Source organism: Faecalibacterium tardum (genome assembly GCF_040096515.1).
GTDB lineage: Bacteria > Bacillota > Clostridia > Oscillospirales > Ruminococcaceae > Faecalibacterium > Faecalibacterium tardum.
This window is the reverse complement of record NZ_JBBMEO010000017.1, coordinates 1-45,496: the sequence shown is the minus strand read 5'-3', so window position 1 is coordinate 45,496 and position 45,496 is coordinate 1. Positions and strand designations below refer to the sequence as shown.

38 protein-coding genes and 1 riboswitch are annotated in these 45,496 nt (G+C 59.4%); of the genes, 9 read left to right on the top strand and 29 right to left on the bottom strand.

The window, feature by feature from the left end; genetic code table 11:
* Window positions 1-75 precede the first annotated feature (75 nt).
* The 10 genes from WMO44_RS10275 to WMO44_RS10230 form a co-directional block, all read right to left on the bottom strand.
* Window positions 76-1,416 (bottom strand): cell envelope biogenesis protein TolA, encoded by a 1,341-nt coding sequence (locus WMO44_RS10275; protein WP_349152525.1) that lies wholly within the window; start codon window positions 1,414-1,416, stop codon window positions 76-78.
* Between the two features lie 18 nt (window positions 1,417-1,434).
* Window positions 1,435-1,620, bottom strand: a complete 186-nt coding sequence (locus WMO44_RS10270; protein ID WP_112090412.1) for a hypothetical protein — start codon at window positions 1,618-1,620, stop codon at window positions 1,435-1,437.
* Window positions 1,608-3,488, bottom strand: coding sequence for a hypothetical protein (locus tag WMO44_RS10265; protein WP_349152524.1), 1,881 nt, complete (start codon window positions 3,486-3,488; stop codon window positions 1,608-1,610). Before WMO44_RS10265 ends, WMO44_RS10270 begins: the two co-directional genes overlap by 13 nt.
* Before the next feature lie 12 nt (window positions 3,489-3,500).
* Window positions 3,501-3,884, bottom strand: coding sequence for a hypothetical protein (locus tag WMO44_RS10260; RefSeq protein WP_005927206.1), 384 nt, complete (start codon window positions 3,882-3,884; stop codon window positions 3,501-3,503).
* A 74-nt stretch (window positions 3,885-3,958) separates the two neighbouring features.
* Complete coding sequence (locus WMO44_RS10255) at window positions 3,959-4,171, bottom strand: hypothetical protein (RefSeq protein WP_005927203.1); 213 nt, start codon at window positions 4,169-4,171, stop codon at window positions 3,959-3,961.
* Between the two features lie 10 nt (window positions 4,172-4,181).
* A complete protein-coding gene (locus tag WMO44_RS10250) occupies window positions 4,182-5,180 on the bottom strand; it encodes a N4-gp56 family major capsid protein (protein ID WP_349152523.1) in 999 nt (332 codons plus the stop codon).
* Between the two features lie 24 nt (window positions 5,181-5,204).
* On the bottom strand, window positions 5,205-6,131 hold the full coding sequence (locus WMO44_RS10245; RefSeq protein ID WP_349152522.1) for a ribosomal-processing cysteine protease Prp: 927 nt from the start codon (window positions 6,129-6,131) through the stop codon (window positions 5,205-5,207).
* 1 nt (window position 6,132) lies between these two features.
* Window positions 6,133-7,917, bottom strand: a complete 1,785-nt coding sequence (locus WMO44_RS10240; RefSeq protein ID WP_349152521.1) for a portal protein — start codon at window positions 7,915-7,917, stop codon at window positions 6,133-6,135.
* 25 nt (window positions 7,918-7,942) lie between these two features.
* Window positions 7,943-9,388, bottom strand: a complete 1,446-nt coding sequence (locus WMO44_RS10235) for a terminase large subunit domain-containing protein (protein WP_113992195.1) — start codon at window positions 9,386-9,388, stop codon at window positions 7,943-7,945.
* Entirely contained in the window at window positions 9,385-9,672 is a 288-nt protein-coding gene (locus tag WMO44_RS10230; protein WP_005927190.1) for a hypothetical protein, read from the bottom strand. The genes WMO44_RS10235 and WMO44_RS10230 overlap by 4 nt, the downstream gene beginning before the upstream one ends.
* 711 nt (window positions 9,673-10,383) lie before the next feature.
* Here WMO44_RS10230 and WMO44_RS10225 point away from each other — a divergent pair.
* The 6 genes from WMO44_RS10225 (at window position 10,384) to WMO44_RS10200 (ending at window position 19,167) form a co-directional block, all read left to right on the top strand.
* A complete protein-coding gene (locus WMO44_RS10225; RefSeq protein ID WP_097778564.1) occupies window positions 10,384-11,430 on the top strand; it encodes a substrate-binding domain-containing protein in 1,047 nt (348 codons plus the stop codon).
* A 161-nt stretch (window positions 11,431-11,591) separates the two neighbouring features.
* On the top strand, window positions 11,592-13,133 hold the full coding sequence (locus WMO44_RS10220) for a sugar ABC transporter ATP-binding protein (RefSeq protein WP_349152520.1): 1,542 nt from the start codon (window positions 11,592-11,594) through the stop codon (window positions 13,131-13,133).
* Between the two features lie 18 nt (window positions 13,134-13,151).
* On the top strand, window positions 13,152-14,150 hold the full coding sequence (locus tag WMO44_RS10215; RefSeq protein WP_097778562.1) for an ABC transporter permease subunit: 999 nt from the start codon (window positions 13,152-13,154) through the stop codon (window positions 14,148-14,150).
* Between the two features lie 114 nt (window positions 14,151-14,264).
* Window positions 14,265-14,576 carry a hypothetical protein gene (locus tag WMO44_RS10210; RefSeq protein ID WP_055185601.1) on the top strand — a complete coding sequence of 104 codons (312 nt, stop codon included), beginning with the start codon at window positions 14,265-14,267 and terminating at the stop codon, window positions 14,574-14,576.
* A gap of 48 nt (window positions 14,577-14,624) precedes the next feature.
* Entirely contained in the window at window positions 14,625-17,378 is a 2,754-nt protein-coding gene (locus WMO44_RS10205; protein WP_349152519.1) for an insulinase family protein, read from the top strand.
* Between the two features lie 418 nt (window positions 17,379-17,796).
* Window positions 17,797-19,167 (top strand): NCS2 family permease, encoded by a 1,371-nt coding sequence (locus WMO44_RS10200; protein ID WP_349152518.1) that lies wholly within the window; start codon window positions 17,797-17,799, stop codon window positions 19,165-19,167.
* Window positions 19,168-19,450: 283 nt separating this feature from the next.
* Here WMO44_RS10200 and WMO44_RS10195 read toward each other — a convergent pair whose 3' ends face one another.
* From WMO44_RS10195 to WMO44_RS10140, 12 genes are all read right to left on the bottom strand, one after another.
* Window positions 19,451-22,717: an FtsX-like permease family protein gene (locus WMO44_RS10195; RefSeq protein WP_349152517.1), complete on the bottom strand. Its 3,267-nt coding sequence runs from the start codon at window positions 22,715-22,717 to the stop codon at window positions 19,451-19,453.
* Between the two features lie 5 nt (window positions 22,718-22,722).
* The gene (locus tag WMO44_RS10190) at window positions 22,723-23,427 is read right to left on the bottom strand and encodes an ABC transporter ATP-binding protein (protein ID WP_349152516.1); all 705 of its coding nucleotides are present in this window, start codon (window positions 23,425-23,427) and stop codon (window positions 22,723-22,725) included.
* Window positions 23,428-24,133: 706 nt separating this feature from the next.
* Complete coding sequence (locus tag WMO44_RS10185) at window positions 24,134-25,276, bottom strand: ribose-phosphate pyrophosphokinase (RefSeq protein ID WP_118657789.1); 1,143 nt, start codon at window positions 25,274-25,276, stop codon at window positions 24,134-24,136.
* A gap of 344 nt (window positions 25,277-25,620) precedes the next feature.
* Complete coding sequence (metK, locus tag WMO44_RS10180) at window positions 25,621-26,775, bottom strand: methionine adenosyltransferase (protein WP_015536632.1); 1,155 nt, start codon at window positions 26,773-26,775, stop codon at window positions 25,621-25,623.
* A 99-nt stretch (window positions 26,776-26,874) separates the two neighbouring features.
* A riboswitch (SAM riboswitch) is annotated at window positions 26,875-26,973 on the bottom strand.
* An 82-nt stretch (window positions 26,974-27,055) separates the two neighbouring features.
* Window positions 27,056-28,225: a GGDEF domain-containing protein gene (locus tag WMO44_RS10175; RefSeq protein ID WP_349152515.1), complete on the bottom strand. Its 1,170-nt coding sequence runs from the start codon at window positions 28,223-28,225 to the stop codon at window positions 27,056-27,058.
* A 215-nt stretch (window positions 28,226-28,440) separates the two neighbouring features.
* Window positions 28,441-29,106, bottom strand: coding sequence for a deoxyribose-phosphate aldolase (deoC, locus tag WMO44_RS10170; RefSeq protein ID WP_015536630.1), 666 nt, complete (start codon window positions 29,104-29,106; stop codon window positions 28,441-28,443).
* Window positions 29,107-29,124: 18 nt separating this feature from the next.
* A complete protein-coding gene (locus WMO44_RS10165; protein ID WP_005927141.1) occupies window positions 29,125-29,259 on the bottom strand; it encodes a hypothetical protein in 135 nt (44 codons plus the stop codon).
* Window positions 29,260-29,318: 59 nt separating this feature from the next.
* Window positions 29,319-29,939: a GtrA family protein gene (locus WMO44_RS10160; RefSeq protein ID WP_349152514.1), complete on the bottom strand. Its 621-nt coding sequence runs from the start codon at window positions 29,937-29,939 to the stop codon at window positions 29,319-29,321.
* A 96-nt stretch (window positions 29,940-30,035) separates the two neighbouring features.
* Window positions 30,036-31,946 carry a bifunctional 4-hydroxy-3-methylbut-2-enyl diphosphate reductase/30S ribosomal protein S1 gene (locus tag WMO44_RS10155; protein WP_349152513.1) on the bottom strand — a complete coding sequence of 637 codons (1,911 nt, stop codon included), beginning with the start codon at window positions 31,944-31,946 and terminating at the stop codon, window positions 30,036-30,038.
* A 2-nt stretch (window positions 31,947-31,948) separates the two neighbouring features.
* Window positions 31,949-32,560, bottom strand: coding sequence for a lysophospholipid acyltransferase family protein (locus WMO44_RS10150; protein WP_349152512.1), 612 nt, complete (start codon window positions 32,558-32,560; stop codon window positions 31,949-31,951).
* Window positions 32,561-32,586: 26 nt separating this feature from the next.
* Window positions 32,587-33,252 carry a (d)CMP kinase gene (gene cmk, locus WMO44_RS10145; protein ID WP_349152511.1) on the bottom strand — a complete coding sequence of 222 codons (666 nt, stop codon included), beginning with the start codon at window positions 33,250-33,252 and terminating at the stop codon, window positions 32,587-32,589.
* Between the two features lie 52 nt (window positions 33,253-33,304).
* The gene (locus WMO44_RS10140) at window positions 33,305-34,597 is read right to left on the bottom strand and encodes a BaiN/RdsA family NAD(P)/FAD-dependent oxidoreductase (RefSeq protein ID WP_117554498.1); all 1,293 of its coding nucleotides are present in this window, start codon (window positions 34,595-34,597) and stop codon (window positions 33,305-33,307) included.
* Between the two features lie 178 nt (window positions 34,598-34,775).
* Between WMO44_RS10140 and WMO44_RS10135 the strand changes: the two genes are divergently transcribed.
* A complete protein-coding gene (locus WMO44_RS10135; RefSeq protein WP_349152510.1) occupies window positions 34,776-35,420 on the top strand; it encodes a TetR/AcrR family transcriptional regulator in 645 nt (214 codons plus the stop codon).
* Window positions 35,421-35,499: 79 nt separating this feature from the next.
* On the top strand, window positions 35,500-36,693 hold the full coding sequence (locus WMO44_RS10130) for an MFS transporter (protein ID WP_349152509.1): 1,194 nt from the start codon (window positions 35,500-35,502) through the stop codon (window positions 36,691-36,693).
* Between the two features lie 45 nt (window positions 36,694-36,738).
* On the opposite strand, the gene WMO44_RS10125 is transcribed toward WMO44_RS10130, so the two are convergent.
* From WMO44_RS10125 to WMO44_RS10115, 3 genes are all read right to left on the bottom strand, one after another.
* Window positions 36,739-37,503, bottom strand: a complete 765-nt coding sequence (locus WMO44_RS10125; RefSeq protein WP_349152508.1) for a peptidoglycan DD-metalloendopeptidase family protein — start codon at window positions 37,501-37,503, stop codon at window positions 36,739-36,741.
* Between the two features lie 160 nt (window positions 37,504-37,663).
* Complete coding sequence (locus WMO44_RS10120) at window positions 37,664-38,809, bottom strand: glycoside hydrolase family 88/105 protein (protein WP_215675224.1); 1,146 nt, start codon at window positions 38,807-38,809, stop codon at window positions 37,664-37,666.
* A gap of 3 nt (window positions 38,810-38,812) precedes the next feature.
* Window positions 38,813-40,369, bottom strand: a complete 1,557-nt coding sequence (locus tag WMO44_RS10115) for a glycoside hydrolase family 28 protein (RefSeq protein WP_349152507.1) — start codon at window positions 40,367-40,369, stop codon at window positions 38,813-38,815.
* A gap of 111 nt (window positions 40,370-40,480) precedes the next feature.
* Here WMO44_RS10115 and WMO44_RS10110 point away from each other — a divergent pair, with 111 nt between their 5' ends.
* Entirely contained in the window at window positions 40,481-41,299 is an 819-nt protein-coding gene (locus WMO44_RS10110; RefSeq protein ID WP_349152506.1) for a helix-turn-helix domain-containing protein, read from the top strand.
* Between the two features lie 83 nt (window positions 41,300-41,382).
* Here the strand turns inward: WMO44_RS10110 and WMO44_RS15150 are convergent, their stop codons facing one another.
* The 4 genes from WMO44_RS15150 to WMO44_RS10095 all read right to left on the bottom strand — a co-directional run bounded on the left by WMO44_RS15150 (window position 41,383) and on the right by WMO44_RS10095 (window position 44,791).
* Complete coding sequence (locus WMO44_RS15150) at window positions 41,383-41,895, bottom strand: carbohydrate ABC transporter permease (RefSeq protein WP_435387732.1); 513 nt, start codon at window positions 41,893-41,895, stop codon at window positions 41,383-41,385.
* The gene (locus WMO44_RS15145; RefSeq protein WP_435387731.1) at window positions 41,859-42,233 is read right to left on the bottom strand and encodes an ABC transporter permease family protein; all 375 of its coding nucleotides are present in this window, start codon (window positions 42,231-42,233) and stop codon (window positions 41,859-41,861) included. Before WMO44_RS15145 ends, WMO44_RS15150 begins: the two co-directional genes overlap by 37 nt.
* A gap of 16 nt (window positions 42,234-42,249) precedes the next feature.
* Complete coding sequence (locus tag WMO44_RS10100) at window positions 42,250-43,179, bottom strand: carbohydrate ABC transporter permease (RefSeq protein WP_005927102.1); 930 nt, start codon at window positions 43,177-43,179, stop codon at window positions 42,250-42,252.
* 187 nt (window positions 43,180-43,366) lie between these two features.
* The gene (locus tag WMO44_RS10095; RefSeq protein WP_349152505.1) at window positions 43,367-44,791 is read right to left on the bottom strand and encodes an ABC transporter substrate-binding protein; all 1,425 of its coding nucleotides are present in this window, start codon (window positions 44,789-44,791) and stop codon (window positions 43,367-43,369) included.
* Between the last annotated feature and the right edge of the window lie 705 nt (window positions 44,792-45,496).

The window sequence follows — 45,496 nt, the reverse complement described above, 5'->3', positions numbered from 1 at the left end:
GGAAAGGCCACCGGCAGCAGCGGCTCTGCTTCCGGCGGCAGCCGCAGCACTGTCAGCGCCGGGGTGCCTTTTCTCTTATTTATTCATCTCCTGTAAAATCTTTGCGATCTGGGCGGGGGTATAGCTCTCCTGCCGCAGGGCGGAGGTGATGGCCACATCGCTCTTGCCCTGACTGCGCAGCAGCGCTGCCGTGTAGGGCACCCCGGCGCTGACAGTGCTGCGGCTGCCGCCGGAAGCAGAGCCGCTGCTGCCGGTGGCCTTTCCGCTGCTGGAGCTGCCGGACCTTGTGCCCGCAGTCGCTGCTCTGCTGGCGGCCCGTGCGGCCTTCTGCTGGGCGTTAGCCTGCTTCAGTGCCCACTCACCCTTGGCGATGTTCAGCTTCTGGGTGGTCACGTTATTGTTGAAGGCCTGTTGCTTCAGCGCATCCTGATAGGCGCGCTCGCTGGCGGTGTTGTCGTACTGCTGCTGGGTCAGTGCGTCCTGCCGCTGCTTCTCCTGCATCTGCTGGCTCCACTGGGTGTCGGCACGCTCGGCCTCATAGGCGCGGTTGCCAGCGTAGATGTTGTACCCGGTGTTCATCAGACTGCCCGCCAGACTGCCCAGACCGGTAGTACCGCTGATGGCCAGCTGCACCACATCCCCGATGATGCCCAGCACGGTCATGATATTATTAAAGGCCTGCTGGCGCTGATTGATCTGCGCCTGCTCCTGCGCGGTGTAGTAGCCGTGCAGGGTGTCCAGCCGGTTCAGGTGCTCCTGATACTGGCCGTAGTCCTTGGCGTAGGCATCGTTGTAGGCCTCGCCCTTCTGCTGCAGCTGGGTGTAGTAGTCCTGCAGCTGACGGTCATACAGGGTCTGGGCGTTCTGCTCCTGTCCGTTCAGCTGGTCCAGCCGGTTCACCAGTTCCTCGCCGCCGCTCTGGTAGGTATCCAGCGCCAGACTGTACAACGTAGGAATGGCAGCGGACAGCCCGCCGATCTGCTGCTGATAGGCCTGCTGCGCTGCACTGGTGGCATAGCTGGAGCCGTAGCCGCCGGTCAGGGCTGCCGCCTGCGCCGCCGCGTCCGCGCTGGCGTTGTGGGCGTTCTGGGTATACAGCTGCTCATACTGGCGGTAGAGCGGGTCACGGGTGTAGCTGTACTGAAAATTCTCCCGCTCCAGCAGCTGCCCCAGCAGCTCGTTGATCCTGTCCTGATAGCTGCTCTGGTAGTCTGCGGGGCGGTTCTGCTGCCACTGCTTCAGGGCATCGGCAGCATCGGTCACCTGCTGGCTGGGGCGGTAGCTGGCGTTTGCCATGGCCTTTTCCACATCGGCGCGGCTGTTCAGCCCCTCGGTGCTGTAAGCGGACTGTGCGGCAGGCTGCGCTTGCGTTTGCACGTCCGGCTGCAGCAGCTCCTCCTTCTTTTTGGATGCCATAAAATTCTCCTTTCGTTCTTATAATCCCTGCAGCTTGCTGCGCAGGGTGTCGGACATATTTTCCGTATCCAGATTGGTCAGTACATACTGCAGCTGCTCCTGCATCTGGTACAGATAGCTGCGCAGTGCCCGGGCATCCTCCGGGTCCATGTTATCGCTGAGCTTGGGCAGGCCCAGCTTGCTCAGGCCGTTCATGCTTGCCATGAGGCATCCTCCTCCCATAATTTTCCCTTTGCCGGGGCGATGGTGCGCACAAGGCTGCGCAGGGTGATCTGTCCTTTGCCGCGCAGCCGCAGCCGCAGCGACCCGCACCGCCGGGGCACAAAGGGCAGGTCAAAGCTGCGGCGGCTGCCTTGGGTGGCAAGAGAGGCTACCGTCTCCCACGCGCCGCCGTCATAGCTCACCGCCACTTCTACCGTGCTGGTGCGTTCGGCGTCCAGCCGCAAAGTCAGCCGGGAAAGATACCGCTGTTCGGTGCCGTCCAGCCCCACATCGCCGGTGACCAGCTCAAAGGGGATGTCCGTCTCCACGCCGTCGGTGGTCTGCCAGTCCGGCTCACGGGTGGGGTCTGCCGCCCACAGCGCCTGCCCGTCCCACAGATAAAGCTGCCCGCCGGTGCTGGTCATATCGCAGGAGCAGACGTCCTCCTCGCTCCATAGTCCCTTCTCGGTATCGTAGACCAGCAAGCGCGCACTCTCCCGGGAGATGTGCAGGTAGTACCGGCCATCCAGCGCACCGCCCACGGCGCTTTGCACGTTGGCAAGCTTTGCGGCGTCCAGCGCACCGGACACCTTGGTGGGCAGACTGCCGTCCCACGCCATAACGCCGTCCGGCGAGAGATAATACAGCGTCTCGTTCAGCACGCACAAGCTACGAGCGGCATTTTTTGCCACGCCCCGGCAGCGCAGGCTGGAAAGCTGAAAGTCCGAAGGCTTGGAGCCGTACAGCTTGTGCAGGGTGTTCTCTTTAAAGAACAGCGCATAGCCCATGCAGGAAGCCGCCCCGGTAAAGGCGCCGTCGCTGCCCACGGTGACGGCGTAGCTGTCCGCGGCGATGCCCCGGTAGCTGAACCAGTTGGTGGGGTCGCCCAGCTTGCAGCCGTAGATAACATTCTCCCTGCTATTGCAGCCCCACACCCGGTTGTCGCACTCGGTCACAAAATCCAGCTCCGGCACCCGGCGCTCCATGGATACCGTCTGCACAGCTTCCACACTGCGGTGCTGTTTGCCGTCCATGCTCTGCCACTGGGCGGCGGCGGCGTTCTGCACCAGTGTGCCGTAGAAATACTCGCCCTGTGGGGTGCAGCGCACCCGCAGCCAGTCCTCGCCCACGTCATACACGATTTGGTCTCCGTTCAGCTCCGGGCTCTGTCCTGCCGCCTCGGCGGCTGCACCCTGCACGGTCACGGTGTCCCACTGACGGAACAACTTGCCCAGCCCTGCCGCCGTGATGCGGCAGTATTCCAACGGGACGGTTGCCCAGCTGCCGGAGTTTTTGCTGTACATCTCCAGCGTGCTGTCGTACCGCCACGGATGGTCGGCATCCTCTACCTTTAAAAACAGCTGTCCGTCTGCGGGTTCGGCGGGCTCGTCCCGGCCAAAGTCCTCCACCTGATAGGTCTTGCCTGCGGCATCGCAGGGGGCAAAGGTCACGCTTTTGCCCGCCGCCGTCCACAGTGCTCCCAGTGCGGTCACGCTGCCGTCTGCCGTATCAAAGGCCAGCTTGTCCGGGAAGATCAGGATCTTTGTGCCGATGCCCACCAACGCCTTGCGGCCATCGGTCACGGCGTCCTGCTTCGTCACCGCCGGGACGGCGGCATCGTCCGGGGTATAAACGATGTCCCGCCCGCAGACCGTCAGCAGGCCGTTCAGGTGGTACATCCCGTTCAGTCCGGTCAGCGCCCGCAGTTTGCGGCGGGGCGTGCGGGTGCTCAGTGCGGGAAAATCCCGGGTGGAAAAGTTCACTCCGGCGCTGTACTCTGCCTCCGAGCAGCCGTAAGTCTCGTTCAGGCCGCCAAAGGCCCGCAGCAGCTGCCGGGTGTTGGCAAGCCGCATTCTGTCTGCCAGTACCATGGCCTCACCCCCTTACCAGCGCCACTGCGCCCGGCTGCGGGGCGGGTAGTTCTGCCGCAGCCAGACCGCCAGCTCTGCATACAGGGCGTTGTACTGCGCCTGCTCCCCGGCGTAGCGGTCGGTCTCGCCCAAGGCGGCATCCATCTGCGCACACAGCAGGTGCGGGTACAGCGCATCAAAGGGCGGCGGTGCCAGCAGCGTCTGGTCGTCCTGCACCGGCTGCTCCCACGGACGGTCTGCGCCCACTGCGTCAAACGCCCCGGCGGCGGCGCGGTCAAACAGCTTTGTGCGCAGCAGGGCGTCCGCCTCCCGCAGCCATTGCAGCCGGGTCTCGGTCTCAATGCGGCAGTTTGGGCGCAGCTGCTCGGCACGCTCCAAAGCCTCTCCTATGGTCATCTCATCACATCCTTTTTATAAAAAGCCCGGCCGGGGGCATTTCTCCCAGCCGGGCAGCGTTGATATTGCAGATTTTACTGCGCCGCGTTCTCCGCAGCGGCAATGCGGGCAGCGGTCAGCTCGTCCTGACGCTGGCTGTGCTCCAGCACCTCGGCCACAGCGGGCGGCACCTCCACTTCCACGCCACGGCGGATCTTGTAGTTCACGCCGTTGACACTGACGAACAGATCGCCCTTGTAGCGGCTGTTGTCCTTGAACAGCCGGATGCGCACATTCTTTTCAGCCATGGGCACCTCCTTAGTTGGCGGCAGCGGTGGCGGAGTAGCTGGACACGCTCTCAATGCGCACCATGTACTGCTCCACCAGACGCTCGGCGGCGCGCATCCCCTTCCAGCCCACAGAGGCGCGCTGGTTCAGCGGGTCATCGCCGTAGCCCAGCTGCTTGACGATGTGCTCCAGGCCGCCGCCCTCCAGCTCGGTCACGCCATAGGCGTGGGCACCCAGCACAAGGGTACCGAATACCGCAAAACCCGCCGGGCAGGTATCATCCTTCCAGATCTTGGCCTCGCTGGTCTCGATAAAGCGGATATTGCCCAGCTTACCGATCTCGCCGCGGAACATGGTGTCGGGGTCGGCGTACTTGTGCACCTCCATGAACTCCTTGCAGGTCTTGAGGTCATAGGCCGCATAGGGGTGGATGATGGCAACGTAGCTGTCGCCGATGGGGTCAGCGTTCATTGCGCCCAGCTGCGCCGCCGCCTGAAAGAACAGCTTCGGGGTCAGGGTGCAGCTCTTGTCCAGCGCCTTGCGGCTGGTAACGGCGGTCTCGGTGCCGTCTGCGCCCAGCTTGGGGGCGTAAATGACATTGGTGCCGCCCGCCAGCACATCGCGGGTGATGCTGTCCATGGTGCGGCCGGCCTGACTTGCCAGCACGCGGGTAGCCTGCACCACGTTGTTGTCGATGGCGGTCATCTGCAGCACATCGGTCAGCGGGGTCCAGCCGCCGTACTGGTGCAGGTCGCTGGTGATGCTGGTCACGTTCAGCGCCTGACCGTTGGGGGTAACGCCCTCGGTCAGCGGGGTGCTGGCCTTGGGCAGGCTGTCATACTTGCGGAACTCGATGGTCTTACCGCCGTTCTGGGGCACAGGGTAGTAATCCGCAAACTGGTCGTGCACAAGGCGCGGCTCTGCCTGATCGATCAGGCGCTTCTCGTAAAAGGTTTTCATCTCCACCGACATGGTGCCGGTGGTGTTGGTCTGCGCGTCCGCAAACAGCTGAATGTTGAAATTCATCATGCTTTTTTCCTTTCTCCTGTCGGGTTAAAGTTCAATTTGTGCACCGTGCAGTACACGGCGCTCCAAAGCCTCCCGCTGGGCGCGGGTCATGGCGGCTACGTCCGGCCGTACCGAGGCGGCAGCGCCGGGACGCAGGCCGTTTTCCAGCGGACGCGCAGCGCGCTGCTGCACCCGCTCCACTACCCCCTGCTCCACGGTCTGTGCCGTGGTGCGCAGGGCATCCTCGTAGTGGGCAAGGCGGTAGGCGTCCTGCACCCGCATGCCGGGCAGCTGCATCAGACGGCGCATCTCCGGGTTCTTCAGCTCTGCTTTCAGGTCAAAGCCCGGCTGGCTGCGGCGCATGGCGGCTTCCTCTGCCGCCCAGCGGGCGTGCAGGCTGCGCACCGTGTTCTGCACCGGCAGCGGCAGAGGCGGCAATACCGGGCGCTCCGGCTGTGCGGGTGTTTCCGGCTGCGGCTCCGGCTCTGCCGGGGTCTGCCGGGGCGCTTCCGGCTGCGCAGCGGGGGCTTCCGGCTTCAGGGTGCCCGCAGCCACTGCCTGCCGGCTCTGCTCCGGGCTCAGCGCGGGTGCATTTTCTCCTTCCGCAAACAGCTGCAAGTCCATCATGCTCTGCTGTCCGCTGCGGCTCACATCCGCAAAGCGCAGATTGTCCGGGTAACGCTCTGCCAGCAGGGTAAAGCCCGCCTTGGCCAGTTCAAATGCACCCTGCACCCACGGTGCTACCGGGGCCTGCACCGCCACGGCAAGGCGCGGTCCATCCGGCTCGTCCCATGCATCGCTGCGGGCGTTCTCCTCCCCTGCCAGCAGGTACACCAGCGCCTGCATCAGGGTGCTTGCGCCAGCGCATACGATGTCCTGCCCGGCGGGCGCGTAGCCCGCGTGACCGGCGGCTTCCAACCGCAGGCTCAGCCCCTTGGGGCCGTCCAGCTCGCTGTAACATACCTTGATCATCTCACTTCACCTCCTTTCCGTTCCAGTTCATGGCGCGGGCAGCCGCCGCCACCGGCAGCTGTGCCGTCAGACCGGCAGTGTCCTGCGCCGTTTGGGTGCCGCCGGGCTGCTGGGCAAGGGCAGCAGACAGTCTTGCCATCTGCCCCTGCAGCTGCAACAGCTGCTGCGCCAGCGTGCCGTTCTGCCGCACCCGGGCACGCACCTTTTCCACCCCTTCAAAGTCCATCATTTCCAGCGCTGCAAGGGCAGCGTCCGCGTTTGCGGGGTCAAAGAAGCCCAGCTTGTAGCACTCTTTGGCGGTCTCGTTCTGGGACAGGCGGCTGAAGGTGCTCTTTTTGGCGGCGCTGACCACGATATCAAAGACAGGCTCCCGGCTGCCCAGCTCCACCCCGCCCACGGCGGGCACAGGCTTTGCGCGCAGCCCCTGCGCCGAGAAGGGCACGAATTCGCTCTCGCCGCGCTGCCCGGTAATACGGAACACCCGCTGCTCGTCGTAGAACTGCCGCATCAGCTCAATGATAAGGTAGCACTGCTTTGCAAAGGCGCGATAGGCGCTCTTGAGCATATCCCGGCTCAGCTTGCTGCCCGCCTCCTGCAAGGCAGCGATGGCGCTGGCGGCGGTCACGCCGCCGCTGGTGCCGCCCTGCGTCAGGTCGCGGTTGCCGCTGATCTCCTTCAGCTCCTCGATGCGGCTGTTGCGGTAGCTCAGGCTGTTGCCCTGCAAGCCCGCCGTCTGCAGCGGACGAAAGCTGTCCTCGTTCAGGCGGCCCACAACGTGCACGATGTCCCGGCTCAGGTCGGCCAGCTCCTCTTCGTTCACCCCGGCGGTGTCGCTGAGCACATACCGCTGGCGGGAGGCCAGCAGCACGTTCTCGTCCATGGCGTGGTTCATCCGGTCAATGGCGTTCTGGCAGTCCTTCATCACATCAATGTAGCCGAACCCGGCGGGAGAATCCTCCTCCACAAACAACGGGTCGAACACAAAGGGGTACTTGCCGTGGTCGTACAATCCGCGCGCCGCCAGCGCCGGGTCGTTCTGGCTGGCATACAGCACCACGCCGTTGCACAGCTTGCAGTAGTGCAGCCGCAATTTGCCGTTCTCGTCCGGGCGCTTATAGTACCAGTCCACCACCACGCTCTTGTTGGCGGTGGTCTGGCCGTCCTCGTGGATGTACCGGGGCACGTCCACCACCCCGGCGGCGTGCCCCGCCAGCTGCGGATACTGCGCGGTCAGCCGGGCGGTGTCCTCAAGGCTGAGGTGGAACAAGTCCGGCGAGTCCTGAATATCCTGCACGCCCGGCTCCCAGTAGAGCATCAGCAGGTTGACGCTGCGCACCGCAATGTCGCCCAGCCCGCCCCGCGCCGCCGGGTCCCAGAAGATGCCGGTAACGCCGGTGCCCTGCTTGAGCTTGCGCCACCAGACATCGCTGTACACCTGCTCGTAATCCGCCTGCTCCAGCACCACCGGCAGCACGCTGGAAAGTGCCTGCGCCGTGGCCTGATCGTCTGCCGCCCGGGGCAGCACCATGGGCTCGGGGTAGTTGTCCATGGCATCGGCATGCTTGTTGGCAATGCTGTTGAACAGCCACCCGCTGGAGGGCTGCGCCTTGCCGGGCATCAGCGGGTCGCGGTAGTTTTTCCAGTGTCCCATGCGGAACCACAATTCGTTATCGATCAGGCGCTTGTCCAGCGCCGCCTTGCCCGCCTTGTAGCGCTGCAGCGTCTGCAATGCAGCCGCCGCCTCTGCCGCGCCGATGGGCAAAGCTTCTGCTCTTGTATCTTCCATAATCTTTCCTTTCTGTCCTGTTTTTTCAGATGCGGTAGAACCGCGCCTGCCGGTGCAGCTCCAGCGGGTCGTCCGGCCTTGGCGGCGCGGCAGAAGCCTCGGGCGGGCTGATGGGATGCTCCATCAGCACATAGCGGCACTCGTCGTAGATGTGGTCCTCCTGCCGGGTGTCGATATCCTCCACATTGCTCTCGTCGTACACAAGGTTTGGCAGGGTACGGATAAAATGCTTGCAGCTGCTGAACACCTGCAGCATCGGCCGCCCGTCCGGCGCAAACCGCAGCCGGTAGTGGAACTGCATCTTGCCCGCCAACCGGGTGTGGTCCCCGGGCTGCCAGCGCAGAAAATGCGGGCTGCGCTCCATCATGGCCGCAATGCTCTCGCCCCGGCTTTCGTCAAAGATGGCGGGGTCAGCCACCCCATGGATCACCCTGCCCCGCAGCAACGGGTCATTCTGCTCAGCCTCCCGGATGCGCTTGGCCTGCTCCACCGGGTCGATGCGCAGCCCTTCGTTGGGACGTCCGGTGCAGCCGTACAGCTCCTTGATGCGGTACAGCCGCCCCTCCTCGTCCACCGCATACCACCCCACCGAAAAGGGCTTGGAAAAGCCAAAGTCGTACCCGCGCCAGATGGGCCAGTGCTTGGGGATGGCAAAGGGCGCGATGACATGGGTCCAGCGCTGATCCTGATAATGCGCCGGGTCGTTGCGCCATTCGGTGAACACCTGCCCGGAAAAGCTGTCCCAGCTGCCGTAGAGCAGCGCCTGCTTTTCGGCTTCCGGCAGGCTGGCAAGGCTTGCCAGATACCCGGGGTCGTTGGCCAGCAGGGCAGGGTTATCGAACACGCTGGACGGGATGAACACCCGCGCCCGCTCCATCTGCTGGTCGGTGCCGTCCGGCAGGCGCACCGTGACCGTTTCCACAATGGGTGTACCGGGCGGGGCAGGCGTGATGAACCGTGCCTTCACCCAGCCGTGGCCGATGCCGCCGGGGTTCGTAGTTGCACGCATATACACCCGGGTGCCCGGCCCGGTGGGGCGGTTGCGGCTCATCATGTAGCTGTACTCGTCCCACTCAAAGTGGGTCAGCTCGTCAAAGCCGATAAAATCGTAGGCTTTGCCCTGATAGTTGGTGCGGTCCTTGGTGTACTGCATGGAGCCAAACCAGATCTTTGCCCCGCTGGGAAAGACCCATACATGGGAGGTAGCGTTGTACTGCGCCTCCGGGAACGCCCGGCGGTAGTACATCTGGCTCTTATCCACAAGGTCGGAAAGCTGTGGGTAGGTCTTGCGCAGGATCAGCGCCCGGTAATGCGGGATGTGCACCTGCCGCAACGCCTCGATCAGCAGTGCATCGCTCTTGCCGCCGCCTGCCGCGCCGCCGTACAGCGCCTCCGGCTCCGGTCTGCGCATAAATTCCAGCTGCCGGGGCTGCGGCTTCCACACAATGACTGCCCGCTCGGTTCTGTTCATTCCTTCTCCTCCTGTTCCACCGGCGGCAGCAGCACCACGCCGCACTCTGTTCCTTCCAGCTCTGTGCCCTGATCGTTCAGAGTCTTTACCACGCCCGCCAGATCCTTGAGCACGGCGGTGGCCTCCTTCAGCCCCTTCATCATCCCGGGGTCGGGGGTGTTTTCCCGCCGGGCGGCCTTCTGCCGCTCGTTCAGCTCCTTTACCTCCTGCGCCAGCAGGGTGCTCAGGGTGTCGGCAGCGCGGTTCAGGCTCTTCAGCCCGGCGGCGGGCTTTGTCTGCCCCATGATGTTCTTCCTCCTTTCGTCCGGTGTCCCGGGCTCTGTACACAGGATATCACCCGCCCGCCGTGCCCGACAGTGTGCACTTTTGTAGGGTCATTGGGTATTTTTGTACGCACATTATCCGATGCGTATATTTTGTATTTTCAAGGTACAACGCAGCTGCGTCAGTTTTATCTTTCCAGTCGGCGTAGCACGCAGAAAACGACCGCTTGTATTTCGGGCGCTTCCCACAAAAACGTTCGCTGCGCCCTGACCGCCCTGTTACTATAAAGGTACAGTGCCACCCTACCCGGGGAGTAAACATTTTTCTCGACCCGTGTTGTTTTTCCCTTCCGGTAAGAGTGTATAAAAGGCGTTTTCTTTCTGCTGTGTAGTATCCCTGAAAATATCTTTCAAGAAATGTATCGCCCCTTTTCGCGGTTTTTTAGCAGCCATGCAACATTCAGTCATGTTCAAGCATGTTTTTTTACATACCTGCATCATATTTGTATGTTGGTTGCATCGGCATGAAAAATTGTGATAATTCGCGAAAAGATTTTGTAACCTTTGGTCCGCTTTTGTAGAAACGTAACAAAACATTTGCACCAATCTTGTGAACTTATTCTCTTGCGGAACACCCCCATACAAGGGTATAATACTGTCAGGGATTACGGACACATGCGACAAATGCGTCTGTGAATATGCTGTGACACACAAATGAAGGAGATTACTATTATGAAAATGATTTCTCGTCGCGACTTCCTGAAGGCTTCCGCTGTTGTGGGCGCCACCGCTGCTATGACCGCTTGCGGCGGCTCTTCCTCCACCAGCACTGCTGCTTCCAGCGTTGCTTCTTCCACCGCTGCTTCTGCCGCTGCTACCAACGGCTCTGCCAACATCGGCGTCTGCATCTATCAGTTTGCTGATAACTTCATGACCCTGTACCGCTCCGATCTGGAAGGCTACCTGAAGGATATGGGCTACTCCGTCACCATCATGGACGGCAAGAACGACCAGAACACCCAGACCGAGCAGATCAACACCTTCCTGCAGCAGGGTGTGGACGTGCTGATCATCAACCCTGTCCAGACCACTTCCGCTCAGACCATCGTTGACACCGTTTCTCCCTCCGGCACTCCCATCGTGTTCATCAACCGTCAGCCCGAGGACAGCGTGCTGGATTCCTACAAGGGCAAGTGCTGCTACGTTGGTGCTGACGCACGTCAGTCCGGTACTTATCAGGGCGAGCTGATCCTGGATACCGAGACTCAGGGCGATATCAACGGTGACGGCAAGATCACCTACATTATGTGCAAGGGCGACCCCGAGAACATCGATGCTCAGTACCGCACCGAGTACTCCATCAAGGCTCTGACCGATGCCGGCAAGGAAGTTGAGTGCCTGTACGAGTATCTGGACAACTGGGATCAGACCACCGCTCAGCAGGACGTTGCAAACGCTCTGTCTCAGTACGGCGATAAGATCGAAGTCGTCTTCTGCAACAACGACGCAATGGCACTGGGCGCTCTGCAGTCCATCCAGCAGGCAAACCGCACCGTCGGCAAGGACATCTATCTGGTCGGCGTCGATGCTCTGACTGAGGCTGTTCAGGACGTTCTGGACGGCAACATGACCGGTACCGTTCTGAACGACGATGTGGGTCAGGCTACCAAGGCTGCCGAGGCTACCCAGCTGTTCGTTGAGGGCAAGGACGTGGAGCAGTTCTACTGGGTCGACTACGTCAAGGTCACCAAGGACAACGCTTCTCAGTATATTAAGTAAGACCAAAGTTTCCCGGAACCAATGCAAGGTGCGCAGCAGGCCTTAACGGCTTGAATGTAAGCTAAAAAGCGCGTGCGTGCGAGAAAACGTCTCCACGCACGCGCCTTATTTTAGGAAAAAACTGCCTGCCTGTAAACAATCAAAAAGGAGGCTTTTGCGGAATGTCAGAATACCGTCTGGTAATGAAAGGCGTGGTCAAGACCTTCCCCGGTGTCAAAGCCCTGGATCATGCACAGCTGGAACTCCGTCCCGGCAAAGTCATGGCTCTGATGGGCGAAAACGGCGCCGGTAAGTCCACTCTGATGAAATGTATGTTCGGCATTTACAAGATGGACGAGGGCGAGATCGAATACGAGGGGCAGAAGGTAACCATCCCCACCCCGCTGGATGCACTGGACCGCGGCATCGCCATGGTGCATCAGGAACTGCAGCCCATTCCGGCCCGTACCGTGGCCGAGAATATCTGGCTGGGACGCTACCCCACCAGGAAATACGGCATCGTCACTGTTGTGGACCATGCCAAAATGTACAAAGATACCGATGAACTGCTGAAGAAACTGAAGCTGGACATCGACCCCCATGCAAAGCTGGGCTCTTTGAGCATCGCCCAGATGCAGATGGTGGAAATCGCCAAGGCCGTTTCCGCCAACTGTAAGGTGCTGATTTTGGACGAGCCCACCTCCTCTCTGACCGCGAACGAGGTCGAGAGCCTGTTCCGCATCATGCGGGATCTGAAGGAGCAGGGCGTTGCTCTGGTCTACATCAGCCACAAGATGGACGAGATCAAGGTGATCGCGGACGAAGTCACCATCATGCGCGATGGCCAGTACATCGGCAAGTGGGACGTTGCCAACATGACCAAGGAAGAGATCATTGCAAAGATGGTCGGCCGTGAGCTGTCCAACCTGTTCCCCCCGCTGGAAAACGTGCCCTCGGACGAGGTCATGATGAAGGTGGAGGACTTCACCTCCATCCATCCCCGTTCCTTCCGTCATTGCAGCTTTGAGCTGAAAAAGGGCGAAATTCTGGGCGTTGCCGGTCTGGTGGGCGCACAGCGCACCGAGCTGATGGAAGGCATCTTCGGCCTGCGTGCCCATACCTCCGGTAAGGTGTGGATCAAGGGCGAAGAGGTCAACATCAAGCAGCCCCGCGATGCCATCCGCAAGAGCGTTGCTCTGCTGACTGAGGATCGCCGTGCTACCGGCATTCTGGGCGTGCTGAGCGTTGCCGATAATATCTCCATCGCTTCTCTGGACGCCCTGCGCAAGGGTCCCATCATGCTGGACAACAAAAAGATCCTCGATCTGGTGGCTACCAACAAGGAAAAGATGGCCATCAAGGTGCCCAGCCCTAAGACCCAGATCAAGAGCCTTTCCGGCGGCAACCAGCAGAAGGTGCTGATCGCCCGCTGGCTTGCCAACAACCCCGATGTGCTCATTCTGGACGAGCCTACCCGCGGCATCGACGTCGGTGCAAAGTACGAGATTTACTGCATCATCGCCGATCTGGCCAAGCAGGGCAAGAGCATTATCATGATCTCCTCTGAAATGAGCGAGATCATCGGTATGTCCAACCGTGTCATGGTCATGTGCGATGGCCGTATCACCGGCTTTATCAACGGTAAGGATGCCACGCAGGAGAACATCATGGCGCTGGCTACCCAGTTCGAGACCGCACCTGACACAGCTGCGGCAAATCAGTAATTAAGGAGGCTGTCTATCGTGGAAGCTACCAAAAAATTGAATGGCAAGGCTGTGGGCAAGTGGCTCAGCAACAACGCCATTATCATGATGATGCTGGCCATCACTCTGATCGTTGGCATCATTCACCCCAACTTCTTCTCCGGCACCAACATGATCAACCTGTTCAAGAACGTGTCCATCCGCTACATCATCGCGCTGGGCATTTCCGGCTGCCTGATCACCACCGGTAACGACCTGTCCGCTGGCCGTCTGGCTGGTTTTGCCGCCTGCCTTGCCTGCATTTTTGCGCAGACCGAAGGCGCTTCCGGCAAGTTCTACCCCAATATGCCCACCCTGTCCACCCCCGTGGTGTTCATTCTGGTCATTGCCATCTGCGCCATCGTGGGTCTGTGCAACGGACTGGTGGTCAGCTACCTGAAGGTGCAGCCCTTTATTGCTACCTTGGGTATGCAGCAGGTGGTCTACGGTATCTGCCTTGTGTACACCGGCGGTACCCCCATCGGCTCTTTGAACAAAAACTTCACCTCTCTGGCCTCCAACACCATCCTGAAGGTTCCCGTGCTGATCTGGATTGCCCTGATCGTGGCTGTCTGCTTCTGGTTCCTGTACAACAAGACCCGCCACGGTAAGTACATGTACGCCATCGGCGGCAACGAAGCTGCTGCCGAGGTGGCCGGTGTCAACGTGCACGCTACCAAGATCCGCATCTACATTCTGGCCTCCTGCATGTTCGGTCTGGCAGGCTGCCTGCTGGCTGCAAAGTCCGGCGGCGCATCCGTCAACACTGCAATGGGCTATGAGCTGGACGCCATCGCAGCCTGCACCATCGGCGGTGTTTCCACCACCGGCGGCGTTGGTACTGTTCCCGGCGTTCTGGTCGGCGTTCTGGTCTTTGAGCTGATGAAGGTCGCTCTGCAGTTCATGAACGTCAACTCCTCCTACACCTACATCGTTCAGGGTCTTGTCATTATCGTGGCTGTCGCCATTGATATCCGCAAGTATCTGGCTAAGAAGTAATCTCCTCATCATCCCCCTTTGCACCCGCAGTCTTTGCACTGCGGGTGCTTTTTTTGTCCACATTTTTGTGGTATCATAAGGAAAAACATCTTATTCTTACAGGAGGGACTTTCCATGGCACAGCCCACCCCGGACACCCAGACCGAGCTTGAACGCCGCGAGGCCGCACTGGCCGCCCGCGAGGCAGAACTTGCCCGCCAGCAGGCTGAATTGCAGGCACAGAAGGCCGATTTTGAGCAGGGCAAAAAGCGCCTGCTGGACAACGGCAACAAGGATTTTGTAAACCCCAAGGAAAAGCTTTACGATAAATTCCCGCTCACGGTACACCAGATGGATATCATCATCGGCGTGCTGTTCGCTCTGATTGCTCTTTTCCTTGTGCTGGGCGTGACCCACACCAGCTTTTTCGGCCTGTTCGGCGGCTGAGCCGCAGGCGCATCCTCTGTGAAAAACATCCCGTAAAGGAGAATAAAAATGGCACACTATCCCGGTTATACCGTCCTGCGCACCGAGGACTGCCCCGAGCAGCACGGTACTTTGACCCTGCTCACCCATGACGTCAGCGGCGCAGCCGTGCTGCTGGTGGAAAACGAGGACGTCAACAAGGCCTTCGGTATCGGCTTCGGCACTTTTCCCTCCGATGACACCGGCGTGTTCCACATTCTGGAGCACTCCGTGCTGGCGGGCAGCGAAAAATACCCGGTCAGCTCCCCCTTTGTGCAGCTGCTCAAAAGCAGCATGGCATCCTTCCTCAATGCGATGACCTTCCCGGACAAAACGGTCTACCCCTTTGCCACCCCCAACGAGACCGATTTCTGCAACCTGATGGATGTCTACCTGAACGCGGTGTTCTGCCCGCTGGCCATGGTGGATTCTGCCGTGTTCGAGCAGGAGGGCTGGCACCGGGATGCGGACGGCACGGTCAGCGGTGTGGTCTACAATGAAATGCAGGGTGCGCTGGCCTCCCCGGATGCTCAGCTGCAAAACGCCCTGCAGCGGGCGATGTTCCCGGATACCGCTTACGGCTTTGTGTCCGGCGGCGACCCGGCGTCCATCCCCGCCCTGACCTATGAGAAATACCAGCGGGTGTACCGCCGCCATTACAGCGCCGACAACTGCTGCATCACCCTGTACGGCAAAATGGATATGGCCGATAAGCTGGCGCGGCTGGATAAGGACTACCTGTCCAAGATGCCCAAGGCCGCTGCCCGTCCCCGCCTGACCATGCAGGACGAGCAGCCCGGCGCATTCGTGGAGCTGCCCTACTACACCGACCAACCCAAGCCGGACGAGGTGCAGTGCGCACTGGCATGGTACACTGGCGCATTTGCCGACCGTGAGCGGCAGCTGGGTGTGGAGATTTTGCTGGGTGCGCTGCTGAGCACTAACAGCTCTCCCCTCAAGGCCGCGCTGCTGGCCGAGCAGCTGGGCGCAGATATCGACATCGGCTTTGACGACAGCACCCTGCAGCCCACCTTGGAGCTGCTGCTGCGCGGTGCTACGGTGGATTCTGCCCGCAAATTTGCCCCTGCTGTACGCAAGGCTGTGGACGAGCTGCTAAAGACCGGCATTCCTCACGACCTGCTGCTGGCCGCTTTGAACGAGGCCGAGTTTGCCTCGCTGGAGCGCCCGGGCAGTCTGCCGGACGGCGTACTGGACGCTATCAACGCCGCCACCGGCTGGCTGCACACCGGCGATGCCGCCCTGCTGCTGCACACGGACAAGCTCTTCGCCGCCCTGCGCAGCAAGCTGGAAGAGGGCTGGTTCGACATCCTGCTGCGGGAGCTGTTCGCCCCCGCCCCGGTGCAGGTGGTGCAGATTCCCACCGCACCCAAAACCGAGGAAGCCGCCACCCCGGCGCGCACCGATGGCAAGCTGGTGCTGGAGCACCCCCTCACCGCCGCCGACCTTGGCGCGGGCGATACCACTCCGCAGGGCAGCGCCGAGCAGCTGGCCGGTGCCACCCTGCTGCGCCACCCCTCTGCCGGCAGCCTGTACCTGAATTTCTACTATGACCTTGGCACCGTCACCCCGGAGGAACTGCAATACCTGAACCTGCTCACCGATGTGCTGGACGAGCTGGACACCCCCGCCCATACCGCCCAGCAGCTGAACACCCTGCGCAGCACATGGCTGGGCGACAGCCGCGCCCAGCTGGATCTCTGGACCGGGCGGCAGGAGGGCAGCCCCTGCCACGCGAAACTCACCCTCTGCCTGAGCCTGCTGGAGCGCAGCCTGGAAAAGGCGGTGGAGATCGGCGGCGAGTGGCTGTATGATACCGTCCTTACCGGCGCTGCCGCCGAAGCGGCCTATGCCCGGGTGGTCAGCCAGCTGAAGCTGCGCATGGAGCAGCTGTTCATCCAGCAGGGCAACGAGTTTGCCTCCACCCGTGCCCGCGCCCATTATTATGTAGAGGGCGCTGCGGACGAAGCCTGCACCGGCGTGAGTTATTATCACTTCCTGTGCAGTCTGCTGGAAAAGGCCGACTGGGCGGCACTGGGCGCAAAGCTGGACACGCTGCGCCGCCGGGTGCTGCAAAACGCCGCCCTGACCGTCAGCCTGCACGGCACCGAAGCCGCACTGAAAAAGCTGCGCACCCTGCTGCCGGAAAGCCGCTTTGCCGCCGCCCGGCGTACTCCGGCGCAGCCCTACACCCAGCCCCTGACGCCCCCGGTGAACGAAGCCTTTATCATTGACGGCGGCGTGAACTACGATGTGCTGGCTTGGCCCATGCCCCGGGACAGCCGCCGCCGGGTGCTGGCACGGGTGATGAGTTACGAATACCTGTGGCACACCATCCGGGAGGTGGGTGGTGCCTACGGCACCGGAATGCTCTGTGCCGACGGCATCGAATTTTTGTACACCTACCGGGACCCCCACCTGCGGGAAAGCTACGACACCTTTGCAGACGCCCCCGCCGCCCTTGCCGCCCGGGACTACACCGCCAGGGATCTGGACGAGTTCATCGTAGGCACTGCCGCCAAGCTGGACACGCCCCGCAAGGCGCGTGCCGCCGCCCGGGAGCTGGATCACCGGTACTTCTGCGGCATCACGGACGAGATGCGCGCCGCCGACCGCAAGGCGCTGTGCAGCGTGGACGCCGCCCTGCTCAAAGCACAGGCCGCTGCCCTGTCTGACGTGCTGTCCGGCGGCGTGCGGGTGGCATTTGGCAGTAAGGACGCCGTGGAAGCCGCGAAGGATCTGTTCGACCGGGTAGAGACGCTGTAAGCGTTTGCGCTGCGGGCGGGACGATCTTGAATGCGCTCCGCGTTTGCTTTACGCATATTCAGCGGAAATATTATTTTAAATTTTGGGTTTCTGAAAAGTCTGCGGACTTTTCAGAAACCCTTTTTCACGGGAAGGGGTCGTAACGGCAAACGGCAGCTGTAACACCTGAGAAGGTTCGACACCGCCCTCTTTTCACAAACATTTTTTCTGCACAAGATGCCCGCATTCCGTCCAAACTACCAAAAAAAGCCAGATTTTTTGTGAGATAAGTCATACTTATTTAAGAAAATTTGAACAAATTGCGAAATTTGTGTGTTTCTGGTGTGGACAAAAACGTTTTCAGCTGATAGAATGGGAGCTGTTCTTTCTCCGCCGTCCGCAACCGGCGGAGTGTTTTATTGGAAACAGGAGGTTTCTCATGTTAGAAAAGTTCTTTCACCTGAAAGAAAACCACACCGATGTAAAGACCGAGATCATGGCCGGTATCACCACCTTCATGACCATGGCTTACATCCTTGCCGTCAACCCCAACATCCTGTCCGCTGCGGGCATGGATTCCAAGGCTGTGCTGATCGCCACCGCGCTGGCATCCTTTATTGCCACCGCACTGATGGCTGTGCTGGCCAACTACCCCTTTGCACTGGCTCCCGGCATGGGCCTGAACGCCTACTTTGCCTACACGGTCGTGCTGACCATGGGTTACAGCTGGCAGCTGGCCCTGATGGCCGTCTTTGTTGAGGGCATCATCTTCATCGCACTGTCCCTGACCAATGTGCGCGAGGGCATCTTCAATGCCATTCCCATGACCCTGAAGAGCGCCGTCAGCGTGGGCATCGGTCTGTTCGTGGCCTTTGTCGGCCTGCAAAACGCCAAGCTGATCGTCAACAGCGATTCCACGCTGGTCACCTACCAGCACTTCAAGGGCGCAACCTTCCACAGCGTTGGCGTGGGCGCTATTCTGGCTCTGCTGGGCGTGGTCATCACCGCCATCCTGCTGGTCAAAAAGGTCAAGGGCGGCATCCTGTACGGCATCCTGATCACCTGGCTGCTGGGCATCGTGTGCGAGCTGACCGGTATCTACGTCCCCGATGTGGAGGCCGGCATGTACTCCGTGATCCCCACCGCCTTTGTCAGCTTTGACTTCTCCGCACTGGGCGAGACCTTTGGTCAGGTGTTCAAGACCGACTTCTCCGGTGTCGGCCTGCTGAACTTCTTCGCCGTGATGTTCTCCTTCCTGTTCGTGGACCTGTTCGACACGCTGGGTACCCTGATCGGCGTGGCCTCCAAGGCTGATATGCTGGATAAGGACGGCCGTCTGCCCAACATCAAGGGCGCACTGATGGCAGACTCCATCGGCACCTGCGTGGGCGCTGTGCTGGGTACTTCCACCACCACCACCTTCGTGGAGAGCGCCTCCGGCGTTACCGAGGGCGGCCGCACCGGTCTGACCGCTATGACCACCGGCGTGCTGTTCCTGCTGGCTACCATCTTCAGCCCGCTGTTCCTCACCATCCCCAGCTTTGCTACCGCTCCGGCTCTGATCATCGTGGGCTTCTACATGATGGGTTCTGCCATCAAGATCGACTTTAACGATCCCAGCGAGGGCATCCCCGCCTTCCTGACCATTCTGGCTATGCCCACCGCTTACAGCATCTCCGAGGGTATTGCCATCGGCATCATCTCCTGGACCATCATCAATGTGATCACCGGCAAGGCCAAGGAAAAGAAGATCAGCCCGCTGATGTATGTGCTCACCGTGCTGTTCATCCTCAAGTACGTGTGCCTTTAATTCCCTGAGCGTCTAAAAAAGCCAAGCACCCCCTGCGGTCTGCCCGTACAGGCCGCAGGGGGTGCTTTTTTTGTGCAGTTGAAAAGAGGCCGCAGCCCTTACAAAAACAGCCGCGCCCCATCTGCTGGTTCAGACGAGGCGCGGCCTTTTGCGGTATTTGGTTTGGGGTATAGGAGGAATCATGTCCCTAAGAGGGGGCTTGCGGCTTTCCCCCTCCCGGTGATTTTATAATATCCGAAAATTTCTACGAAATTATGCTTATTTTATGAATGCGCTGTAAACATTACTCCGGGGCCTTCATGCTTTCCACCATGCTGATGCGCCGGACGTGCCGCCGCATCACAAAGCAGACCACCACGGTAAACACCATGGTCAGCGCCACCGCCAGCAGGTAGCTGCGGGGCGCAATGGTGCGGATGAACATGAGCTGATCCATCTCCACGGTCAACACAATGAACTTGTGCAGCGGCACCCCCAGTGCCAGACCCACGCCAGAGCCAATAAGCGCCAGCAGCTCGATCTCGCGGAAGATGTAGCGGTACACCTCCTGATCGTAGAAGCCCAGCACCTTGATGGTCGCCAGCTCCTTTTTGCGCTCCCCAAGGTTAACGCTGATCAGGTTATACAACACCACAGCCGCCAGTGCCGCCGCGCAGATGATGATCAACACCACCACATAGCCCAGACTGACGATGAGGTTATCGAACAGTTCGGTGGTGTCCTCGGTAAAGCTGATGCTGCTGACGTAGTTGCAGTCCAACAGGTCGGTGCGCAGGGCATTATACCCGGCAGCATCGGTGCAGGTGGTCTGCCCGTAGACCGTGTTCCACGGGATCTCTGCCGTGCCCAGCAGGCTTTCCAGCTGTGCGCGGGGGAGGTACAGCCGGGTGAACATATAGTTTTCCGTGATGCCGGTCAGGGTCAGCTCCACCCGGGTGCCCTCGGCGTTTTCCACCCAGAAGATATCGCCGGTGTGCAGACCCAAATTTTCGGCGGTCTTTTCGGTCAGGATGGCGCTGCCGCTGTCAAAGCTGATGGCCTTGTGCCCCTTGCGGGTGCGGAAGGTGACGTACCGGGTCAGGTCGCTGTCCTTGGCGGCAGCCACGATACTCACGCTTGCACTCTCGCCTTCGGCATTGTAGATGGTAGTGGATTTGGTATACACCGCGCCCCAGTTCTGCACGGCGCTGTTGCTGTCCAGCTCCTCTGCCAGCCCCTGCTCCATGGTCAGGGCTTTGGGGTCACTGAGTGTGATGGACATATCGTTGTGGGTCAGCTCCGTAGACTGCTTTGTGACGATGGGCAGCAGGGAATCCTGTATGCCGAAGCCGATAAGCAGCAGCGCAGTGCAGCCCGCCACGCCCAGCACGGTCATGAAGAACCGCTTTTTATACCGGAACAGGTTGCGGGCGGTGGTCTTTTGGGAGAAGGACATCCGGGACCACAGCGGGGTGATGCGCTCCATCAGGATGCGCTTGCCCGCCACGGGGGCCCGGGGCAGCAGCAGAGCTGCGGTCTTTTCCGCCAGACTGGAACGGCAGGCGTACCATGTGGCAAAGCCGATGACGGCAGCGCTGATGCCCACGCTGGCAGCTGCCATGCCCGGGTAGAAGTACAGGGTGAAGGTGGGCAGAGTGAACACCAGCTGATAAGCGTTCCAGATAATGATGGGGAAAACCACAAAGCCCACCACCATGCCGACGATGCTGCCCAGAATAGTGGCAAGCAGCGCGTAGAACAAATACTTGCCCGCGATGCTGAAGTTGGAGTAGCCCAGCGCCTTTAAAGTGCCCATTTGCAGACGGTTTTCGTCCACCATACGGGTCATGGTGGTGGTAGCCACCAGCGCCGCCACAAGGAAGAAGAACACCGGGAACACCCGGGCAATGGCGTCCATGCGGTCGGCGTACTGGGCAAAGGTGACGCAGCTCATGGTGGAGGTGCGGTCCAGCACATACCACTCGCCCTTTTTGATCTGGCTCACCTGTTCCTCGGCATCGTTCAGCTGGGCAAGGCCGTCTGCCAGCTTCTGCTCTGCCTCGGCCTTCTGGCTTTCGTACTCGGTACGGGATTCTTCCAGCTGGGTCTGCCCGGCGTTATATTCTGCCCAGCCCTCTTCCAGCTGCTTTTGTGCGGCATCGAACTGGGTGTAGGCGCTGGCTGTGCCGGTGGTCAGCTGCAATTGCCCCTGCAAAAGCTGCAATTTCATCTTGCGCAGCGCAGCCTTGGCTTCGGTCACCAGCTGGTCGTTGGAAAGGTTCGGCGAGGAGATGAGCCCCTGCTTGTACATCTGCCGCTTGCCCGCATCCAGCTGCTGCTGATAGCCTTGCAGCTGGTTATAGATGTTGTCGTAAGCGGCCTGCGCCTTGGCCAGCGCATCCCGCAGTTCAATGTAATCCTCGTCCTCCGGCTCGGCTTCGTCCAGCGCCTTTTCGGCGTTGCGCAGGGCTGCTTCCGCGTAGGTCAGCAGGGGGTCTGCCACCTTTTTCAGGTTGACCAGCAGCTCTATCTGCTGTAACTGTTCCTCAAATTCCAGCACCTGCTCCTCGCTGCTCACCAGCTTGTCGGCACCGCTCTGCATGGTGTCCGGCAGGGCAGCCTTCTGGGCGGCAAGCTCCTTTTCACCGGCCTCCAGCTGTGCCTTGGCGGCATCCAGCTTTGCCTGTGCGTCTGCCAGCTTTGCCTCGGCCTCGGCAAACTGACGTTCGGCTTCGGCCTTCTGGCTGTCGTACTCCGCGCGCGCTTTGGTCAGCTTGTCGTTGGCGGTGTCCATCAGCTCTTCCCGCCGGGCGGTGCACTGCACGCTCTGGATGGCCTTGAGCTTTTCCGCTACGGCATCCACTGCGGCCTGATATTCATCCGAATAATTATCATACAGTCCGGCGTTTTCCGCTTTGATATAGCACGCCGTATAATAATCTGCGGTCAAAGTGCCCTCCGGCACAAACAGGATGCAGTCCAGCTGGCCATCGCCCACGGTGCTGCTCTCGGAATCGGAGGAAAAATGCAGCGGGTCCTGCACCGTGCCCACCACCGTGAACACCTGCCCGCTGACCCCTTCGGTCTCTTCCGGCAGGGTCAGCTGGGTGCCCAGCTCCACCGGGCTGCCGTGGCCCATCACGTGCACCACGCACTCCCCGGCCGCTTCCGGCATCCGGCCGGACAGCAGCACCGGGCGGTTCATGTTCTCCGGCGTATCGGCCTGCGGGTCGGCAGGCAGCTGATACAGCCGCGCCACCGTGGTCTGCTCGTTCCCTGTCCAGTGGCCTTCCACGTCCTGATACTTCACCGCCTGCACGGCGTCTACCCCGTCCACAGCGGCAATGGCGTCGATATCGCTCTGACTCAGGCCAAGGGTGGACAGCACCCGCAAGTCGAACACATTCTGCTGCACATAGTACTTCTGGGCAGCGGAGCGCATATCGGGGGCAATGCACATCAGGCCGGTAAGCATCATCACCCCCAGCGCCACGATGCCAAACAGGGACACCACCCGGCTGATGCTGCTTTCCATCTCGCGCAGGATATTTTTGCGGTAACTTTTCTGCACAGTTCTCACCACTCGATCTGTTCCACCGGCACCGGATGCTCGTTGACCCGATTGGACACGATGCGGCCGCTGCGCACCTGAATGATGCGGTCAGCCATACCGGTCAGTGCCGTGTTATGGGTAATAACAATGACGGTGCGTCCGGTCTTGCGGCAGGTATCCTGCAAAAGACCCAGCACCTGCTTGCCGGTGCGGTAGTCCAGCGCACCGGTGGGCTCGTCGCAGAGCAGCAGCTTGGGGTTTTTGGCCAGTGCGCGGGCAATGGACACCCGCTGCTGCTCGCCGCCGGAAAGCTGCGCCGGGAAGTTGTTCAGCCGCTCGCCCAGACCAACGCTGCGCAAGGTCTCGGCGGGGTCCAGCGGGTCGCGGCAGATCTCACTGGCAAGCTCCACGTTTTCCAGCGCGGTCAGGTTCTGCACCAAGTTGTAGAACTGGAACACAAAGCCCACATCATACCGGCGGTAGGTGGTCAGCTCCCGGGCGGAAAAGCGGCTCACGTTGCGGCCGTCCAGCCAGACGTTGCCCTCGTCGCAGTTGTCCATGCCGCCCAGAATGTTCAGCAGGGTGGTCTTGCCCGCGCCGGAGGGCCCCACGATGATGCAGAACTCGCCCTTGTCCACATAGAAATTCAGGTGGTCTGCAGCAGCGATTTTCACACTGCCGGTCTGGTAATATTTACAGACATCTTCAAACTCCACAAAATGCTCCATGGCGTTTTCCCTTTCTGTCAGAATGCAAAGTATTTCAACTTAAATATAGCATAAACCCACCGGGTTTTGCAAAGCCCCCGGCACGAATTTTCAAAAACTTAACAGACAACACCATAAAATGTAAAAGGGCGGTGACAGACCGCTGCCCGATGCGCCGCAGGGCTTCTGAATGTTCAAAACCCCTTTATATAACTCTATTACTACTATGGACTTTTGAACAGCTAGAACTTTTCAACGTATCTATGCTTATTCCTAGTTGTTCAAGATGAACAACTAGGGCAAAAACCACCGTTTTTGTTCGGTTAGCGTTTCTAGTTGTTCAAAACCCCTCCGACTTTTGAACACTTAGAGATATAACGTATATCCGTTATTTATTTTCTCTCAAGGCTGAAAAGCCGCCGAAAGCTGCGCTTTTCTGCGCACTATTTCTTTAATGTTCAAAACCCCCTGTGTATCATAGGGACTTTTGAACACTCAGCCCCTGCCGGGGAGAACCCTCTCAGTCAAGCCCTGTCGGGCTTGCCAGCTCCCCCGAAGGGGGAGCTTTTCGGCATCTTCCGGTAAGTAGAGCAAAACCTCCCCCCTTCGGGGGAGGTGGATTTGCGAAGCAAAGACGGAGAGGGTTCGCTCCCTCCCTGAGGGCGTTCCAGCCGTACCACACAAAAAAGCCCCTGCACGCAGGGTGCAGGGGCTTTGGAACAGCTTCTTACTTGCGGTTTGCCAGCAGATTCTCGATCTTCTTCAGAGGGTCGATGATGCTGGAAACGGACATATCGTGGTTCAGGGCCACCACAAAGTAGGCGGCGTACTTGGAAACATCCACGTCCACATACCAGTCGCGGGTCAGCAGCTCGGGCATACGGTAGGTCAGGTTGGTGCCCACAACGTAGGTCAGGGTGCCGTCTGCCACAGCCTTGTCGAACTTCTCCAGACCGCTGGTGAACAGGGGGAAGGTGGCGTTGGCAATGATGTTGGTAGCACCGCGCTCCTTCAGGTTGCTGGCAACCTCCAGCATACTCTCGCCGGAAGCAATGATATCGTCCGCGATAAAGACGGTCTTGCCCTCCACGCTCTCGCCCAGATACTCATGGGCAACGATGGGGTTGCGACCGTTCACCACGCGGGTGTAGTCGCGGCGCTTGTAGAACATACCCAAGTTGCAGCCCAGCACGCTGGAGAAGTACATATTGCGGTTCATAGCGCCCTCGTCCGGGCTGACCACGGTGAACTTCTCCTTATCGAAGGACAGGGTGGGATCCTTCTTCAGCAGGCTCTTGAGCACCTGATAGGTGGGCATGGCGTTATCAAAGCTCATCAGGGGCACTGCGTTCTGCACGCGGGGGTCATGTGCGTCAAAGGTGATGATGTTGCGCACGCCCATGGTCTGCAGCTCCTGCAGGGCCACAGCGCAGTCCAGGCTCTCGCGCACCACGCGGCGGTGCTGACGGCCACCGTACAGGCTGGGCATGATGACGGAAACGCGGTGTGCCTTACCGGCCACAGCCTGGATCAGACGCTTCAGGTTTGCAAAGTGGTCGTCCGGGGACATGTGGTTCTCGTAGTTGAACAGCTTGTAGGTGACGCTGTAATTGCCCGGGTCCACCACGATAAAGATATCGTCGCCGCGGACAGACTCCTTGACCAGACCCTTGGCGTCGCCGCTCTGGAAGCGGGGGCAGTCGCAGGAAATAATGAAGGTGTCTTTTTCAATTCCGGCAGCCTTTGCCCAACGGACAAGGTGCTTGTCGATCAGGCCGGTCAGCTCCTCGGCACCGGGGCAGGCGATCAGCCGCATATCCGCCACACTGGGCTGCTCAAAGAAGGACTTAGGGGAAATTTCAATAGACATAGTCACATAACTCCTTATTGCTGTTTACCATCCGTACCATGCACACAAGTGCGCATATCTAGTTTTATTTTATCACATTTTGTCGATTGTTCCATATCAATTTGTTTCATGTATCGATTTTCTGCGCCTTGCACAGCTGTTTTTCCTTTTCCTTCAAGAGAATGTGAGTTTCTTACAAAAACGCGACCAAATCTTTACCGTTTCGCAAAGTTTATCTGATTTTTGAGGGAAAGTAATACTTTTTACCGTACCATTTTCTTTTCCCTGTGATGCAAAAGAGCCGCTGCACGGTCGGGTGCAGCGGCTCTTCTCTTCACTTACCTTCTATCAGGGTAAAACGCTTTTTACAGGGCAGCAACGGCAGCCTTCAAAGCATCCACGCGGTCGGTGTTCTCCCACTTCACGCCCAGATCCTCGCGGCCCATGTGGCCGTAGGCGGCCAGCTGGCGGTAGATGGGCTTACGCAGGTCGAGGTCACGGATGATGGCGGCGGGGGTCAGGTCAAACACCTTCTCCACAGCCTGCTCGATCTTCTCGTCTGCCACGGTGCCGGTGCCGAAGGTATCCACCATGATGGACACAGGCTTTGCCACGCCGATGGCATAGGCCACCTGTACCTCGCACTGCTTTGCCAGACCCGCAGCCACGATGTTCTTTGCCACCCAGCGGGTAGCGTAGGCTGCGCTGCGGTCCACCTTGCTGGGGTCCTTGCCGGAGAAAGCGCCGCCGCCGTGGCGTGCATAGCCGCCGTAGGTGTCCACGATGATCTTACGGCCGGTCAGGCCGGTATCGCCCTGCGGGCCGCCCACAACAAAGCGGCCGGTGGGGTTGATGTAGTACTTGGTGTTCTCGTCCAGCAGCTCAGCGGGGATGGTGGCCTTGATGACCTTTTCCATCACGTCTGCCCGCAGCTGCTCCATGCTCACACTCTCGCTGTGCTGGCTGGAGATGACCACGGCGTCCACGCGCACGGGCTTGTTGTTCTCGTCGTACTCCACGGTCACCTGACTCTTGCCGTCCGGGCGCAGGTAGTCCATCTCGCCGCTCTTGCGCACTTCGGTCAGGCGCTTTGCCAGCTTGTGGGCAAGGCTGATGGGCATGGGCATCAGCTCGGGGGTCTCGTCGCAGGCATAACCGAACATCATGCCCTGATCGCCTGCACCGCCCACCTGATCGTTGGTGCCCAGTGCAATATCGGGGCTCTGGCCGTCAATGTTGGAGATGACGGCGCAGGTGTCGGCGTCAAAGCCGAACTTTGCGCGGGTGTAGCCGATATCCGCCACCACCTCGCGGACGACCTTCTGAAAGTCCACATAGCAGTTGGTGGTGATCTCGCCCATGATGTGCACAAGGCCGGTGGATGCGCAGGTCTCGCAGGCCACGCGGGCATTGGGGTCGTGGGTCAGGATCTCGTCCAGAATTGCATCAGAGATCTGGTCGCAGATCTTGTCGGGATGTCCCTCGGTGACGGACTCCGAAGTAAACAGGTGTCTAGCCATTTTTTGCCTCCTAAATGTTGCAGTTGCGTGTATTTACCATTCCATCAAGTTTGTTCTGAAAAATAAAAGCGCCCAGAGCCGAAAGCTCTGAGCGTTGCACTCTTATCTTCCGGTTTCCCGCAGGATTTGGCACCTTACGCTCTCGCGCAGGTTGTCGGGCTTCACAGGGCCTGTCCCCTCAGCCGCTCTTGATAAGTCGGTATTCAATTGGTACGCCACATATTCTATCATTGCAGCGTCAGATTGTCAAGATAAGTCGCACTTATTTTAGACATTCCTTTTAAATTGATGGAGCATTTCCCTGCTCCGGTGCGGCATGGCCATCCCGGGCGGCGTGGAAAGCGCGCTTTTCCGCATACATCCGCTGATCCAGCTCCACCAGAAACTTCTCCACGCTGCCGCCCTCGTACTTTGCCACACCGGTGGAGAAGGACAGCTGAAAGCTGCCCGCCGGAGCGGTTTCGTTATAGTGCTGCACCCGCCGCTCGATGGCGGCGCAGGTCTTATTCAGAAGCTCCTCCGAGCCGTGACGGATCAGCACCATGAACTCATCGCCGCTCATGCGGATGGCTACCGAGTTTGCCACCAGCGCCCCGGACAGGATGTGCCCGATCTCCTGAATGGCGCGGTCGCCCTCGGCGTGACCGTAGGTGTCGTTGATCTCCTTGAAGCAGTTCACGTCCATCATGATGCCGTAAACGTCCTTCTCCTGCGTGGCGTGGATGCGGTCCAGACAGTAGTTCATGTACTTGCGCCCAAACAGGCCGGACAACTCATCGGTATAGCCGCGCAGGCTGCGGGTCTGGCTGTCCACAAGCACAAAAGCGATGGCTACCGAAAGCCAGCCAAAGGCCATGCCGTAGAATGCGCCCTGCAGCAGCGTGCCCACCGCACAGGTGACCACGAAGTAGTACACCGGAAAAAATTCCACCGTAACGCCATCACGTCTGGCCTTATGCACCTGCCACACGCTCTCGGCATAATAGCCAAACAGCAGCAGATACAGCAAAATATTCAGCGGGCCCCGATGGTAAGCGTTGTCCGCCGAAATGGAAAAAATCCACCCCGTGCCAAAAAGGTTTGCCACCAGCAGCACCAAAAGCGCCAGCAGCGGCGCGCCCAGCAGCAGATGCCTTCTGCGCAGGCGTCCAATGCTGCGGTAGACCCGGAAGTCCACATACAAACACCACGCATAGCCCACGCACACGGTAGCGCCGGTGCAGACGGTATTGGTCAGGTACAGCCAGAACCGGCTTGCCGCGCCGGGCACGCCGTCCAGCAGAAAGCTGATCGTCTCTGTTGCCTGTGCCAGCAGCGTCACCACCAGAATCCGGCAAAACAGCTCTGTTCCCACGCTGTTTTTACTCTCGCCGCGCACCCGCAATAAAAGCAGAAAGCTTACCAGCACCGCCCCTGTGCCATTGGCCACAAGGATCTCGGGTATATTCATTGCATTTCCTCCTCTGCCCGCCTTACCCCATAAAGCGGGCAGCCTCCTGTTTTATACAGTATCTATTTTATTATACACCCTGCTGCACCCTGCTTGCAAGGCTTGGACGCAAAAAAGGCCGCTGCACGGCAATTTGTGCAGCAGCCCTTGAGAAATCATCCTTTGCAGTTCAGCCAAGCCCAGAGCTTTGCCGAAATACATTTTTTGCAGAAAACTTAATAGCCCTTTGCCTGCTCGCCGTTCAAGATCTTGACAGCGCGGGAGGTGCCCAGACGGTCAGCGCCCAGTGCAAGGAAAGTCTCCATATCCTCCACGGTGGAAATGCCGCCGGCAGCCTTGACCTTGCAGCGGCCACGCACGCCCTTGACCATCAGCTCCACATCATGGAAGTTGGCACCTGCGGTAGAGAAGCCAGTGCTGGTCTTGATGTAGTCGGCACCGGCCTCGCAGACGATGTCGCACATCTTTTCCTTCTCTTCCTCGGTCAGCAGACAGGTCTCGATGATGACCTTCAGAATCTTATCGCCCACAGCCTGCTTCACGGCACGGATGTCCTCGCGGACGGCATCGTACTCCTTGTTCTTCAGGCGGCCGATGTTGATGACCATATCCACCTCGGCTGCGCCGTTGGCGATGGCAGTCTTGGCCTCAAAGGCCTTGCTGGCAGTGTCCATGGCACCCAGAGGGAAGCCCACCACGCAGCACACGGGGATGCGGCCTGCCATATACTCCACAGCCTGCTTGACGTAGCAGGTGTTGATGCAGACGGATGCGGTGTGGTTTGCAATGGCTTCGTCACACAGCTGCTGGATCTGGGGCCAAGTGGCCTCCGGTTTCAGCAGGGTATGATCGACATGGGACAGGATCTCTTCGCGGTTCATGCTCGTTCCTCCGTTATTTTACTTGCTGGCACGGCGCACCTTTGCCATGCCCACAGCGCTCAGTGCAATCGCAGTCACCGATGCCGTTGCACCAATAATGCCCAGCACCAGACCAGAGACCAGGAATGCAAACCCTTTCAGACCACGTTTCATAATACCGTACCTCCTAAATTATATTGGATATTTTCTCCGCCTGCGGCGGAGAAAATATCTCACTTACGATTTTTAAAGATGATCAGCTTGCTGAACACATAGTTCAGCAAGATCACCAGTACATTGGAAAAGACCTTCACGGCAAGGCCCCACATTGCCTGAGCATCGTAGGCGCTGGTGACGAAGATGGCTGTGGGGCCGTCCGCCCCGCCGATGACGGCAATGGCAGCGGAGCCATCTGCCACGGCGGCATGGCTCCCGGCAAAGCTGTTTGCCATGTAGAGGGTAGTATCCGGCCCCAGCCAGCCCGCCACGGCGCCCAGCAGACCCTGCATGGCGGTGTCCACCAGCGCCGCCCCCTGTGCGGCAAAAAGGTTGCCCCCCACCATCATGATCACGGCATCCAGCACCATGGTGCCCAGACGGCAGGTGACAAAGGTACCGAACTCCTTGGCCATGGCTTTGCCGGTGGTCTTGCTGTGGAACACGAACGCGCGGTTGGTGCAGTAGGCAAACAGGATGCACAAGGCGTTATCCAGCACATTGCCCCAGCTGTTGGCGGCAGTATAGCCGAACAGCCGGCTGAACAGCGCGTACAACACAATATTCAGCAGGGTGGTCAGCACGCCAAAGATCAGGTAACTGAGCACTTCCCAGTGCTTTTTGAAAAACTTTATCATGGCTTTGTTAACAAAAACAGCCCCGCCGCCGTTTTCCCGGCAACGGGGCTGCAGATCGCATTGTGTCAGAAGCTATGCTTTTGCACGAAGGGCTGATTACTCAGCGTCGTCGTTCAGCAGAGCCTTCATGGACAGGCTGATGCGCTTCTTGTCGAAGTCAACATCCAGCAGCTTCACATCGACCATATCGCCGACCTTCAGTGCGTCAGAGACCTTCTCAACGCGGTCATTGCTGATCTCGCTGATGTGGACCAGACCGTCAACACCCGGCAGGATGCGGACGAATGCACCAAACTTGGTCAGAGAAACGACCGGAGCATGGAAGGTGCTGCCGATGGGGTAGTTGTTCTTCAGCTGCTCCCAAGGGTTGTCCTCGGCCTTCTTGTAGCCCAGAGAGACCTTGTGGTTCTCGGTGTCGATATCCTTGACATACACTTCGATGGTGTCACCAACGGAGACGACCTCGGAGGGGTGCTTGATGCGGTTCCAGCTCAGCTCGCTGATGTGGCACAGGCCATCGACACCACCGATGTCAACGAATGCACCATAAGAGGTCAGGCTCTTGACAACGCCGGTGTAGGTCTTGCCCACCTCAACGTTTGCCCAGAACTCCTCGCGCTTTGCCTTGTTCTGCTCAGCGGTCACCTTGTTGATGCTGCCCACGATCTTGCGGCCAGAGCACTCGGTGACGACCAGCTGAACGTGCTGGCCGACCAGAGCAGTGTAGTCCTCGTCGCGGCGCATAGTGGCCTGAGAACGGGGAACGAACACCTTGACGCCCTTGACGTTGACGACAACGCCGCCCTTATTGAACTCGGTAACATCGCCCTCGACGACTTCACCGGATTCTGCTGCCTTGGCAATCTCTTCCATGCCCTTGCGGGATGCGAGCTTCTTGCGGGAGAGCTGGATGACGCCATCCTGATCCATAACCTTCTCGACGATGAGGTCCAGCTCATCGCCAACCTTCACCAGGTCTTCGACCTTGGCGGAGGAATCATCGGTCAGCTCGCTCAGCTTGACAAAGCCGGTCTGCTTCGCACCGATATCCACCTGGATCTCGTTGGCAGAGATGCTGGTCACGATTCCTTTCACAATACTGCCTGCATGAACTCGCTTTTCTTCGGATGCGTTCAGCATCTCCTCAAAGCTCATGTTGTCATTGATTTCTGCGCTCATACTGTTAAGTACCTCCTCAATAATAGACGATGGCGTTGAAGCCCCGGCTGTCACGCCCGCCACTTTAACATCTGCAAACCATTCCGGCCGAAGTTCGCTCGCTGTTTCGACCGTTACGGCACGCGTGTGTTTTGCGGCGACCTGTACCAGCTTTTGGGTATTGGAAGAATGATGACCGCCAATGACAACAATGATGTCGCATTTTTGGCTGAGGTCTTCCGCTTCCTGTTGCCTCGCCCACGTCGCATTACATATTGTATCAAAAATTCGGGCGTTTGTATAGGCTTTTTTGAGAAACTCCGAACTTTCTTTCCATTTTGTTACCTGAAATGTGGTCTGTGCAACTGCAAAAAGGGGTTTTTGGGGGTCAGAAGGGCCTTTCCACGCCTTTAACTCGGCTAAATCGGCAAAAACGAACACCTCGCCCCGGGTGTGTCCCACAATGCCCTGCACCTCCGGGTGGGTCTTATCCCCCGCCACCAGCAGCACCGCACCCTCTTTTTCGGCCTGTGCGGCAATGCGCTGGATCTTCTGCACAAAGGGGCAGGTGGCATCGTGGTAGGGGATGCCGTTTGCCTCCAGCTCATCGTAAACGCTGCGGGGTACCCCGTGGCTGCGGATGACCACCTCGCACCCGGCAGGCACATCCTGCACGTTGTTTACCACCTGTGCACCCTTGCGCCGCATATCCTCCACCGCCTGCGGGTTGTGGATCAGCGGGCCCAGCGTTGCCACCTTATGCCCCTCTGCCAGCAGGCCGTAGGTCAGTTCCACGGCACGGTTCACGCCAAAGCAGAACCCCGCCGTTTTTGCCAAACGGATCTCCATTTTTACGCCCCCATCTTTTCCCATGCTTCCAGCAGCGCCTGCTTGTTGGCGCGGAGCTTTTTGGTGTCCCGGCGGCCCTCCATGGCAAACTGCGCTGCGGGCATCGGCTCGCCGTAGATCACCCGCACCTTGCAGAACAGGTGCATCTTCCCGTCCGGAGTGTCGTACAGGATGCGGCAGGGCACAACGTCCACCCCTGCCTCGGCGGCAATAACGAACAGGCCGCTCTTGGGGGGCAGAAGCTTGCCCTCCTTTTCGCGGGTGCCCTCCGGGAAGATGAGCAGGGTCTTGCCCTGCTTGCAGGCCTCCACCGTCTGGGAGATGACCGCCATCTCGTCCTTGGTGCCGCGGACGCACACGCCGCCGCAGCAGCGGAAGAACCAGGTCAGAAAGGCGTTGATCTCGAACAGTTCCCTTTTGGCGAACACCACCATCCGCCTGCCCCACCGGGTGACGACGATGAACACCGGGTCGATGGCAGACACATGGGTAGGTGCAAGGATGCAGCCCTTCGTCTGCACCTTTTTCAGGTTTTCGCGCCCCTCCACCCGGATGCGGAAACCGATGTGCCACACAAGCCACGCAAGGGGCACCAGAATATAATATAGTACCATTTTCTATTCCTGTCCTGTTTGTTTTATCAGCCGATCTTTTGGGCAATGATCTGCTTCATAGCGTCAAGGCTCTGCTCAAAATCCAGCTCCGAGGTGTCCAGCAGCACGGCGTCCTCTGCCTGCTTCAGCGGGGCGGCGGCGCGGTGGGTGTCCTGATAGTCCCGCTGCTTCACGTCTGCCAGCACTTCCTCATAGGGGGTGTCGATGCCCTTGACCTGATACTCCTTCCAGCGGCGGGTGGCGCGTGCCTCCGGGCTGGCGGTCAGGAAGATCTTCACCGTAGCGTCCGGCAGCACCACCGTGCCGATATCCCGGCCATCCATCAGCACATCCTGCTTTTTTGCCATGCTGCGCTGTAAGTCCAGCAGAAATGCCCGCACCGCGGGGTTTGCGCCCACGGCAGAGGCTGCCATGCCCGCGGCTTCGGTGCGGATGGCAGCGCTCACGTCCTCATCCTTTAAGTAGATGTGCTGCTCGCCCGCAATGGAAGCCAGTCGCAGCTCGATTTCCGGCAGCAGAGCGTCCACCGCTGCGTTGTCCTTGGGGTCCTTGCCCGCGCGCAGGGCGTACAGGCCGATGGCGCGGTACATTGCACCGGTGTCCACATAGATATAGCCCAGCTCTGCCGCCAGACGGCGCGCCAGAGTGGATTTGCCTGCACCCGCAGGCCCATCAATTGCAACAGATACCATAATATGTTCTCCTTATTATATATAGTACACAGGAATGGACTGCACTGCTTTTTTACAGATTATTCGCAAAGCTTTGTGCGGTGCAGAAAGCAATTTGCAGATTATAGCCGCCGGTGTAGGCGTCCACGTCCAGTACCTCGCCCGCAAAGTACAGCCCCAGCGCCTTTTTGCTCTGCATGGTCTTGGGGTCTACCTCCCGCACCGAAACGCCGCCGCTGGTGATCACTGCGTGGGCAAGGTCGCCCCGGGCGTCAATGGACACCTGCCAGTGCTTGACCAGCTGCACCAGCTCCCGCTTCTGCTCCCGGGTGATCTGGTTTGCCTTGGTGGCGGGGTCGATGCCCCAGCGCGCCACCATCACCGGCTGCATGCTGGAAGGCAGCAGCTTGACCAGCGCGCCCTGCGCTGCGTGGTTTGCCAGCAGTGCAAAGTCCCGGGTGATGCGGTCGTACAGCTGCTCCTCGCTCAGGGCGGGCTTCAGGTCGATCTCCGCGATGTATCTGTGCTTTTTCATATCCCCCAGATGGCTGGACGCGCTCAGGGTCAGCGGCCCGCTGATACCAAAGTGGGTAAACAGCATCTCGCCCTGCTCGTCAAAGATAGCCTTGCCGTCCTCCAGCAGGGTCAGGGTGACGTTTTTCAGCGCAAGCCCCATCATCTTTTTGCAGTCCGGGTCCCGGCTGACAAGGCTGACCAGACTTGGCACCGGCTCCACAAGGGTGTGTCCTGCCTGCTGCGCCAGCTTATAGCCGTCACCGGTAGAGCCGGTGGTGGGGTAGCTCACGCCGCCGGTGGCCACCAACACGGCGTCCGCCCGGTACTCCCTGCCGGAAGTGCCCCGCACGCCCACGCAGCGCAGCGCCGGGCCCGCCTTTTTCTTTTTGGGGTGGCGCGGGTTTTCCGCTGCAGCCGGGGCAGGCTCTGCCTCCGGCACGATGTCCTCCAGCAGCAGCTTTTTTGCGCCGTCATAGACGATGTCGGCGTCCTGCGCATAGCGCAACAGCGCCTGCCGGATCTCCTCGGCCTTATCCGATACCGGGAACACCCGGCGGCCGCGCTCCACCTTCAGCTCCACACCAAGACCTTCGAACAGTTCCATGGTCTTTGCCGGGGGGAACGCCCCCAGCGAGGAGTACAAAAAGCGCGGGTTCGTGCGCACATGGCGCAAAAACTCTTCTGCCGGGCAGTCGTTGGTCACATTGCAGCGCCCCTTGCCGGTAACAAGGATCTTCTGCCCGGGCTTCTCGGTATGCTCCAGCACCGTCACCTGATGTCCCTGCCGCACGGCAGCACCCGCCGCCATCAGTCCGGCTGCCCCGGCTCCCACGATCAAAACCCTTGCCATCTGTCATCCTCCCAAAATCGCCTGTTGATTCTATTGTATCATACCAGAAACAACGCGCAAAAGCAATGCAGCGCCGCAGGAAATGAATGGATTTTCGGTTTCACACCCTCTTGACAAAGCCGCCGGGCCGCTGTATTCTTTTTACAGACCATTAGTTTGTAAAGAAGGAGCATCTGCCATGCCGCGCAACAAATACCCGGAACAGACTGTGGAAAAGATCCTGGACGCCGCCGCCCTGCTCTTCCTCCAGAAGGGCTACCAGAATACCACCCTGCAGGACATCATCGATGCCACAAAGCTTTCCAAAGGGGCGGTGTACCATCATTTCCGCTCCAAGGAGGAGATCGCGCAGCGCGTCGGTGACCGTCTGGGCGACCAAATGTGGGAGCCGCTGCGCCATATCCGGGACAACCCAGCTCTGACCGGGCTGCAGAAGCTGCAGGCGGTGTTTGCAGCATCCTTTGCCGGGCAGCGGCAGCAGCAGATCGCGCAGACCTTGCCGCACCTGTGCAGCAACCCGCAGTTCCTTGCCATGGAGCTGACCAACATTGAAGCACATTTAGCCCCGGAGTGTATTGCACCCATGATCCGGCAGGGCATGGCGGACGGCTCCATCCACACTGCCGATGCCAATGCACTGGCCGAAGCGCTGTTCGTGCTGGCAGACATCTGGCTTTCTCCCCAGACGCGCCCCACCACGCCGACCGAGCAGCGGGCGCGGAACCTCGTGTTTCAGCAGATGACCCATGCACTTGGGCTGGATCTTTTGACGGATGCACAGGCCGAACAGCTGGTGCAGCTGTGCACACCGGTCAAGGGCTGAATTTTCCGGGCGGAACGCTCCGCCCTTTTTTGTGTGCCTTTACAGACCAATGGTCTGTATTTAAAAACAGGAGGTTCCCATGAACACATTTTTCCTCATCGTCCTCGGGCAGATCATCTCCCTGTTCGGCAATGCCGCCCTGCGGTTTGCGCTGCCGCTGTATCTGCTGCGGCAGACCGGTTCCGCTGCGCTGTACGGCGGCATCACCGCTCTTGCTATGTTGCCTGCTCTGGTCGGAATGCTGACCGGCGGCGCGCTGGCAGACCGCTGCCGTAAAGCCCGCCTGATGGCACTGCTGGATCTGGTGACCACCGGTATTGCGGCTGCAGCCGCTGCCGGACTGCCGCATCTGCCCCTGCTTCCGCTGGTCCTGACCGTGCTGGGCAGTCTGTACGCCATTCAGGGGCTTTACCAGCCCGTGGTACGCGCCTGCCTGCCCCTGCTGCTGAACGGCACCCAGCTGCTGCGCGGCAACGCGGTCATCCAGCTGGTGGATACCGTGGACGAACTTCTCGGCCCCTTGCTGGGTGCTGTTCTGCTGGAGCACTTCGGCATCCGGGGTCTGCTGGCGCTCTGCGGCAGCTGCTTTGCACTTTCCGCCGGAATAGAGCTGTGCCTGTGCATCCCACAGGATGTCCCATCGGACACAAGGCTCTCCGTCCGTTCTCTGTGGACCGACCTGCGGGAAAGTGCGCAGTTCCTCACCGGGCAGGCTGCGGTGCTGCGGTTAGCTGCCGCCATGGCGGCTGTAAACCTGCTGGAAGTCCCGGCTCTCACCGTAGGTGTCCCGGTGCTGGTGGTACAGACTTTGCAGAAAAGTGATGCCTCCCTCGGCCTTGTGCAGGCGGCGCTGAGCGCGGGCGGCATTCTGGGCGGCGTGCTGGCCGGAACCGTCTTTGTCCGTCATCCCATCCGCAGCGGCACACCTCTTTTGCTGGCGCTCAGCGGCGTGTGCGCCGCACTGGGTCTTGTCCTCCGGGTGCCCGCGCTGCAATTCGGCAGCATTCTGGTGCTGGGGGCCATGTTTATGGCCGTGGCGGCGCTGTTCAATGTGTGGTTCTTTGCGCAGCTGCAAGTGTTAGTGCCGCAGGCACAGCTGGGCAAGACGACAGCCTGCCTCTCTGTGCTGGCCTGCCTGACCCAGCCCATCGGACAGGCAGCCTATGGCAGTGCCTTCCAGCACTGGGCTGCGCACCCGGCAGATGTACTGCTGGCAGCCGGGGTGCTTTCGGCGCTGGTTCTCTGGCTGCTGCAAACGCGCCGTACCGCCTGACGCAGCAAAAAAGGAGCCGCTATTGCAGCCCCTTTTTTGGTTTGCTTACTCCGACAGCTTTGCCGGGTCGAGGTAGCTTTCGCCCTGCTTTACCTCCACATGGATGTGGCTTTCCTCGGCGCACTCGCAGCCGACAGTGCCCACCGTGCCCAGCTTCTGCCCGGCGGTCACGGTCTCCCCGGCCTTTACGGCAGGGTCTGCCATGCCGCACAGCCGCCAACTGCGGCCGGCGGCATCTTCCAGCACCACCACGGTGCCCCAGTTGCCCTCTGCCCCGGCAGACACCACCTTGCCCGCCACGGGTGCTGCTACCGCAGCGCCCTGCGTGCAGGCGTAGTCCACGCCGTTGTGGGTGCGCCAGTCCCCAAGGGTCTTGTTATACACCAGCTCATCGCCGCTGAAGGCGTTGAGCACGCGCCCCGGCATAGAGGGCGCGGCGGCAGGCTGTGCCGAACTGCTGGCAGGCGAGGATGCGCCTTGCAGTGCCGAGGGTTCGCGCAGCGAACCAGAGCCAGACTGCGCACCAGAGGATGCACCAGAGCGCTCCTGCTGCGGCACATCTGCCTTGCTGTTTGCAACGTCGGTCACGGGCTGCTGCCATGTGGTATCCTCCTGTGCGTCCCAGTCCGGTTCTGTTTCCGGGGTGGTCTGTTGGGTGGTGCCGGGGGCGTCCGGCACGTCCAGACTTTTTTGCAGTTCTGCCCGCAGGGCGCGCACCGCCCACACCCCTGCCGCAGCCGCAGCCAGCAGGCTTGCAGTCAGCAGCAGGGCAAAGCCCTTGCCGTGCAGAAATTTTTTGATCTGCTCCATGCTTGTTACTCCCATCTGTTCGTTTTGTGTACGGGGTCTTTTTCTGGGCTTAGTGTGGGACAGCGGCGGGCGGTTTATGCAAGGGGACAAAAAAGACACGCAAAAAGGCTGAGCAGCCGCTTTTTTGCAGCTGCTCAGCCTTGCTGTATCCCGTTTTGGGTTACTTCCGTGCGATCATTTCGGTATAGGCCAGCACCAGCGGGCCTACGCCCTTAGCATCGTTGCAGACCACCGGCTCGCTGAAGTAGTAGGCCAGAGAGCCGTCACGGTGATCCTTGCCGCCCAGACCTGCCACAAGGCAGATGCCGTCCAGCTGCAAGCTGCCGTCCGGGTTCTTGGACAGGTACCGGTCGCAGGTGCCGTAGAAAGCCTTCTCCGCCCATGCAGCCATGCGTTTGGGCAGGTAGCCCAGACGCACGCCCTTGAGTACCGCGTAGGTGAACAGAGCGGTGCCGCTGGTCTCCAGATAGTTGCCCTCGGCCTCCGGGTGGTCGATGACCTGCCAGAACATTCCGGTCTGCTCGTCCTGGAACTTGTGCATATCCTCCACAGCCTGCTTGAGCATGGCCATGATGCCGCGGTACTCGTTGTACAGCTGCTCGTCCATGCGCTCCAGCACGTCCACCATTGCCACAAGGAACCAGCCCATGGCGCGCAGCCAGAAGTTGGGGCTGCAGCCGGTCTCGGGGTCTGCCCAGTACATCTGGCGGCTCTCGTCGTAGCCGTGGTAGTACAGGCCGGTCTTTTCGTCCCGCATATGCTTTTTGATGTTCATGAACTGCTTGTAGCTGTCGATACAGCCCTGCATCTTGTTAAAGCGGGTCTCGTACTCCATGTAGAAGGGCTGCGCCATATAGGTGCCGTCCAGCCACACCTGCCACGGGTAGATGTCCTTGTGCCAGAAGTTGCCCTCCTTGGTGCGGGGCTGGGTGAGCAGCTGGCTGCGGATGGTGTCGATGGCCTTGCGGTACTTCTCGTCCCCGTAGATATCATACAGAATGAACAGGTTCTTGCCCTGATTCACGTTGTCCAGATTATACTCCTTGGGGTCGTAGGTCTTGATGGAGCCGTCCGGCTGCACAAAGTAGTCGATAAACTCCTTGGAAAACTCCAGATACTTCTCGTCGCCGGTGGTCTTGTACAGGCTCAGGCAGGCGGTGATCATGCAGCCGTCGATGTAGTTCCACTTGTTGGGCTTGCCGCTGCGCACCTTCTCGATGTTCCACATCGGTGCCTCGGCGCTGGAATTGGCGATCAGGTAGTCCACATAGTCGCCCAGCATGGACAGGATCTCTTCATGGGTCATGGGTCAGTCCTCCTCAAAATGTCCTACGTTGGCAAAGTGCAGCCGCTCGCCCTCGTAGCCCTCGATCTTCACGTTGTGCAGGTCGATCTCCTTGACGTTCTCGGCATAGATGGCCAGCTTTTTCACCAGCGGACGGTTGTCGGCCATGGCAGCCTGTCCCTCCTTGGCGTTGGGGTCGAAGGTGATGCTCACATCCCGCATGGTCACCCGCTCGATGGGCTGCTCCGGCAGGCCGTCGAAGTAGCAGCCTGCGAACTGGGCATCGGTAGCCACGATGTTCTCCATGGTCAGGCTGCCCAGCTTGGGGGTGTACTCGTCCACCGGCAGCGGCTCGCGGCACTGTACATAGGGGCCGTGGCCGTCCGGGTCGCAGAAGTAAAACATATTGATGACAAAGGGTGCCTTGACGCCCCGCATCTCCACGTTGCGGAACACCAGCCCGTCGATGACGGCAGTGTTGCCGCGGCCCCGGCGGGTCTTGACACGCAGACCGCGGTCGGTGTGGTCCATCAGGCACTGGGTCACCACCATGTCCTTGACGCCGCCGCTCATCTCGCTGCCGATGACGATGCCGCCGTGGCCCTTGTCCAGCAGGCAGTTGCGGATGACGGTGTGCTCACAGCTGCGCTTCAGCTTCATGCCCAGAAAGACCTTGCTGGCCTTCATGGCGATGCAGTCGTCGCCCACATGGATGTTCATGCCGATAATGCGGATATACTCGCAGCTCTCGGGGTCGATGCCGTCCGTGTTGGGGGCGTTGTAGGGGTTGTTGATGTTGAAGCTGAGCAGGTCGAGGTGCTTGACAAAGATGGGGTGGATGGTCCACGAATAGCTGTTCTGCACCGTGATGCCGTGCAGGCAGACGTTCTCGCTGTCCACCGCAGCCACGGCCCGGGGACGCCATGCAATGCGCTTGACCTTGGGGTTCACCCACCAGTCGCCGTTTTCAGCGTCGCAGTCCAGCGTGCCCTCACCGGTCACCACCACGTCATGCACCTGCGTGATGTTCAAAAGGCCTGCAAAGCTGTCCAGCGGGTTGCCCTCCCAGCCGGTCAGGTAGTACTCGTCCACCTCGTTCTCGCTGGGCAGCACACCGGGCAGGATGGGGTAATGGGTGCGGTCGTTATCGCCCAGCAACACCGCGTCCTTTTCCAGATACAGGGTGGTGTTGCTCTTCATAAACAGGCTGGCGGTGCGGTAACGGCCGGCGGGCACATACACCGTGCCGCCCTTGGGGCAGGTGGACAGCGCCGCCTGCAGCCGCACAGTGTTGTCGGTCTCGCCGTCAGCCACCAGACCGTAGCGGGAAGCATCCACGAAGAAGGTCTCGGCCTCGGTAGTGAAATCCAGCTTCAGGGTCTCGCCCTCGGCCTGCACCTCCACCGTATAGGCGGTGCAGGGCAGCAGGGAGAACAGGGAGAACACGTTGGTGTTGCAGGCCTCGTATACCGTCTTGCCGTTCAGGGCAACGGTAAAGGGATGTGCCGGACGGTAGCACAGCTCGTTTTCCAGTTCGAAAACGGCACTGCGGGTCATGGAACGGATCAGGGTCAGATTCATGCGAAATAACCTCCTGTGAGTTTGTCTTGCCCCCACGGGGCAGACGTGGTATCATGAGGAAAAGTGCTCTCCCGGCTATCGGAAGGGCTGTTTCCGGAAAGGATGCGCAAAATGAGAGCGGAACGGGAAAAGATCAACGCAAAGGTAAAGGCAGACACCGTACGGCTGACCGGCGGCAAGCTGGAGCTGACGGCAGACGAGGAGATGGGCACCTTTCTGCTGGTAAGCGAGGGCAGCTGCACCCTGCAAATGGGGGAAAACGATCTGCTGGTAAACCCCGGCAGTGCGCTGCTGCTGGGCGCGGGGGACGCGGTGCTCTCTGCCGCCGGTGCAGCCGTACCGGAACTGGTGGGCTGCCGGTTCCCGCTCAGCGCCCTGCACGAGCTGCGCAGCGCCGCCCAGCAGGATTTTGCCCGGCTGTTTTTGCCAGGCAAGGTGACGGTGCTGTACGGCCCGGTGCTGTGGACCCGCCGCCTGCGCACCCTGCTGGAGATGATGCACTCTGCCATGCCGGAGCAGGACTACCCCGGCGGGCTGTACCTACTGCTCATCCTGCACTATGTAGAGCAGGAGTGTCTTGCCGAGAGCAGCGCTGTGGCGCGCCCCCGCAACGAGACCATTGAGCAGGTGTGTGCCTACCTTGCCGCCAACTACCGGCAAAAGTTCTCTCTTACCGAGGTGGCGGCGCGGTTCTACCTTTCCCCCTACTATCTCAGCCGCCTGTTCCGGCGGGTGACCGGGCAGTCCATCGTGGACTACCTGAACAACCGCCGCATCGAGGCAGCGCAGAAATTGCTGGAGACCACCGAGCTTTCCATCAGCGCTATTGCCGAGCAGACCGGCTTTGCCAGCGCAGCCCACTTCCGCCGCGTGTTCCGCGAGGTGATGGATATCAGTCCTTTGCAGTACCGCAAGAAGCAGACGAAATGATGTATCAACCAAAACACCCCCTGTGCCATCCGTTGGGAGCAGCACAGGGGGTGTTGGTCTTGGTCAGATGTTCTTATGGCGCATTAGCCCTTGACGGCACCTGCGGAGATACCTTCAACGAACTGATCCTGTGCACAGAAGAATACGATCAGCTGCGGCAGGATGGAGATGAGGGACAGAGCAAGGATCTTGTTCCAAGCAAAGCCGGTATCACCGTCCATGGACAGCTTGACGAACAGGGACATGGGGTACTTGCCGGGGGTGCTGACGTAAAGCAGCGGGCCCATAAAGTCGTTGCAGCTCCACATGAACTGGAACAGTGCGCAGGACACCAGAGCGGGTCCCAGCATGGGCACGATGACCTTGTACAGGGTCTGGAAGGAGGAGCAGCCGTCAATGGCGGCAGCCTCGTCCAGATCACGCGGGACGTTGCGCATGAACTGCACCAGCTGATACACGAAGTAGGTCTCGGTAGCAAATGCGCAGTGCACCCAGATGGCCAGATAGAAGGGGCTGTCCACCCAGCCGAACTTGTTGTACAGCAGGTACTGGGGCACGTTCAGCACGACCTGCGGCAGGAACAGGGTAGCCAGCATGATGTTGAACAGCAGCTTGCGGCCGGGGAAGTCGAAACGGCCAAAGCCGTAAGCGGCATACAGGCAGACACCACAGTGCAGATCACCTTGGGGATAACGTAGCTGTAAGTGTTGAGCATGGCCTGCAGGATGTTGATGGAGCCGCCGAAGTTGTTCAGGGCGTTGCGGTAGCCATCCAGCGTGGGCTTTTTGATCCACAGGCTGATGCCTGCAAAGATCTCGCTGTTATCCTTGAAGGTAGCGCTGATCATCCACAGCAGAGGATAGATCATGATGACACCAACTAGGATCAGCACGAAGTACTTAAAAAAGGTTGCGATCTTATTCGATGCTTTCATTCCCATATTGGTCACCTTACCTTTCATCCGAGTAGTAGACCCACTTCTTCTGGCTGGTGAACGCAATGATCGTCAGGATGCAGACGATGATGAACATGATCCATGCCAGAGCAGAAGCCATGCCCATGTCGTAGGACTTGAATGCGTAGTTGTAAACCAGCAGGGAGATCAGGGTAGTGGAACCACGGGGACCACCGTTGGTGATGATGTAGGGGCCGTTGAACTCCTGGAATGCCTGGCAGATCTGGGTGACCAGGTTGTAGAAGATGATGGGGGTGATCATCGGAACGGTGATGGAGAAGAACTGACGCCACTTGCCGGCACCGTCGATGGTAGCAGCCTCGTACAGGTCTGCGGGCACGCCCTTCAGTGCAGCAAGGAACAGCACCATGGCGGAACCGAACTGCCATATACGCAAAAAGCAGATGATCCACAGAGCGTAGTTGGGGTCACTCAGCCACTCGGGGCCCTGCACCGCACCAAAGGTGACAGCGCGCACCACGGTGTTCAGCAGACCGTCCACGCTGAACACAGCCTTCCACAGCACGGCGATAGCCACAGAGCCGCCCAGAATGGAGGGGATGTAGTACACAGTACGGAACAGGTTGACGCAGGCGATCTTGAAGTTCAGGATGTAGGCGATGAACAGCGCGAAGATCAGCTTCAGGGGCACGGTGATAAAGGCGTACTTGAAGGTGATGATCAGCGCCTTGGTGATCTTTCTGGTGTGGAATGCGGTAATGTAGTTGGCCAGACCAACAAAGCTGGTGCCGTCCTTGAAGAAGTTCATATCGGTAAAGCTGTAATACAGCGACTGACCGAAGGGGAACGCCTTAAAGACGAGAAAGCCGATGATCCAGGGGATCAGGTAAAACAGACCCTGATACTTATCGACCCATTTCTGGAACGGAGTTCGTGCGCCTGCGGGCGCATTACTTTTTTTCATCCGAAGTCCTCCTTTTGCAGGATTTTGAAGCAGACAGTGCAGCAGGTCACAGACCGGAAACAATTCATTCAAGGTTTGATAACCTTTCTCCGAAAAAACAAGGGCATCTGTCGTACGGGCGGCAGATGCCCTTATTTATTTCAGATACTGAATATCCGGTTCTGACCGCTGTCAGAGAGAGGTAAGCTTAGCCGATGGTGTAGCCAACAGACTCCATGCCGTCCAGCAGGGTCTCGACAGCCTCTTCAGGGGTCTGATCGCCGTAGTCGATGTTGTCGAACACTTCCTGATAGATGCCGGTGCCGGAAGCCTTCAGGTCGTTATTCTCGAACAGGGGATCCAGCTTGTTGGTGGTGAAAGCCATGACCTTGGCGTTAGCCTCAGCAACCAGGCTCTTGACAGCGCCGGCGTCCTGAGCGAACTTCAGGCCAGCCTTGGAAGCGGGGATGCCGCACTCAGAACCCATGATGGAAGCGCCCTTCTCCTCGTTCAGCAGGAAGTTGATCAGGGTAGCAGCCTCGGCAACGTTCTTGCAGGTCTTGGTGATAGCCAGACCCATGGACACCTTGGAGAAGCCGCCGTTGTTGTCGCCAAACTTGATCTCCTCGCCGACGGTGAAGCCGTCCTTGTTGCTGTCATCCAGAGCGGAAGAGTACTTGCTTGCAGCGGAATCCCACTCAAAGATGCCTGCGATCTTACCGGTGATCCACTCGTTGGACTGGTGGGTAGCGGTATCGGAGTTTGCAGAGTAGTAGGTCTTGAGGTTCATCATAACGTGGTTGTCCACCAGGCTCTTGATGAAGGCCAGACCCTCAGCGATCTCGTCCTCGGTGTAGTTCAGGGTGGAGGTAACGGGATCTGCCCAGTCCTTGCCGTACTTGGACTCGAGGTAGAACACCATCAGGATCATACGGTCGTATGCGCCCAGATGCATGGGGTAGTAATCGTTGCCCAGCTTCTCCTGGAAAGCCTTACCGGCAGCCATCAGATCGTCCAGAGACTTGGGAACCTCGGTGATGCCAGCCTTATTAAAGGTGGTCATGTTCCAGTAGAAGATACGGCCGGTCATGGAGACGGGCACGCACTGCTGGCTGTTGGCCACATAGCAAGCGTCCATAGCAGCAGCATCCCACTGGGTCAGGTCGATGAACTTGGAGGTGGTGTTCAGATCCACGAACTTGCTGCCGTCGGCAGAGTAGTTGTACAGCCAGTTCCAGTTCACCTGGCAGACATCCTGTGCGTTGCCTGCGATGAAGGCAGCAGCCATTTTCTCTTCCCAGCCGGACCATGCGGCGAAGGTGGGCTCCACGGTGATGTTGGAGTGCTCAGCCTGGAAAGCCTCCAGAGCGCTCTGGTAAGCAGCGTGACGGCTGTCGCCGCCCCACCAGCTGATGCTCAGGTTGACGGGGCCGTCAGACAGTGCCAGGCTCTCGTCTGCGGAAGCAGCGGGGGCCTGAGAAGCAGCGGAAGAAGCGGTGGAAGAAGCAGCGGGCTTGCTGCCGCAGGCAGCCAGCAGACCTGCAGCACCGACAGCGCCGGTAGCCATCAGGAAGTTACGACGAGAAATTGCCTTGCTCGTTTTTGTTCTCCTCCTAATAGAAAACATCTTCATGTAGGGGGCCTGCACATGCCCCTTGTATACAATTATGATAACAAAAGCCACCAAAAAAAGAAAGATGCAATTTACAGTGATACGGGATAAAAACGTACAAATATTGCTCTTGTTTTTGAAAGAGATTCGACGTCCTTGCCGAAATGAATAAACTTGCGCTGAAAAACTGTGCAACTTGTATACTTCAATGACTTGCATAAAAATCTGGGATGCAACATGGGAAGAACGGCAAAAATTTCAATAATTTCTGTTACATTTACCGTTCTGCCTGTAATTTTTTATGCTCTGCCGCCCCCGCTGCTCTCTTCTTTTCCCACTTTCTCTCCCCTCCGTCGAGTAACTGCCCAGTCTGAACTGATATATCAATAGCGCAAAAAACGTGCGTATTTCGCCCAGTTGATATATCAGTGGCCGCGAAACGCAGCAAATTAATATATCAGTCTGTATACAGCCTGTCTGGGATACCCCTTCCGTCTGCTCACTGTGTTCGCAGCCACCTTCCCCAAGGGGACGGCTTTTGGCGGTGGCGGGGAAGGTTTTTTATTGCGTTTGATACTTTAAAATAGGGCTAGCGGCGTGCGCCCTCTCCGTCACCTACGGTGACACCTCTCCCAAAGGGAGAGCCCTTGGCATAGCGGCAAAGTTCCCGGTTAAACCGTAAAGTTTGCGGGCGTGCCAGCTCCCCCTTGGGGGAGCTGTCGCGCA

Excerpts from the sequence above, each read along its gene's own strand:
- WMO44_RS10125 (WP_349152508.1), bottom strand. The coding sequence starts at position 37,503 with ATGGAGCAGATCAAAAAATTTCTGCACGGCAAGGGCTTTGCCCTGCTG.
- WMO44_RS10245 (WP_349152522.1), bottom strand. The coding sequence starts at position 6,131 with ATGATCAAGGTATGTTACAGCGAGCTGGACGGCCCCAAGGGGCTGAGC.
- WMO44_RS10235 (WP_113992195.1), bottom strand. The coding sequence starts at position 9,388 with ATGAACAGAACCGAGCGGGCAGTCATTGTGTGGAAGCCGCAGCCCCGG.
- WMO44_RS10205 (WP_349152519.1), top strand. The coding sequence starts at position 14,625 with ATGGCACACTATCCCGGTTATACCGTCCTGCGCACCGAGGACTGCCCC.
- WMO44_RS10265 (WP_349152524.1), bottom strand. The coding sequence starts at position 3,488 with ATGGTACTGGCAGACAGAATGCGGCTTGCCAACACCCGGCAGCTGCTG.
- WMO44_RS10220 (WP_349152520.1), top strand. The coding sequence starts at position 11,592 with ATGTCAGAATACCGTCTGGTAATGAAAGGCGTGGTCAAGACCTTCCCC.
- WMO44_RS10115 (WP_349152507.1), bottom strand. The coding sequence starts at position 40,369 with ATGAATCTGACCCTGATCCGTTCCATGACCCGCAGTGCCGTTTTCGAA.
- metK (WP_015536632.1), bottom strand. The coding sequence starts at position 26,775 with ATGGCTAGACACCTGTTTACTTCGGAGTCCGTCACCGAGGGACATCCC.
- WMO44_RS10190 (WP_349152516.1), bottom strand. The coding sequence starts at position 23,427 with ATGGAGCATTTTGTGGAGTTTGAAGATGTCTGTAAATATTACCAGACC.
- WMO44_RS10270 (WP_112090412.1), bottom strand. The coding sequence starts at position 1,620 with ATGGCAAGCATGAACGGCCTGAGCAAGCTGGGCCTGCCCAAGCTCAGC.
- WMO44_RS10130 (WP_349152509.1), top strand. The coding sequence starts at position 35,500 with ATGAACACATTTTTCCTCATCGTCCTCGGGCAGATCATCTCCCTGTTC.
- WMO44_RS15145 (WP_435387731.1), bottom strand. The coding sequence starts at position 42,233 with ATGAAAGCATCGAATAAGATCGCAACCTTTTTTAAGTACTTCGTGCTG.
- WMO44_RS10120 (WP_215675224.1), bottom strand. The coding sequence starts at position 38,809 with ATGACCCATGAAGAGATCCTGTCCATGCTGGGCGACTATGTGGACTAC.
- WMO44_RS10160 (WP_349152514.1), bottom strand. The coding sequence starts at position 29,939 with ATGATAAAGTTTTTCAAAAAGCACTGGGAAGTGCTCAGTTACCTGATC.
- WMO44_RS10250 (WP_349152523.1), bottom strand. The coding sequence starts at position 5,180 with ATGATGAATTTCAACATTCAGCTGTTTGCGGACGCGCAGACCAACACC.
- WMO44_RS10210 (WP_055185601.1), top strand. The coding sequence starts at position 14,265 with ATGGCACAGCCCACCCCGGACACCCAGACCGAGCTTGAACGCCGCGAG.
- WMO44_RS10135 (WP_349152510.1), top strand. The coding sequence starts at position 34,776 with ATGCCGCGCAACAAATACCCGGAACAGACTGTGGAAAAGATCCTGGAC.
- WMO44_RS10225 (WP_097778564.1), top strand. The coding sequence starts at position 10,384 with ATGAAAATGATTTCTCGTCGCGACTTCCTGAAGGCTTCCGCTGTTGTG.
- WMO44_RS10165 (WP_005927141.1), bottom strand. The coding sequence starts at position 29,259 with ATGAAACGTGGTCTGAAAGGGTTTGCATTCCTGGTCTCTGGTCTGGTG.
- WMO44_RS10255 (WP_005927203.1), bottom strand. The coding sequence starts at position 4,171 with ATGGCTGAAAAGAATGTGCGCATCCGGCTGTTCAAGGACAACAGCCGC.
- WMO44_RS10200 (WP_349152518.1), top strand. The coding sequence starts at position 17,797 with ATGTTAGAAAAGTTCTTTCACCTGAAAGAAAACCACACCGATGTAAAG.
- WMO44_RS10185 (WP_118657789.1), bottom strand. The coding sequence starts at position 25,276 with ATGTCTATTGAAATTTCCCCTAAGTCCTTCTTTGAGCAGCCCAGTGTG.
- WMO44_RS10110 (WP_349152506.1), top strand. The coding sequence starts at position 40,481 with ATGAGAGCGGAACGGGAAAAGATCAACGCAAAGGTAAAGGCAGACACC.
- WMO44_RS10155 (WP_349152513.1), bottom strand. The coding sequence starts at position 31,946 with ATGGAGATCCGTTTGGCAAAAACGGCGGGGTTCTGCTTTGGCGTGAAC.
- WMO44_RS10230 (WP_005927190.1), bottom strand. The coding sequence starts at position 9,672 with ATGGGGCAGACAAAGCCCGCCGCCGGGCTGAAGAGCCTGAACCGCGCT.
- WMO44_RS10275 (WP_349152525.1), bottom strand. The coding sequence starts at position 1,416 with ATGGCATCCAAAAAGAAGGAGGAGCTGCTGCAGCCGGACGTGCAAACG.
- WMO44_RS10150 (WP_349152512.1), bottom strand. The coding sequence starts at position 32,560 with ATGGTACTATATTATATTCTGGTGCCCCTTGCGTGGCTTGTGTGGCAC.
- WMO44_RS10100 (WP_005927102.1), bottom strand. The coding sequence starts at position 43,179 with ATGAAAAAAAGTAATGCGCCCGCAGGCGCACGAACTCCGTTCCAGAAA.
- WMO44_RS10240 (WP_349152521.1), bottom strand. The coding sequence starts at position 7,917 with ATGGAAGATACAAGAGCAGAAGCTTTGCCCATCGGCGCGGCAGAGGCG.
- WMO44_RS10175 (WP_349152515.1), bottom strand. The coding sequence starts at position 28,225 with ATGAATATACCCGAGATCCTTGTGGCCAATGGCACAGGGGCGGTGCTG.
- WMO44_RS10140 (WP_117554498.1), bottom strand. The coding sequence starts at position 34,597 with ATGGCAAGGGTTTTGATCGTGGGAGCCGGGGCAGCCGGACTGATGGCG.
- cmk (WP_349152511.1), bottom strand. The coding sequence starts at position 33,252 with ATGGTATCTGTTGCAATTGATGGGCCTGCGGGTGCAGGCAAATCCACT.
- deoC (WP_015536630.1), bottom strand. The coding sequence starts at position 29,106 with ATGAACCGCGAAGAGATCCTGTCCCATGTCGATCATACCCTGCTGAAA.
- WMO44_RS15150 (WP_435387732.1), bottom strand. The coding sequence starts at position 41,895 with ATGCTGGCTACCCTGTTCCTGCCGCAGGTCGTGCTGAACGTGCCCCAG.
- WMO44_RS10095 (WP_349152505.1), bottom strand. The coding sequence starts at position 44,791 with ATGAAGATGTTTTCTATTAGGAGGAGAACAAAAACGAGCAAGGCAATT.
- WMO44_RS10260 (WP_005927206.1), bottom strand. The coding sequence starts at position 3,884 with ATGACCATAGGAGAGGCTTTGGAGCGTGCCGAGCAGCTGCGCCCAAAC.